General features: G+C 72.0%; 57 protein-coding genes (1 of these 57 only partly in view). 12 read left to right on the forward strand and 45 right to left on the reverse strand.

Translation table 11 applies throughout. From position 1 onward, the window contains the following. Positions 1–119 precede the first annotated feature (119 nt). The 5 genes from ppdK to Q7A36_RS15825 all read right to left on the reverse strand — a co-directional run bounded on the left by ppdK (position 120) and on the right by Q7A36_RS15825 (position 6,618). Complete coding sequence (gene ppdK, locus Q7A36_RS15805) at positions 120–2,789, reverse strand: pyruvate, phosphate dikinase (protein WP_305104684.1); 2,670 nt, start codon at positions 2,787–2,789, stop codon at positions 120–122. An 83-nt stretch (positions 2,790–2,872) separates the two neighbouring features. Further along, the gene (gene glyS, locus Q7A36_RS15810; RefSeq protein WP_305104685.1) at positions 2,873–5,026 is read right to left on the reverse strand and encodes a glycine--tRNA ligase subunit beta; all 2,154 of its coding nucleotides are present in this window, start codon (positions 5,024–5,026) and stop codon (positions 2,873–2,875) included. Positions 5,027–5,029: 3 nt separating this feature from the next. Continuing rightward, positions 5,030–5,419 (reverse strand): type II toxin-antitoxin system VapC family toxin, encoded by a 390-nt coding sequence (locus tag Q7A36_RS15815; RefSeq protein WP_305104686.1) that lies wholly within the window; start codon positions 5,417–5,419, stop codon positions 5,030–5,032. Then, positions 5,416–5,709: a type II toxin-antitoxin system VapB family antitoxin gene (locus tag Q7A36_RS15820; protein ID WP_305104687.1), complete on the reverse strand. Its 294-nt coding sequence runs from the start codon at positions 5,707–5,709 to the stop codon at positions 5,416–5,418. The genes Q7A36_RS15815 and Q7A36_RS15820 overlap by 4 nt, the downstream gene beginning before the upstream one ends. Before the next feature lie 6 nt (positions 5,710–5,715). After that, entirely contained in the window at positions 5,716–6,618 is a 903-nt protein-coding gene (locus Q7A36_RS15825; RefSeq protein WP_305104688.1) for a glycine--tRNA ligase subunit alpha, read from the reverse strand. Between the two features lie 85 nt (positions 6,619–6,703). On the opposite strand from Q7A36_RS15825, the gene Q7A36_RS15830 reads away from it, so the two are divergent. Then, on the forward strand, positions 6,704–7,108 hold the full coding sequence (locus Q7A36_RS15830; RefSeq protein ID WP_305104689.1) for a ketosteroid isomerase-related protein: 405 nt from the start codon (positions 6,704–6,706) through the stop codon (positions 7,106–7,108). 314 nt (positions 7,109–7,422) lie between these two features. After that, positions 7,423–8,184, forward strand: a complete 762-nt coding sequence (locus tag Q7A36_RS15835; protein WP_305104690.1) for a hypothetical protein — start codon at positions 7,423–7,425, stop codon at positions 8,182–8,184. Between the two features lie 256 nt (positions 8,185–8,440). On the opposite strand, the gene Q7A36_RS15840 is transcribed toward Q7A36_RS15835, so the two are convergent. Continuing rightward, positions 8,441–8,923 (reverse strand): MarR family winged helix-turn-helix transcriptional regulator, encoded by a 483-nt coding sequence (locus tag Q7A36_RS15840; RefSeq protein WP_305104691.1) that lies wholly within the window; start codon positions 8,921–8,923, stop codon positions 8,441–8,443. A gap of 154 nt (positions 8,924–9,077) precedes the next feature. On the opposite strand from Q7A36_RS15840, the gene Q7A36_RS15845 reads away from it, so the two are divergent. Then, on the forward strand, positions 9,078–9,410 hold the full coding sequence (locus Q7A36_RS15845) for a hypothetical protein (protein ID WP_305104692.1): 333 nt from the start codon (positions 9,078–9,080) through the stop codon (positions 9,408–9,410). A 246-nt stretch (positions 9,411–9,656) separates the two neighbouring features. Here the strand turns inward: Q7A36_RS15845 and Q7A36_RS15850 are convergent, their stop codons facing one another. Next, positions 9,657–10,466, reverse strand: coding sequence for a S49 family peptidase (locus Q7A36_RS15850; RefSeq protein ID WP_305104693.1), 810 nt, complete (start codon positions 10,464–10,466; stop codon positions 9,657–9,659). Between the two features lie 111 nt (positions 10,467–10,577). On the opposite strand from Q7A36_RS15850, the gene Q7A36_RS15855 reads away from it, so the two are divergent. Further along, complete coding sequence (locus tag Q7A36_RS15855) at positions 10,578–11,213, forward strand: isochorismatase family protein (protein ID WP_305104694.1); 636 nt, start codon at positions 10,578–10,580, stop codon at positions 11,211–11,213. A 93-nt stretch (positions 11,214–11,306) separates the two neighbouring features. Continuing rightward, positions 11,307–12,050: an SDR family NAD(P)-dependent oxidoreductase gene (locus Q7A36_RS15860; RefSeq protein ID WP_305104695.1), complete on the forward strand. Its 744-nt coding sequence runs from the start codon at positions 11,307–11,309 to the stop codon at positions 12,048–12,050. A 28-nt stretch (positions 12,051–12,078) separates the two neighbouring features. Here Q7A36_RS15860 and Q7A36_RS15865 read toward each other — a convergent pair whose 3' ends face one another. The 9 genes from Q7A36_RS15865 to Q7A36_RS15905 all read right to left on the reverse strand — a co-directional run bounded on the left by Q7A36_RS15865 (position 12,079) and on the right by Q7A36_RS15905 (position 21,036). Continuing rightward, complete coding sequence (locus tag Q7A36_RS15865; RefSeq protein ID WP_305104696.1) at positions 12,079–14,436, reverse strand: hypothetical protein; 2,358 nt, start codon at positions 14,434–14,436, stop codon at positions 12,079–12,081. 79 nt (positions 14,437–14,515) lie between these two features. Beyond that, positions 14,516–14,812: a DUF1330 domain-containing protein gene (locus Q7A36_RS15870; RefSeq protein WP_305104697.1), complete on the reverse strand. Its 297-nt coding sequence runs from the start codon at positions 14,810–14,812 to the stop codon at positions 14,516–14,518. A gap of 147 nt (positions 14,813–14,959) precedes the next feature. After that, on the reverse strand, positions 14,960–15,253 hold the full coding sequence (locus Q7A36_RS15875) for a DUF1330 domain-containing protein (RefSeq protein WP_305104698.1): 294 nt from the start codon (positions 15,251–15,253) through the stop codon (positions 14,960–14,962). Positions 15,254–15,339: 86 nt separating this feature from the next. Then, entirely contained in the window at positions 15,340–16,458 is a 1,119-nt protein-coding gene (locus Q7A36_RS15880) for an NADH:flavin oxidoreductase/NADH oxidase (RefSeq protein WP_305104699.1), read from the reverse strand. Then, positions 16,455–17,252, reverse strand: coding sequence for a DUF2272 domain-containing protein (locus tag Q7A36_RS15885; RefSeq protein WP_305104700.1), 798 nt, complete (start codon positions 17,250–17,252; stop codon positions 16,455–16,457). Before Q7A36_RS15885 ends, Q7A36_RS15880 begins: the two co-directional genes overlap by 4 nt. A gap of 709 nt (positions 17,253–17,961) precedes the next feature. Beyond that, positions 17,962–19,320, reverse strand: a complete 1,359-nt coding sequence (locus Q7A36_RS15890) for an MFS transporter (protein WP_305104701.1) — start codon at positions 19,318–19,320, stop codon at positions 17,962–17,964. A gap of 375 nt (positions 19,321–19,695) precedes the next feature. Then, positions 19,696–20,298 (reverse strand): nitrile hydratase subunit alpha, encoded by a 603-nt coding sequence (locus Q7A36_RS15895; RefSeq protein WP_305104702.1) that lies wholly within the window; start codon positions 20,296–20,298, stop codon positions 19,696–19,698. 55 nt (positions 20,299–20,353) lie between these two features. Then, positions 20,354–20,731 (reverse strand): SH3-like domain-containing protein, encoded by a 378-nt coding sequence (locus Q7A36_RS15900; protein ID WP_305104703.1) that lies wholly within the window; start codon positions 20,729–20,731, stop codon positions 20,354–20,356. An 11-nt stretch (positions 20,732–20,742) separates the two neighbouring features. Beyond that, a complete protein-coding gene (locus tag Q7A36_RS15905) occupies positions 20,743–21,036 on the reverse strand; it encodes an SH3-like domain-containing protein (RefSeq protein WP_305104704.1) in 294 nt (97 codons plus the stop codon). Between the two features lie 98 nt (positions 21,037–21,134). Between Q7A36_RS15905 and Q7A36_RS15910 the strand changes: the two genes are divergently transcribed. Continuing rightward, a complete protein-coding gene (locus tag Q7A36_RS15910) occupies positions 21,135–21,707 on the forward strand; it encodes a carboxymuconolactone decarboxylase family protein (protein WP_305104705.1) in 573 nt (190 codons plus the stop codon). Here the strand turns inward: Q7A36_RS15910 and Q7A36_RS15915 are convergent. The 4 genes from Q7A36_RS15915 to Q7A36_RS15930 form a co-directional block, all read right to left on the reverse strand. After that, a complete protein-coding gene (locus tag Q7A36_RS15915; protein ID WP_305104706.1) occupies positions 21,664–22,236 on the reverse strand; it encodes a hypothetical protein in 573 nt (190 codons plus the stop codon). The genes Q7A36_RS15910 and Q7A36_RS15915 overlap by 44 nt on opposite strands. A gap of 134 nt (positions 22,237–22,370) precedes the next feature. After that, complete coding sequence (locus Q7A36_RS15920) at positions 22,371–23,189, reverse strand: GNAT family N-acetyltransferase (protein ID WP_305104707.1); 819 nt, start codon at positions 23,187–23,189, stop codon at positions 22,371–22,373. Beyond that, positions 23,186–23,689, reverse strand: coding sequence for a Fur family transcriptional regulator (locus Q7A36_RS15925; RefSeq protein ID WP_305104708.1), 504 nt, complete (start codon positions 23,687–23,689; stop codon positions 23,186–23,188). The genes Q7A36_RS15920 and Q7A36_RS15925 overlap by 4 nt, the downstream gene beginning before the upstream one ends. A 164-nt stretch (positions 23,690–23,853) precedes the next feature. Further along, positions 23,854–24,333 carry a MucR family transcriptional regulator gene (locus Q7A36_RS15930; protein WP_305104709.1) on the reverse strand — a complete coding sequence of 160 codons (480 nt, stop codon included), beginning with the start codon at positions 24,331–24,333 and terminating at the stop codon, positions 23,854–23,856. 91 nt (positions 24,334–24,424) lie between these two features. On the opposite strand from Q7A36_RS15930, the gene Q7A36_RS15935 reads away from it, so the two are divergent. Further along, positions 24,425–24,679: a sulfurtransferase TusA family protein gene (locus Q7A36_RS15935; RefSeq protein ID WP_305104710.1), complete on the forward strand. Its 255-nt coding sequence runs from the start codon at positions 24,425–24,427 to the stop codon at positions 24,677–24,679. A 21-nt stretch (positions 24,680–24,700) separates the two neighbouring features. Here Q7A36_RS15935 and Q7A36_RS15940 read toward each other — a convergent pair whose 3' ends face one another. From Q7A36_RS15940 to Q7A36_RS15970, 7 genes are all read right to left on the reverse strand, one after another. Continuing rightward, complete coding sequence (locus Q7A36_RS15940; protein WP_305104711.1) at positions 24,701–25,192, reverse strand: GNAT family N-acetyltransferase; 492 nt, start codon at positions 25,190–25,192, stop codon at positions 24,701–24,703. Continuing rightward, the gene (gene tsaB, locus Q7A36_RS15945; RefSeq protein WP_305104712.1) at positions 25,192–25,851 is read right to left on the reverse strand and encodes a tRNA (adenosine(37)-N6)-threonylcarbamoyltransferase complex dimerization subunit type 1 TsaB; all 660 of its coding nucleotides are present in this window, start codon (positions 25,849–25,851) and stop codon (positions 25,192–25,194) included. Before tsaB ends, Q7A36_RS15940 begins: the two co-directional genes overlap by 1 nt. A gap of 154 nt (positions 25,852–26,005) precedes the next feature. Then, positions 26,006–26,815: an exodeoxyribonuclease III gene (locus Q7A36_RS15950; protein ID WP_305104713.1), complete on the reverse strand. Its 810-nt coding sequence runs from the start codon at positions 26,813–26,815 to the stop codon at positions 26,006–26,008. Positions 26,816–26,846: 31 nt separating this feature from the next. After that, positions 26,847–27,236 (reverse strand): hypothetical protein, encoded by a 390-nt coding sequence (locus tag Q7A36_RS15955; RefSeq protein WP_305104714.1) that lies wholly within the window; start codon positions 27,234–27,236, stop codon positions 26,847–26,849. Next, a complete protein-coding gene (locus Q7A36_RS15960; protein WP_305104715.1) occupies positions 27,236–27,922 on the reverse strand; it encodes a fumarylacetoacetate hydrolase family protein in 687 nt (228 codons plus the stop codon). The genes Q7A36_RS15955 and Q7A36_RS15960 overlap by 1 nt, the downstream gene beginning before the upstream one ends. Before the next feature lie 397 nt (positions 27,923–28,319). Beyond that, entirely contained in the window at positions 28,320–29,108 is a 789-nt protein-coding gene (locus tag Q7A36_RS15965; RefSeq protein WP_305104716.1) for a gamma-glutamyl-gamma-aminobutyrate hydrolase family protein, read from the reverse strand. 175 nt (positions 29,109–29,283) lie between these two features. Next, positions 29,284–29,910 carry a LolA family protein gene (locus Q7A36_RS15970; RefSeq protein ID WP_305104717.1) on the reverse strand — a complete coding sequence of 209 codons (627 nt, stop codon included), beginning with the start codon at positions 29,908–29,910 and terminating at the stop codon, positions 29,284–29,286. A 167-nt stretch (positions 29,911–30,077) separates the two neighbouring features. Between Q7A36_RS15970 and Q7A36_RS15975 the strand changes: the two genes are divergently transcribed. Beyond that, entirely contained in the window at positions 30,078–31,184 is a 1,107-nt protein-coding gene (locus tag Q7A36_RS15975; RefSeq protein WP_305104718.1) for a hypothetical protein, read from the forward strand. 107 nt (positions 31,185–31,291) lie between these two features. Next, positions 31,292–34,180: a PAS domain-containing protein gene (locus Q7A36_RS15980; RefSeq protein ID WP_305104719.1), complete on the forward strand. Its 2,889-nt coding sequence runs from the start codon at positions 31,292–31,294 to the stop codon at positions 34,178–34,180. A gap of 180 nt (positions 34,181–34,360) precedes the next feature. Here Q7A36_RS15980 and Q7A36_RS15985 read toward each other — a convergent pair whose 3' ends face one another. From Q7A36_RS15985 to Q7A36_RS16005, 5 genes are all read right to left on the reverse strand, one after another. Continuing rightward, positions 34,361–34,960, reverse strand: coding sequence for a DUF4412 domain-containing protein (locus tag Q7A36_RS15985; protein WP_305104720.1), 600 nt, complete (start codon positions 34,958–34,960; stop codon positions 34,361–34,363). Further along, positions 34,960–37,446 (reverse strand): FtsK/SpoIIIE family DNA translocase, encoded by a 2,487-nt coding sequence (locus Q7A36_RS15990; RefSeq protein WP_305104721.1) that lies wholly within the window; start codon positions 37,444–37,446, stop codon positions 34,960–34,962. The genes Q7A36_RS15985 and Q7A36_RS15990 overlap by 1 nt, the downstream gene beginning before the upstream one ends. 154 nt (positions 37,447–37,600) lie before the next feature. Further along, positions 37,601–38,410, reverse strand: coding sequence for a TorF family putative porin (locus Q7A36_RS15995; protein WP_305104722.1), 810 nt, complete (start codon positions 38,408–38,410; stop codon positions 37,601–37,603). Positions 38,411–38,519: 109 nt separating this feature from the next. Next, positions 38,520–39,851, reverse strand: coding sequence for an ammonium transporter (locus Q7A36_RS16000; protein ID WP_305104723.1), 1,332 nt, complete (start codon positions 39,849–39,851; stop codon positions 38,520–38,522). Between the two features lie 41 nt (positions 39,852–39,892). Further along, positions 39,893–40,231 carry a P-II family nitrogen regulator gene (locus Q7A36_RS16005; protein ID WP_305104724.1) on the reverse strand — a complete coding sequence of 113 codons (339 nt, stop codon included), beginning with the start codon at positions 40,229–40,231 and terminating at the stop codon, positions 39,893–39,895. A gap of 307 nt (positions 40,232–40,538) precedes the next feature. On the opposite strand from Q7A36_RS16005, the gene Q7A36_RS16010 reads away from it, so the two are divergent. Further along, positions 40,539–41,810 (forward strand): FAD-dependent monooxygenase, encoded by a 1,272-nt coding sequence (locus tag Q7A36_RS16010; RefSeq protein WP_305104725.1) that lies wholly within the window; start codon positions 40,539–40,541, stop codon positions 41,808–41,810. Positions 41,811–41,870: 60 nt separating this feature from the next. On the opposite strand, the gene Q7A36_RS16015 is transcribed toward Q7A36_RS16010, so the two are convergent. The 6 genes from Q7A36_RS16015 to Q7A36_RS16040 all read right to left on the reverse strand — a co-directional run bounded on the left by Q7A36_RS16015 (position 41,871) and on the right by Q7A36_RS16040 (position 44,542). Further along, complete coding sequence (locus Q7A36_RS16015; protein WP_305104726.1) at positions 41,871–42,239, reverse strand: DUF971 domain-containing protein; 369 nt, start codon at positions 42,237–42,239, stop codon at positions 41,871–41,873. Beyond that, positions 42,239–42,451, reverse strand: coding sequence for a Trm112 family protein (locus tag Q7A36_RS16020; RefSeq protein ID WP_305104727.1), 213 nt, complete (start codon positions 42,449–42,451; stop codon positions 42,239–42,241). The genes Q7A36_RS16015 and Q7A36_RS16020 overlap by 1 nt, the downstream gene beginning before the upstream one ends. Positions 42,452–42,508: 57 nt before the next feature. Then, entirely contained in the window at positions 42,509–42,637 is a 129-nt protein-coding gene (locus tag Q7A36_RS16025; protein ID WP_305104728.1) for a hypothetical protein, read from the reverse strand. Continuing rightward, complete coding sequence (locus Q7A36_RS16030; protein WP_305104729.1) at positions 42,634–42,831, reverse strand: hypothetical protein; 198 nt, start codon at positions 42,829–42,831, stop codon at positions 42,634–42,636. Before Q7A36_RS16030 ends, Q7A36_RS16025 begins: the two co-directional genes overlap by 4 nt. Before the next feature lie 72 nt (positions 42,832–42,903). Beyond that, positions 42,904–43,581 (reverse strand): LON peptidase substrate-binding domain-containing protein, encoded by a 678-nt coding sequence (locus Q7A36_RS16035; RefSeq protein ID WP_305104730.1) that lies wholly within the window; start codon positions 43,579–43,581, stop codon positions 42,904–42,906. Between the two features lie 10 nt (positions 43,582–43,591). Beyond that, positions 43,592–44,542: a thioredoxin family protein gene (locus tag Q7A36_RS16040; RefSeq protein WP_305104731.1), complete on the reverse strand. Its 951-nt coding sequence runs from the start codon at positions 44,540–44,542 to the stop codon at positions 43,592–43,594. Between the two features lie 488 nt (positions 44,543–45,030). On the opposite strand from Q7A36_RS16040, the gene Q7A36_RS16045 reads away from it, so the two are divergent. Then, positions 45,031–45,837 (forward strand): choice-of-anchor E domain-containing protein, encoded by an 807-nt coding sequence (locus tag Q7A36_RS16045; protein WP_305104732.1) that lies wholly within the window; start codon positions 45,031–45,033, stop codon positions 45,835–45,837. Positions 45,838–46,004: 167 nt separating this feature from the next. On the opposite strand, the gene Q7A36_RS16050 is transcribed toward Q7A36_RS16045, so the two are convergent. Beyond that, entirely contained in the window at positions 46,005–46,520 is a 516-nt protein-coding gene (locus Q7A36_RS16050) for a prolyl-tRNA synthetase associated domain-containing protein (RefSeq protein ID WP_305104733.1), read from the reverse strand. Positions 46,521–46,791: 271 nt separating this feature from the next. Here Q7A36_RS16050 and Q7A36_RS16055 point away from each other — a divergent pair, with 271 nt between their 5' ends. Continuing rightward, positions 46,792–47,853 carry a glycosyltransferase family 4 protein gene (locus Q7A36_RS16055; RefSeq protein WP_305104734.1) on the forward strand — a complete coding sequence of 354 codons (1,062 nt, stop codon included), beginning with the start codon at positions 46,792–46,794 and terminating at the stop codon, positions 47,851–47,853. A gap of 96 nt (positions 47,854–47,949) precedes the next feature. Here Q7A36_RS16055 and Q7A36_RS16060 read toward each other — a convergent pair whose 3' ends face one another. From Q7A36_RS16060 to Q7A36_RS16085, 6 genes are all read right to left on the reverse strand, one after another. Then, a complete protein-coding gene (locus tag Q7A36_RS16060; protein WP_305104735.1) occupies positions 47,950–50,154 on the reverse strand; it encodes an amylo-alpha-1,6-glucosidase in 2,205 nt (734 codons plus the stop codon). A gap of 238 nt (positions 50,155–50,392) precedes the next feature. Continuing rightward, positions 50,393–50,614: a hypothetical protein gene (locus Q7A36_RS16065; RefSeq protein ID WP_305104736.1), complete on the reverse strand. Its 222-nt coding sequence runs from the start codon at positions 50,612–50,614 to the stop codon at positions 50,393–50,395. A gap of 5 nt (positions 50,615–50,619) precedes the next feature. Continuing rightward, on the reverse strand, positions 50,620–50,907 hold the full coding sequence (locus Q7A36_RS16070) for a ferredoxin family protein (RefSeq protein WP_305104737.1): 288 nt from the start codon (positions 50,905–50,907) through the stop codon (positions 50,620–50,622). Positions 50,908–50,919: 12 nt separating this feature from the next. After that, positions 50,920–52,224 carry an FAD-dependent monooxygenase gene (locus Q7A36_RS16075; protein ID WP_305104738.1) on the reverse strand — a complete coding sequence of 435 codons (1,305 nt, stop codon included), beginning with the start codon at positions 52,222–52,224 and terminating at the stop codon, positions 50,920–50,922. A gap of 13 nt (positions 52,225–52,237) precedes the next feature. After that, a complete protein-coding gene (locus tag Q7A36_RS16080; protein WP_305104739.1) occupies positions 52,238–53,326 on the reverse strand; it encodes an electron transfer flavoprotein subunit alpha/FixB family protein in 1,089 nt (362 codons plus the stop codon). A gap of 13 nt (positions 53,327–53,339) precedes the next feature. Further along, positions 53,340–53,691 carry the 3' end of an electron transfer flavoprotein subunit beta/FixA family protein gene (locus Q7A36_RS16085; protein WP_305104740.1) on the reverse strand. The gene runs 503 nt beyond the window's last position, so the window shows 352 of its 855 coding nt (coding positions 504–855); its start codon lies beyond the right edge, outside the window; it ends in the stop codon at positions 53,340–53,342.

The raw sequence follows: 53,691 nt of genomic DNA on the forward strand, positions 1-53,691 counted from the left end.
CCCCACGAAGCGTCGCTTCGTGGGGACCCCTCCGGCCCTTCGGTCATCGGCAGGCCTTGTATGTTGGGCGAGCCGATTCAGACCTCCGGGCCATCCGGCCCTTCGGTCATCGGCAGGCCTCAGGCCGTGCGGTCGCCGCCGCCGTGCAGCGCCGCCTGCGCCGCCGCCAGCCGCGCCACCGGCACGCGGTAGGGCGAGCAGGAGACGTAGTCGAGGCCGGCTTCCTCGCAGAAGGCGATGGAGAAGGGATCGCCGCCATGCTCGCCGCAGATGCCGAGCTTGAGGTCGGGCTTCACCGACCGGCCCTTCTCCTTGGCGATCTTCACGAGCGCCCCGACGCCATCCGGGTCGATGGAGACGAAGGGGTCCTTCGGCAGGATGCCCTTCTCGACATAGAGCGGCAGGAACTTGCCGGCGTCGTCGCGCGACAGGCCGAAGGTGGTCTGCGTCAGGTCGTTGGTGCCGAAGCTGAAGAAGTCGCCGACCTCGGCGATCCGGTCGGCGACCAGCGCCGCCCGCGGCAGCTCGATCATCGTGCCGACGAGGTATTCGACGCGGTGGCCGGTCTCGCCGAAGACCTCCTGCGCCACCTTGTCCACCTGCGCCTTGGTGATCTCGAGCTCGCGGCGGGTCGCGACCAGCGGGATCATGATCTCCGGCACCGGCGCCTTGCCCGTCTCCTTGGCGATGGCGACCGCCGCCTCGAAGATCGCGCGCGCCTGCATCTCGTAGATCTCGGGGAAGGAGATGCCGAGGCGGCAGCCGCGATGGCCGAGCATCGGGTTGGCCTCGGACAGCTCCTGCGCGCGGCGCTGCATGGCGACGACATCGGCGCCGAGCGATTCCGCCACCTCGGCGATCTCGGCGTCCGAATGCGGCAGGAATTCATGCAGCGGCGGGTCGAGCAGGCGGATGGTGACGGGCAGCCCCGCCATGATACGGAACAGCTCGACGAAGTCCTGCCGCTGGAAGGGCAGCAGGCGGGACAGCGCCTCGCGCCGGCCGCCCTCCGTCTCGCTCATGATCATCTGCCGCACCGCGCCGATGCGCTCGGGGTCGAAGAACATGTGCTCGGTGCGGCAGAGGCCGATGCCCTCCGCGCCGAACTTGCGGGCGGTATCGGCATCGAGCGGCGTCTCGGCATTGGTGCGCACCTTGAGGCGGCGGACCTTGTCGGCCCATTCCATCAGGGTGGCGAAGTCGCCGGAGAGCTGCGGCTCCACCATGGCGACGGAGCCGATGAAGATCTCGCCGGTCGCGCCGTCGAGGGTGATGGTCTCGCCGGCGCGGACGATCTGCCCGCCGGCCGAGAGCGCCTGCGCGCCGTAGTCCACCGTGACGCCGCCGGCGCCGGCGACGCAGGGCCGGCCCATGCCGCGGGCGACAACGGCGGCATGGCTGGTCATGCCGCCGCGCGTCGTCAGGATCCCCTTCGCGGCATGCATGCCGTGGATGTCCTCGGGGCTGGTCTCGATGCGGACCAGGATGACGCTCTCGCCCTTGGCGGCGCGCGCCTCGGCCTCATCGGCCGAGAAGACCACGATGCCGCTGGCCGCGCCCGGCGACGCCGGCAGGCCCTTCGAGAGGAGCTTCCGCGGCGCCTTCGGGTCGAGCGTCGGGTGCAGGAGCTGGTCGAGCGCCGCGGGGTTGACGCGCTTGATCGCCTCCGACTCGTCGATCAGCCCCTCCCGCGCCATGTCGACGGCGATCTTGAGGCTGGCGGCCGCGGTGCGCTTGCCGTTGCGGGTCTGCAGCATGTACAGCTTGTTCTGCTGCACCGTGAACTCGATGTCCTGCATGTCCGTGTAGTGCTTCTCGAGCGTCGCACGGACCTCGACGAGTTCCTTGTAGGCGCCCGGCATGGCCGCTTCCATGCTGCGCTCGCCCGGCTTGGCGCGGGCCTCCGACATCGGCTGCGGCGTGCGGATGCCGGCGACCACGTCCTCGCCCTGCGCGTTGATCAGGTACTCGCCGTAGAAGATGTTCTCGCCGGTCGAGGGATCGCGGGTGAAGCAGACGCCGGTCGCGCAGTCCTCGCCCATGTTGCCGAAGACCATGGCCTGGACGTTCACCGCCGTGCCCCAGTCGGCCGGGATGTCGTGCAGGCGGCGATAGGTATTGGCGCGCGGGTTCATCCAGGAGCCGAAGACCGCGCCGATCGCCGCCCAGAGCTGGTCCTGCGGGTCCTGCGGGAAGGGCTTGCCGGTGACCTCGGCCACCATCTCCTTGTAGCCGTCCACCACGCGCTGCCAGTCCTGCGCGGTGAGCTGCGTGTCCTCGACCGCCCCGCGCTCGAGCTTCACGTGCTCGATGATCTCCTCGAAGCGGTGGTGGTCGATGCCGAGCACGACGCTGCCGAACATCTGGATGAAGCGGCGATAGCTGTCCCAGGCGAAGCGCGGGTCGCCGGAAGCGGTGGCGAGGCCGTCCACCGTCTGGTCGTTCAGGCCGAGGTTGAGGACGGTGTCCATCATGCCGGGCATGGAGACCCGGGCACCGGAGCGGACCGAGACCAGCAACGGCTTGTGGGTATCGCCGAACCTGGTGCCGACCGCCTCCTCGATCCGGCGGAGCGCGGTGCCGACCTGGTCCTTGAGCTCGGGCGGGTAGGACTTGCCGTGATCGTAGTAGTAGGTGCAGACCTCGGTGGTGATGGTGAAGCCGGGCGGGACGGGGAGGCCGATGCTGGCCATCTCGGCCAGGTTGGCGCCCTTGCCGCCCAGCAGGTTGCGCATCTCCGCCTTGCCGTCGTTGTGGCCGGCGCCGAAGCTGTAGACCCACTTGCTCATCGGCGATGTTCCCCTTGCGGTCCGGATGGTACGCAGTTCGGCGCAGAGAGCGATGAACGGCGCGTTACCATGCCGGGCGATTTTCAACCTTCGATTTTCGAGACATCCGCCACCGCATCCATGGCGGCGCAGAGAGACGCCAGCAAACGCAACCGGTTCCGGCGGAGTTGCGGGTCCGCATCGTTTACCACGACCTTGTCGAAGAAGGCATCCACCGGGGCGCGAAGTGTCGCGAGGCGTTCCATGGCGCCGAGGAAGTCCTCGGCGGCCAGCGCCGCCTGTACGGCCGCCGCGACGCGGGTGACGGCCTCGTGGAGGTCCCGCTCCGGCCCGGCGGCGAGGAGGGCGGGATCGACCGGGCCCGCATGCGGGCCATCCTTGCGGTTCTCGATCCGCAGGATATTGGCGGCGCGCTTGTAGGCGGCGAGCAGGTTGGCGCCGTCGGGCGTGGCCAGCATGCGCGCCAGCGCGTCGGAGCGGGCGAGCAGGCGGACCAGGTCGTCGTCCGGCGCCGCGCCGAAGACGGCGGCGACGATATCGTGGCGCTGGCCCTCGGCGCGGAGCTGGACGCGCAGGCGCTCGGCGAGGAAGTCGAGCAGCCCGGCGGCGAAGGCGGCAACCATCGGCGGGTGGCGGCCCTCCCGCGGCGGCTGCCAGCCCGCCTTCATCGTCTCCGTCGCCACCGCCATGCCGAATTCCGGCTGGGCCGTGGTGCCGGTCGCCTGCGGATAGCCGAAGAAGGCCTCGGCGATCACGTCCGCGAGGCCGAGGCGCAGCCCGTTCTCGCGGATGATGCGGATGACGCCGAGCGCGGCACGGCGCAGCGCATAGGGGTCGCCCGAGCCGGTCGGCCGCTCGTCCACCGCGAAGAAACCGGCGAGCTGGTCGAGCTTGTCGGCCAGCGCCACCGCGACCGCCACGGGCTCCGACGGCACCGCATCGCCCGGGCCGAGCGGCCGGTAGTGCGCGCCGATCGCCTCGGCGACGCGCGGGTCCTCGCCGCCATGCAGGGCGTAGTAGCGGCCCATCACGCCCTGCAATTCGGGGAACTCGCCCACCATGCCGCTGGCGAGGTCGGCCTTGGCCAGCCGCGCCGCGCGCGTCGCCAGCGCCCGGTCGGCGCCGACCAGCGGGGCGATGACGGCGGCCAGCGTCTCGAGCCGCGACACGCGCTGCCCCTGGGTCCCGAGCCTGGCGTGGAAGACCACGCTGTCGAGTTTCGGCAGGAACTCCTCCAGCCGCTGCCTGCGGTCGAGGTCCCAGAAGAACCGCGCATCCGACAGCCGCGCGCGCAGCACGCGCTCATTGCCCGCGACGATGGCGGCGCCGCCATCCTGCGGGACGATGTTCGAGACGATGGCGAAGCGCGGCGCCGCCCGCCCGTCCGCGTGGCGCAGCGCGAAGTAGCGCTGGTTCACGCGCATGGTCGTGCGCATGACCTCGGGCGGCAGGTCCATGAAGGCGTCGTCGATGCGGCCGAGCAGCGGCACCGGCCACTCCACCAGCCCCGCGACCTCGGCCAGCAGGCCGCGGTCGGGGACGACCTCCAGCCCCTCCCCGGCCGCGAGGCGGTCGATGCCCGCCTCGATGATCCGCTCGCGCTCCGCGGCATCGGCGACGACGAAGCGCTCGCGCAACCCGCGCTCGTAGTCGGCGAGGGAGCGGACGGCGAAGGGCTCGGTGCCGGCCAGCACGCGGTGCCCCTCGGTCAGGTCGGCGGCGGCGAGGCCGTGGACCGCGTCCTCGCCCTGCGCGAGCGCGAAGGGCACCGGCCGGCCGTCGAGGACGCAGAGGATGCGCTGCAGCGGCCGCACCCAGGCGAAGTCGCTGGTGCCCCAGCGCATGCTCTTCGGCCAGGGGAAGCCGCGCAGCAGAGCCGGCAGCCGCTCGGCGATCAGGGCCGCGGCCTCGATCACCTGGCCCGGCTTCTGCAGCACCCAGAACTGGCCTTCCTGGGTCAGTTGCTCGCGCGTCGCGCCGTGCTTGCGGAGGAACCCCTCGATGGCGGCGTCCGGCGCGCCGATGCGCGGCCCGCGCTCCTCCTTGCCCGCGGTCTCGGCGCGGGCGGCCATCTCGCCAACGGCGGCGATGCGGCGCGGGCCGTAGAGCGGCCGCGGCGCCGCGGCCATCAACGGGGCGAGGGCCTTCTGCAGCAACCCACAAAAGTCCTCCGCGGCCCGCGCCTGCATCCGCGCCGGGATCTCCTCGGAGAAGAGTTCGATGAGCAATTCCGGCATGGGCTAGATCGCGGCCTTTACGTCGGTCTTCGAGAAATCGTCGCCCTTGAACAGCAGGGGCTCGCCGCGCTGCTTCGCCAGGGCGTAGGCGAAGCAGTCGCCCAGGTTCAGGGCAGCAGGATGGCGGCCCTTGCCGAAGCGGCGCCAGCCGTCCTGCGCAATCCGCGCCTGGTCGGGCGTGAAGGCGACCACCTCGATGCCAGCTTGCGCGAGCAGCGCCTCGACCTCCGCCCAGGCGAATTCGTCGCCCCGACCCTCGGCCACCATCGTCAGTTCCACCAGGGTCGCCGCCGAGATGACCGCACCCTGCCGTTCGGACAGCAACGCATTGAAGTCCTTGGCTTCGGGCTCCTTCCGGACGATCGCCATCACGGCCGAGGTGTCGACGATCATACCGGCAGGCCATTCTCGTCATAGAGATCGGAATGATCGCTGGTCGTGCCAGGCGGGAAATGCTTCGACGCCCGCTCGGCGATAGCCATGAGCGCCTCGTATTTCGCGCGCTTCTCGGGATCGCGCTGCACGCGCTCATGCGCCAGCCTCACCCGGAGGGCCCGCCTGATCACGTCGGTCATCGTGCTGCCCAGCAGGTCCGCCAGCGCCTGCGCGTCGGCGATCACCTCCGGATCCTCGATGATGAGCTGGCCCATGGCATCCCCGCGGGCGGTGGGTCCGTCGTCCATCCTGCCCTACCCCGCCCCCTTCAGCCACGCCTCGCAGCACCCCTTCGCCAGTGCCCGGACCCGGCCGATATAGGCCGCGCGCTCGGTCACGCTGATCGCCCCGCGGGCGTCGAGCAGGTTGAAGCGGTGGCTCGCCTTGATGCACTGGTCGTAGGCCGGCAGGGCGAGGCCGTGCTTCAGCAGCGCCTCGCACTCCTCCTCCGCGTCGCGGAAGTGGCGGAACAGCTTCTCCGTGTCGGCGAACTCGAAATTGTGGTGGCTGTACTCCACCTCGGCGCGGTGGAAGACCTCGCCATAGGAGACGCCCTGGCCGTTGAAGTCGAGGTCGTAGACGTTCTCGACGCCCTGGATGTACATCGCCAGGCGCTCGAGACCGTAGGTGAGTTCGCAGCTCGGCACCTCGCAGGGGATGCCGCCGACCTGCTGGAAATAGGTGAACTGCGTCACCTCCATCCCGTCGCACCACACCTCCCAGCCCAGGCCCCAGGCGCCGAGCGTCGGGCTCTCCCAGTCGTCCTCGACGAAGCGGATGTCGTGCACCGTGGGGTCGAGGCCGATGGCCTTGTAGCTGCCGATCAGCATGCTTTGCGGGTCGGCCGGGCTCGGCTTCAGGATCACCTGGTACTGGTAGTAGTGCTGCAGGCGATTCGGGTTCTCGCCGTAGCGGCCATCGGCCGGGCGGCGGCTCGGCTGGACATAGGCGGCCTTCCAGGGCTTCGGCCCCAGGGCGCGCAGGGTCGTCGCCGGGTGGAAGGTGCCGGCGCCGACCTCCATGTCGTAGGGCTGCAGGATCAGGCAGCCCTGCGCCGACCAATAGGCGTGCAGCCGGAGGATCAATTCCTGGAAGCTCGGCGGCTTGGTCCGGCTGGCCGCATTGGCTGCGGCCGGGGCGGTGCTGGCGGTCTGCATGGGCGGGCTTTTGCCATGCCCGCGGCAGCGAACATAGTGGGGGCGGCCTGTCCGAAGGTCGCAAGGGAGGGATGGGATGCCAGGGATGACCGGGACCGAGCGCCTGATCCGGGCCTATTACGAGGCCTTCAATGCCGGCGACCGGGAAGCGATGCTGGCCCTGCTGGCCGAGGACGTGGCCCATGACGTCAACCAGGGCCCGCGGGAGGTCGGCAAGGAGGCCTTCCGGGCCTTCCTCGGCAAGATGGACCACGCCTACCGGGAGAGGCTGCGCGACGTCGTGGTGATGGTGGACGCGACCGGCACCCGGGCGGCGGCGGAATTCGTGGTGGAGGGGGAGTACCTGGCGACCGATCCCGGCCTGCCGGAGGCCAGGGGCCAGCGCTACAGCCTCCCCGCCGGCGCCTTCCTCGAGGTCGCGGAGGGCAGGATCCGGCGCGTGACCACCTACTACAACCTGCAGGACTGGATCCGGCAGGTCGGCGGCTGACCGCCGGGGCGGATCGTCGCTGGCCGCGGCGGCGGCCTGCCCCAGCCGGGCTCTCCCTGCGGCGCCGAGCCCGGAGGGCTCGCCTAGTGCTCAGAACCAATCAGAAGGTACATACCTTTTGGGTGCATACCGCTGCAATCAGGGGCTGCTCATGTCCTGGCCTTGCTCTGCTGGCGGTTGCGCCGTTTGTATAGGTCTGACCACTAGGGCGCCATCGTCTGGCTACTGCCATAAGTGCTCAGCGTCTAGACACTCAGTCTTGTCACTGCTACCATGAAGTAAGATTTCATAGTCAGCAGTAGGAAGCAAAAAATATGATGTGGGGAGCGCACGTACTCGACAATTATATCTCCCCTAAACTCTCAGAACTAACAGCATGCAGCCCACCCGAAGTTGCGGCACTTCCAGCGTACCGTGGAGCCATAGTTCTAAATGAACTTTTTGCTGGAATTGTCTACACTGAAGCACTCAGAGTTGCCGCTTCGATCTTTATACTTCGCTTGAGAGAGGCAACAGACGATTACAGGAATGCCTGCATAGAATTGAAAGCGTATATCTCGGCACTTCCTAAGCACGATCGGCTTGAAGCACATACAAATGCTTTATCGAATTTTGAGTCCTGCCTCATAAAGCTGAACATCTCAGCCGCAGCTTTGGCTAGGGTAGCAAGTATTGTGGGCGCAAATCCGTTATACAAAAAGCATGATCGCTCACCCCTCGACCGACTATGCATACTTGCAAACAGAATAAAGCATTTCGACCAAGACATTCTTGCCGCCACAAATCAAAAAATTCCTGTTCCACTGGCCCCAGTCTGGCTTGTGAACGATGGACTAGAGTGTGTCGTCTGCAAACTTAGCTTTGAAGAGTTGGCTTTCATACTCACTGATTTTGCTGAAGATGCACAAAATCTTGCGGTTAAGTTTCCGGCAGAGGCCAATCAACGCAGGGAAGCGAAGCGGGCCAGTATGCAATCCGCTTCTGAGCAACTGGCTCCGGGCGATGCACGAAGCGCGACGCAGTCATCCTCAGGCACGAGCGTTACGGTGAATATGCCACCTATGCGACTACCATGAAGCAGTGCATGTCCTGCACGGTGGCAAACGTTTACTTAAATGACCACCGCTTCGCTGGCCTGCCCCCGATATCGCCCGACGTCTCCTGCTGCGGTTTGTCCACCAACTCAGCCATTAGCGAAACCGCCCGGAGCGGTTAGTGCTCAGAACCAATCAGAAGGTACATACCTTTTGGGTGCATACCGCCGCGATCAAGGGCTGCCCAGGGCCGGGCCTTGCTCTGCTGGGGGCTGCACCATCTGTCTGGGTCTGACTACTACCGCTCCTCCGGCACCGTCAGCCGGTCCCGCAGGGCGGTGATCCTCTCCCGCAGGTCCTTCGCCGCCGCTGGGTCCTCGAAGGCCCGGGCCAGCCATCCCGGCTTGTGGCGGGCCGCCTCCGCCCGCAAGGCGCGGCCCCTCTCGGTCAGGCAGATGCGCACCTGCCGCTCATCCTCCGGGCAGCGCTGGCGGGTAACGTAGCCCGCCGCCTCCAGCCGCTTCAGCAGCGGGGTCAGGGTATTGGATTCGAGGAAGAGGCGGTCGCCGATGCGGCCGACCGTCTGGTCGTCCTCCGCCCAGAGCACCAGCATGACCAGGAATTGCGGATAGGTCAGGCCCAGGGCGTCCAGCATCGGCTTGTTGGCGCGCCCGACCGCCTGCGCCGCCGAGTGGATGGCGAAGCAGAGGAACTGGTCGAGGTCGAGGGCGGCTGCCTCCGGGGCCTGGTCGGTCATGCTGGACTCCGCGGGGCGGATCATCAGGAGGTTCCTTATATCGCGCGCGATTGAAGCGTACAGGATCTTTCCGCAGGACAGCCATGCAATCCGATCTATCGTGCGCGATCGAATCGCCCGTTAGATATCTCCCCAACGAGGCCGCCGGGCTTGGCGGCCCCCGCTCAGGAGAGTTCCCATGATCCGCAACGCCCTCATCGCCTCCGCGATCGCCCTCGGCACCATCGGCGCCGCGCAGGCGCAGGATGCCGCGCCCCGGCTGGTCGGCGGCGGTGCCGATGCCTCGGTGGTCTACGATGCGCCCAGCCGGAACCTCGCCGGCGGCGGCCTGGCCACCATCCTCGGCGGCGGCGAGAACCAGCGCCTGTCCTATGCCGGCATCACCACCCAGGCGCCGAGCGGCCTGGTCGGCACCGTCATCGGCGGCGGCGAGAACAGGCAGCTCGTCTATCGCCCGGCGCTGGCGGGCAGCCGGCTGCTGGCCGGCCAGGGCGCCCGCCAGGGCAGCTGAGCCCTTCGCAACCCTGCGCGTTCCTGGAAGCCCGGCCCGCAAGGTCGGGCTTTCCTCGTTGCAGGGGGGCGTGCCCCGGGCACCGGCCATGCTGCCGCGGGCGCGTCAAGGATGCGCCGGGGGCGCACCGCGCTCCGCGCGGCTTCGTCCTTGTCCCGCCCGCGGCAGCATGGCTTTCGGCAATGGTCGCCTTCGACGGTGCCGAAGGCGCTCCAGGCGCCTTCGCTCCGCGCTACGGGCTTTCTGCTACAGGCCGAGGCGGGCCCAGGCGGCGCGGTCCTCCGCCGCGGCGACCAGCGCCTCGGCCGAAAGGCCCGGCAGCAGCCGGCGCAGCAGGGAGGGCCGCGGGCCGCCCACCGGGATCAGCCGCACCTTCTCGCCGAAGCGCCGCTTCGCCTCGCCCACCGCATCGCCCAGGCGATCCGCCAGCCCCAGTTCCACCGCCTTCCGCCCCGGCCAGAACCGCCCGGTGAAGAGCTGCTCGGCCGGCGCCCGCAGCCGGTCGCCGCGGCGGGCCAGGACCCAGGCGCGGAACTCGGCATGCATGTCCTCGAGCAGGGTCTCGAGCCGCGCGGCATCCTCCGGGCTCTCGGGCCGGAAGGGGTCCCAGAAGCTCTTCTCCGTCCCCGCCGTGCGCAGCCGCCGCTCCACGCCCAGCCGCTCCAGCGCCCCCTGGAAGCCGAAGCCCTGGGCGATGACGCCGATGGAGCCGAGGATGGAGGCCGGGTCGGCCACGATCTCGTCCGCCGCGCAGGCGATCCAGTAGCCGCCCGAGGCCGCGGCATCCTCGACGCAGGCGATGACCGGGACCTTCTTCTCCTCCGACAGGCGGCGGATGCGGGCGGCGACCAGGTTGGACTGCACGGCGGAGCCGCCGGGCGAGTTGATGAGGAGGAAGACGGCCGAGAGCCGCCGGAGGGCGAAGGCGCGGTCCAGCACCGGGCCGGTGCTGGCCAGCGAGATGCCGGGGCCGAAGCCGGGGCGCGGGGTGATGGTGCCCTGCAGGCGGACCAGGGCGACCCGCGGGCGGCGATCGAGGAGGGAGGGAAGGTTCATGCCCCGCAGAGCTTGTCCCGCTTCGCCGCCGCATCAAGGCGCGACCCCGCCCTTCACAAGCCGCCGCGGTGCGGCGAGACTCGCCCCGGGGCAGCCGGGGAGCCATGCCGCATGCGCCAGAGCGAGACCGGCCTCTACCAGGCGCAGGGCTTCGGCCGGGCGAGCGGCCTCGGCGTCGCGCCGGCCCTCGTCATCGTGGATTTCGTGGTGGGCTTCACCGACCCGGCGCATTTCGGCGGCGGCAACATCCGCGATGCCATCGCCCGGACGGTGCCGCTGCTGGCCTTCGCCCGCGCCGAGGGCTGGCCGGTCGTCCATACCCGCGTGGTCTATGCCGATGACGGCGCGGATGCCGGCGGCTTCACCCGCAAGGTGCCGAGCCTGCTGACGCTGACCGAGACGAGCCCCCTCTCGCAGATCGTGCCGGAGCTGGCGCCGCGGCCGGGCGAGCTGGTGCTGAGGAAGCGCAATGCCTCGGCCTTCTTCGGCACGGAGCTGGCGGGGTGGCTGGCGATGCGCCGGGTGGACACGGTCGCGGTCGCGGGCTGCACCACTTCGGGCTGCGTGCGGGCGACGGTGGTGGATTCGCTGCAGCACAATTTCCGCACGGTCTGCCTGACGAATTGCGTCGGCGACCGCGCCCTCGGCCCGCATGAGGCGAACCTCTTCGACATGGGCCAGAAATACGCCGACCTGATGACGGGCGCGGCGCTGATGACGGCGTGGCGGGAGCGGCGCGACGCCTGACCGAACGGGGGGTCTCGAAGGGGGGCTTCGCCCCCTTCGCGGGGCCCGGGGCAGCGCCCCGGATGATGGATGTCAGTTGGAGGGGATCGTCGGATGCAGGACTTCAAGGGCAAGCGGGTCGTGGTCTGCGGCGGCAGCCGAGGCATCGGGCGCTCCACGGCGCTCGGCTTCGCCAAGGCCGGCGCCGCGGTCTCGATCTGCGCCCGCAGCCCGGGGCCGCTGGAGGCGACGCGGGCGGAGATCGCGGCCCTCGGCGTGACCGCGCATGCCGCCGGCTGCGACCTCGGCGACCGGGAGGCCGTCACCGCCTATGTCGCCGCGGCCGGCAAGGCGCTGGGCGGCATCGACGTGCTGGTCAACAACGCCTCCGGCTTCGGCAGCCAGGACACGGAGGAGCACTGGGCGCAGGGGCTCTCGGTGGACGTGATGGCGACGGTGCGGGCGACGCATGCCGCCCTGCCCTTCCTCGAGGCGGCGAAGGGCTGCATCGTCAACGTCTCCTCCATCTCCGGCTACCGGCCGAGCACGCGCACGCCGGCCTATGCCGCGGTCAAGGCGCTGCTGATCAACTACACCCAGAGCCAGGCGGCGATGTATGCGCCGAAAGGCATCCGGGCGAATGCCGTGGCGCCGGGCAGCATCGAATTCCCCGGCGGGTCCTGGGAGGCGCGCAAGAGCAGCGACCCCAAGCTCTACAACGCCATCCTCGCCGGCATCCCCTTCGGCCGGCTCGGCACGCCGGAGGAGGTGGCCGAGGTGGTGATGTTCCTCGCCTCCCCGGCCGCGCGCTGGGTGACGGGGCAGACCATCATCGTCGATGGCGGGCAGATGCTGTAGCGCCGCCCGGCACAGCGCCACGCCGGGGTCAGCCGCCGGCGGCGGCCCATTCCTGGCCGAGCCGCCGGAGTTCCGCCGGGTTGCGGGCCGTCGGGAAGCCGTCGAAATCGGGCTGGGTGATCCGCGCGCGCACCCCGGGCGTCAGCACCCAGGAGAGCGGCGCCTCGATGCCCTCCGCGTCGGGGCCCATGGCGAAGGCGTGGAAGTGGCGGAACACCCGCCCGCCGCCGGCGGTGGCCTCGCCCTCGGGCGTGCCGCAGTAGCGGCGCTGCAGCGCGGTCGCGCCGGCGATGGTGCTCTGCCCCTGCACCGAGACCAGGGTACCGATGGGCGAGAGCAGGAAGTCGAGCGGGCTTGCCGCATGGAAGCCGGTGCCGTCCGGCGCGGGCGTGGCGCCGCAGCGCGGGATGCTCGCGGGGTCGAGGCGCGGGTTGCTGACGACCTGCACGACGAAGACATGCAGCGGCCGCTCCTTCGGCAGTCGTCCCGCCGCGACCAGTTCGCCATAGGCGGCGACCAGCGCCTCCGCCGCGCCGCGGGCGGCGACCGCGCTGGCATTGTCGGCATAGCCGCCGTCCACGATCTGCCCGCAATCCGGGCGGCGCGGCGTCGCGGTGGCGTCCTTCGGCCGGGCCGGCGGGCAGGCCGGCCTCGGCACTGCCTGCCGCGGCCGCAGCAGCCCGGGCGAGGTGACATAGGGAAAGCGGGCGCTGTTGCCGGCGGCGGTCGAGAAGGCGACATCGGCGCGCAGCACCCCGAGCAGGTCGATCGCCTCCGCCGCCAGGCTGCCGAGTTCGACGGGCGCGGTCAGGGCGGGCTGGCCGGTCTCGACATGCGTGCCGGTGGTCAGCAGCAGCGGCAGGCGCGGCGTCCCGTCCTTGTCGAAGGTGCCCGCCGCCAGGTGTCCCGCCATGGGCGAGACTCCGCCGAAGGCGAAGGCTGCCTCCCAGGCATGCTCCAGCCGCACCGTCCGGTCCTCGGGCCAGAGGCCGAGCCAGCCCGCCAGCGCCGAGACGGGACCGAAGACCCGCCAGACCCCGTCGCCCAGCAGCAGGCCGGCGAGCGCGGGGGCGAGGAAGTCGGACGACAGCCCCTCCCGCAGCCGCTTGAGGCGTTCGGCCGCGGGGCGCGCGCCGCTCGCCGGGGCGCAGTGCTCCCCGGCCTTCTCGAGCGAAGCCACGTAGGCCGCGGCGCCAAGCGCGCCGCCCGAGGTGCCGGCGAGGGCGAAGAGGTGCCGCCGCGGCTCGATGTCCGGCCCCTGCAGTTCGATACCCGGCTCCCGCGGCTCCCGCGGCTCGAGCGCGGTGAGCGTCGCCGCGGTCCAGAGCGCGGCGCGGCTGGCGCCGCCGGCATTGGCGACCACCATGGCGCGGATCGGCCCCTCGCCGCCCGCGCAGGACAGCAACCAGCGCGCGGCCGCCTTCTCGAGTGTCGGGCGCGGCGGCAGCTCCGCCTCGGTGCGGACCAGCGTGTTCACCGTGGCGCCGGCGGCGCCGATGACTAGGAGCGCGAGGAAGAACAGCGCCGGCCAGTGCAGCCCGACGCCGAGCAGGCCGATGCTGGGCGCGAGCAGCGTCAGCAGGGCGGCGAGGCCGAAGAGGGCGGTGGGGGCTGCGCCGACCGCCTGCGCCCAGGCGCTCGGCCAGGCCCAGCCGGCCTGCACCGAGACGATGCCGAGGAGGAAGGCGAGCAGCAGCGGGACCAGCAGGCGCCAGCGGAAGGGCAGGCAGGCGAGCGCGGTGGCGAGCCAGGGATGCAGCCCGGCGGGCCGCGGCGGCGGCGGGTCCGGCAGGTCCTCGTCGGCCAGCAGCAGGCGCAGCCGCCCGGTGCCCTCGGCCAGGGTACCGCGCCGCCGCCGGATCAGCCGGCGCCGGCCCCAGGCCAGGGCGACCAGCGCGAACCCGACCGCGCCGATGCCGAGGAGGAGGACCCAGCGCAGGCCACGCTGCCCCTCGCCGAAGAGGGGCCAGGCGGCGACGAGGCAGACGGCGGCGGCGGCGACCGGCAGCAGCGCCGCGGCGCGCGGCACGGCGGCGAACCAGAAGCCGTGGCGCAGCCGGAGCATCTCCGGCTCCCGCGCCTGCCAGGCGAGGTTGAGCGACCAGCGGGTCCAGAACCAGCTGCCCGTGCCGGTGAGCAGCAGGGCGAGGAGGAACCAGGCGGCCCCCCAGAGATTGCCGGTGCCGGCCAGCAGGAAGCGCGTCTGCTCCGGCAGGGCGAGGGCCAGCGCGGCGGCGAGGCCGAGGGCGAGCGGCGTGCGCGCCAGCCAGAGGATGCGGCGCAGGTCGGGCGCCGCGGCCAGCCAGGCGACCAGGCCCAGCGAGGCGAGGAGGGCGATCAGCGCCGACCAGTCCCGGAAGACTCCGGCGACGTTCCACCCGGCCATGCCCACCCCCCTTCGGCTGCGCCCGTCGGGGCAGCATGGCCGAGACCGGCGCGGGCGGACAATACGCCCCCTGCGGCGCTCAGGTTGGCGCGATGCCCTCGATCAGGGCGACGTCGCCATCGCTCGCAGCCTGGCGGAGGGCGATCAGCGGGGCGTAGTCCTCGCCGTGGTAGAAGGCCTTCAGCGCCGCCATGTCCGGGAATTCCAGGATGACGACGCGCTCGAGCCCGGGCGTGCCCTCGACCGGCGTGACGGCGCCGCCGCGGACGAGGTAGCGGCCGCCGAAGCGGGCGATCATCGGCGCGACCCGGTCGCGGTACTCCGCGAACTTCCCGGGATCCTTCACCCGGATATTGGCGACGAGATAGGCGGGCATGGTCCTGTCCTCCCCTGCCATACCGGCCAGCAAACATACTGACCGGCATGCCTCGTTGTTTGGCGCGCAGCCGCCACACTGTCGGCGCACTGCGCCGACCTGCGCGCGACACCGGCCTGCAGACGTCACGACGTCTGCAGGCCGGTGTCAGGCGGCCGGCGCGCCCTCGGCCAGGATGATCCGCGACACCGCGCTGGCCTGGCGCAGGTCGCGCAGCGGCGCGTAGTCCGGGCTGTCCCAGAAGGCGCGCAGCGCCGGCATGTCGGCGAATTCGACGACGGCCACGACCTCGACCGGGTCGCCCTCCACCGCCTGGGCGGGGCCGCCGCGGACGAGGTAGCGGCCGCCGAAGCGGGCGATCATCGGCCCGACCCGGCGGATGTATTCGCCGAATCCCGCGGGATCGGTGACCCTCACGGTGGCAAGGAGATAGGCGGTCATGACATGCCTCCCTCAAATCCAGGCCGGGGTCCGGGGGTCGCTCGACCCCCCGGCGGGGGAGTTTGAGGGGCAGAGCCCCTCAATGGCTACAGCGCAGGCATGGCCTCGGCGATGGCATCATCCTTCGTCATCTGGCCGAGCGTCATCCAGCCCCGCTCGTATTGCGGCGGCACGGGCAGCGCCTCGGTCCGGCCGAGCTTCGCCGCGGCGTGCAGCGGCCAGTAGGGGTCGCGCAGCAGGGCGCGGGCCAGCAGGATCAGGTCGGCCTTGCCCTCGGCCAGGATCGCCTGGGCCTGCTCGGGCTCGGTGATCATGCCCACCGCCGCCACCGGCAGGCCGGCGCCGGTCCGCACCGCCTCCGCCCCTGGCACCTGGTAGCCCGGCCCCACGGGGATCTTCTGCTGCGGATGCAGGCCGCCGGAGGAGACGTCCACCATGTCCACCCCGAGCGCCTTCAGCCGGCGGGAGAGCTCGACCGTCTCCTCCGTCGTCCAGCCGCCCTCCACCCAGTCGGTGTGGGAGACGCGGACGCAGAGCGGGACGTCATCGGGGATGACGGCGCGGACGGCGCGCGTCATCTCCAGCACGAAGCGGGCGCGGCCGTCGAAATCGCCGCCCCAGGCATCGTTGCGGCGGTTGGAGAGCGGCGAGAGGAACTGGTGGCCGAGATAGCCATGCGCCGCGTGCAGCTCGATGAAGCGGTAGCCCGCCTGGATGCTGCGCTTCGCCGCGGTGGCGAAGGCGGCGATGGTGGCCAGGATCTCCGGCTCGGTCATCGCCCGCGGCGTCGCATAGGTGTCGAAGGCCTCGGCGGAGGGGGCCAGCGGCTCCCAGCCCGTCTCCGCCGGCGCGGGGCCGTGGACCCAGGGCGCGTTGCGGCTGGCCTTGCGCCCGGCATGGGCGAGCTGGATGCCCGGCACGGCGCCGAGCGCGGCGATGCCCGCGGCGAGGCGCGTATGGCCCGGCAGATGCTGCTCGCCCCAGATCCCGAGGTCGTCGGGCGAGATGCGGCCTTCCGGCGTCACCGCGGCCGCCTCGGTCATCACCAGGCCGGCGCCGCCGACGGCGCGGGAGAGCAGGTGCTGCAGGTGCCATTCGGTCGGCCGGCCGTCGCCGCCGCAGCAATACATGCACATGGGCGAGACGCCGATGCGGTTCTTCAGCGTCACGCCGCGCAGGGTCAGCGGCTCGAACAGGTCGGTCATTCGGTCTCTCTCCAGGGGGGCAGGCGGCCCAGGCGGTTCTCGAAGACGGCGAAGAGGACAGGCGCGCCCGGCGGTTCGGGCAGAAGATAGCCCGCGGCATCGGCAGGGAAACGGGTGCGGGTGACCGCGTCCAGCACATTGCCGCCGATGGCCTCGACGAAGCCGGGGCCGGTCTCCACCACGATGTCGCAATGCATGGGGCGGAAGCGGCCGGCATCGGCCGCGCGCTCCCGCCAGTCCCGGATCGGGACGCGGCCGCGATCGGCGCAGAGCAGGTCGCCGGGCCGCGGCGGGACCTCGCGCGGGGAGCGCGGCAGGAAGGGCGCCGTCGCCGGGAAGAGCGCGGCGTCGCGGATCAGCGCGTCCACATAGGTGGAATGCGCGGCGGAGGGCGGGAATTCCCGCCGGTCGATGCCGGCGGCCTGCATGACCCAGGAGATGAAGGCGGCGGACCAGTAGGGGTCCTGCCAGAGCGCCTCGCCCTCCGGCCGGCCGGCGAGCGCCGCGGCATAGCGGCGGCGGTTCACGGCGATGGCGCCCTCGTCCTCCGGCACGGCGCGCCAATAGGCGAGGACGCGGGGGAAGTTGGCCGGGTCGCTCTCGGCCCGGCTCGGCGGCGGGCGCTCCCCGGCGGTGGTGGTCAGCCCGCCCCACTCCGCCCATTCCGCCTGCAGCAGGCGCAGCATGCGGGCGCGCGCGGCGGGCGGATAGGGGAGCGGCGGCTCAGGGGCCGGAGCGGGCGCGGCGCAGGCCGCGAGCAGGAGGAGCAGGAGGGCGGGGCCGGTGCGGCGCATCGCTTGCGGAATAGGGCAGCCGGCCGGGGAGGTGAATTGCCCTGCCGTCAAGGCGTTGGCGTCGCTGGCGGCAAAGCGGGAGCGTTACGGCACGATGACATGGAGTTCAGGATTCCTCCACACTCACGACACCGTGAGAATCGTATACAGATCACGTTCAGGCGATGCCTTGGACGTCTCCTCCCAGTGATTGTGCGCCGCGGCCTGGGGTCGGGTGCAGCATCACCACTCGGGCCGGTGGGCAACCACCGGCCCTTTTTTTATGCGCCGCCGACGTTCCGCCAGCGGCACGGCCGGTTCCGGTGTCCGATCCATTGCCGGCCTGCGTCATATGAATGCTTCTTCATGAAATTCTTCTTCTCACTCACGTGTGAGTGAGGCACATTGTATGCGTTCAGGCGATGCCTTGGACGTCTCCTCCCAGTGATTGTACGCCGCGGCCTGGGGCCGGGCGATGCATCACCACTCAGGGCCGATGGGAAACCATCGGCCCTCTTTTTTTGCGCTGCGATCCGCGCCTTGTTGCAGATGCCGCGGCACTAAATGCCTCTTCATGAAAATGTGCTTTAAAGTCACGGATCCGTGAGCCATATTATGCGCGTTCAGGCGATGCCTTGGACGTCTCCTCCCAGTGATTGTGCGCCGCGGCCTGGGGCCGGGCGATGCATCACCACTCAGGGCCGATGGGAAACCATCGGCCCTCTTTTTTTCAGCGCCGTCCCCGCACCAGGCTGAGCAGCCCCGCCAGCGTCGCGCAGCCGATGCCGGCCAGCAGCGCCAGCCGCGCGCCATCGGCCGCCCCCGCTGCCTGGAAGCAGAGGCCGACCATCGTCGTCCCGAGCGTGGTGCCGAGCAGCCGCGCCGTCGCCTGCATGCCCCCCGCGCCGCCGGCCCGCACCTTGGGCGCCGAGCCGATCATCGTCCGGTTGTTGGGGGTGGAGAAGCAGCCGAAGCCGGCGCCGCAGAGCATCATCATGGCACCCAGCAGCAGCCCGTTGCCGAGCAGCGGCAGGCTCGCCACCACCGAGAGGCCGGCGACCATCGACCCCATGCCGATGACGCAGAGCCAGGCGGTCGGGACGCGGTCGGAGAGGCGGCCGGCGAGCGGCGCACCGAAGGCCATCCCCAGCGGCCAGGGCGTCATGATCAGCCCCGTCCCGCCCTGGCTGATCCCCGCCCCCTGCAGCAGGAAGGGCAGGGAGACATGGCTGGTGTACCAGCCGGCGAAGGCGCAGACCGAGGCGGCGACGGAGAAGGCGATGGCGCGGATCCGCAGCAGGTCCAGCGGCAGCAGCGGCGCCGGCTGGCGGAGCTGCCGGCGCACCAGCAGCACCCCGGCGCCGATCCCGCCCGCGATCAGCGCCGCCGCCGGCAGCGGCACGGCGAAGACCAGGTCGACGCCGAGGAAGAAGAGGCCGAAGGTCAGCACGTTCAGCACCGCGCTCGGCCAGTCGAAGGGCCGGCGGGTGCCGGGCTGCTCCGGCAGCGCCCAGCGCCCGACCAGGATCCCCGCCAGGCAGACCGGGACATGGATGGCGAAGAGCGCCTGCCAGGGTGCGACCGTCAGGATGGCGGCGGCGAGGCTGGGGGCGGAGGCGCCGGCGATCGCCACCACCGTCGCGTTGATCCCGATGGCGCGGCCGAGCATCCGCAGGGGGTAGATGTGCCGGATCATGCCGGCGGTCAGGCTCATGACGGCCGAGGCGCCGAGGCCCTGCGCGACGCGGCAGGCGAGCAGCGCCTCGAAGCCGGGGGCGAGGGCGGAGCCGAGCGAGGCGAGGCCGAAGACCGCGAAGCCCGTCAGGAAGACCGGCCGGAAGCCGAGCTTCTCGCCGAGCGAGGCGAGCGGCAGCAGGGTGGTGACGACGGTCAACTGGTAGGCGTTCAGCAGCCAGGTCGCGGCCGCCGGCGAGATGCCGAGGGAGCGGGCGATGCCGGGCAGCGCCACGTTCACCATGGCGCTGTCGAGGACCGTGATGGCGATGGAGACCGAGACCGCGACCACCGCCCAGAGGCGGCGCGGCATCGGCAGGCCGTCCTGCTCGGCCGCGAGGGCGGGCGCGTTCACGGACGGGGCCGCGGCGGCGCGGGGCGCGCCGGGCCGCGCCGGCCGCCTTCGCAGGCGGCCAGAGAGGGGTATGGCCCTCGGCAGCGGACGCGCCGGCCAGCCGCGACGGCGCCGGGCGCCCGCAGGTCCGCGATGATGTGGATGCCGTCCTCCCCCGATCTCCGCCCGGCCAACCAATGCGGGGCGCCGCCTCTCCGGCGCGCCGGCACCGGCCGGGATATGCTGACTGACGATCCGACGGAACCTGCCGCATGGCCACCCGGTCCAGACCGCCCCTTCGGCGCGCCGATCGCCGGATGCGCCGGGCCGGCCCCCGGATGGCGGCGCCGCGCGGCCTGCCGCCGCGGCGCGCGTCCCATCCCGCCGGGCGGCCGGCTACTCCGCGGCGGCCGCGAGCGGCGCCATGGGCAGCGCGACCCCGACCAGCGCGTCGCGGGTCACGATCGCGGCCAACTGGTCCTCCGACCAGCCCTCCGTCCCGGCCGGGCGCATCGGCAGCACCATCCAGCGGTAGTCGGCGGTGCTGTCCACCACCCGGATCTTCGTCCCCTCCGGCAGCACCGTGCCCCATTCCGCCAGCACCGCCCGCGGCTCGCGCACCGCCCGCGAGCGGTACTCGAAGCTCTTGTACCAGCCGGGGGGGTAGCCGAGCACCGCGCGCGGGTAGCAGGAACAGAGGGTGCAGACGACGAGGTGGTGCAGGCCGGGCCGGTCCTCCAGCACGCCGAGCGGCGGCGCGCCGGCCATGGAGACGCCCATGCGCTCGGCGGCCGCGGCGCCGTCGGTCAGCAGCAGGCGGCGCCAGTCCGGGTCCAGCCAGGCGCGGGCGACCATGCGGGCGCCGATCTCGGGGGAGGCGCGGTCGGTGCGCGCCTGCATCTCGGCGAGTTCCGCCTCGGTCACGATGCCCTTGGCCGCCAGCGCGGCGACCAGCCTCTCGAGCCGGGCGATGGAGTCGGGGCGGGCGGGGGCGCTCATCCCGCCCTCCGCCCGCCGCGGCGCGGGATGGCGGGAAAGCGTGGCGCGGCGGGCATCAGGCAGCCTCCTTGGCGGGCATTCCCGCGGGTTCCAGCCAGTGTTCGAAGATCTCGACCAGGACCGTGTCGCCCGCCTCGCCCTCCCGCCAGATCGGCGGCTGGTCGAAGAGGACGTGGTAGAGGACGCGCACCGGCGCCGGGCGGGCGAAGGCGAGGTCCTCCGGGTTCGGGAAGGCGCCGAGCACGGCTTCCACCCTCCCCTCCCGCCCGCGCAGGTAGTGCGGCGTGCGGATGTGGCACGGCCCGCGGCGCTCCGGCCAGTCGTCCTTCACCCGCACCCGGTCGCCGGCGGCGAAGCGGGCCCCGGCCGGCGCATGCCGCGCCTCGTGCTGGCCGGACTCGCCGGCGACCTGGCCGCCCGGGGATGCGCTCATGGGGGCCCCGCTCATGCCAGGTCCTCCGGCGCGACGATGCCCTTCTCCAGCATGATGCCGCAGAGCGAGGTCAGCCAGCGCTCGTAATAGGTGAGGGCGAAGTATTCGTCCTCGGGGATCGCCTCGATGCCCCGGCGCAACTCATCGACCGTCAGCAGCTTCTTCGCCGCCAGCACCTGGCGCAGCGCGTCGACGCGCCTGCCGAAGGCATCCGGCGGCGCCTCGTCGCGCTCGACCGGGCTGCAGCGGAAGCGGCTCAGGCCGCCCATGTCGTGGATGGCGGGGGTTGGCTCGGCGTCGCTCATGGGGGCGAAGGCTAAGTCGGGCGGCGGTGCCACGTCCAGGGCATGGACCCGGCGGGAGCGGCGGGCGTTGCACTGCAGCAACCCAGCGGAGCACCCCCATGCGCCTGCCCCTGATCCCGCCCGCCCAGCTCGACGCCGCGCAGAAGCCGCTGCATGCCGACATGCGCGCCGGCATCGAGAGCCACTTCAAGGGCTTCGCCACCATCGGCCCGGACGGCGCCCTGCTCGGCCCCTGGAACCCCTGGCTGCACTGGCCGGCGATCGGCGGGCCGATCTGGGAGCTGACCAAGGCGCTCTCCTTCCAGACCGGGCTGCCCAAGCCGGTGCGGGAGGTGGCGATCCTGGTGACCGGCGCGCATTTCCACGCGGCCTACGAGATCTACGCCCATGTGATCGCCGCCGAGCAGCGCGGCCTGCCGGATGCGAAGATCGCCACCATCGTCGCCGGCCAGCGCCCGGCCGACCTGACGCGGGAGGAGGCAGTGGCCTACGACATCGCCGCCGCGCTGGTCGGCGGCGGGGTGCTGCCGGAGCTGACCTGGAAGCAGGGAATCGAGGTCTTCGGCCGGGATGCCGCGGCCGAACTGGTCTACCTCGTCGGGCTCTACTGCCTGGTCTCCATCACCCTCAACGGCTTCGACGTTCCGGTGCCGGAGCCGGAGCGGGGCTGAGCGCGGCCTTCAGCGCGGCGCAGAGGGCGCCGAGGGTGAGCAGGGCATTGGCGGCGTGCGACCATTCCCACTGCGCCCGCAGCGCCTCCCACCCCTCGGGCAGCACGGTCCAGTGCCGCGTCGCCAGGTTGGTCGGGTAGGTCCAGACGAAGAAGACCATGAGGCCGGCGGCGAGCAGCAGGGCCGCGACCAGCGCCGGCCAGGGCGAGGCGGGCGGCCGCTGCTGCCGGTGCGCAAGCGCGAGGCAGGCGAGGATGGCCGCGATCGGGAAGCTGCCGGCCTTGGCCCAGCCGGCATAGGCGGCCTGGGCGGCGAGATAGGCGTCGCGCCCCATCGCCAGCTTGTTCGGCAGGGCGAGCAGATGCGCCCCCGCCGGGACGAGGGCGAGGGCGGTCAGCAGGACGGCGAGGAAGGCAAGGCGCGGCATGCCGCCCCGACGCGGCGGCGGGCGGCCGGGTTCCCGGCCGGACCGGTCGCGGCTCGCCATGGCGCGCGTCGACCGGTCCAGGTCCGGGTCGAGGCGAGCCAATCATGCCAACCCGGGAAAGGGCTGACCCGGCGGCGGGAGCCTACCGGACCGTGTCCGGCGCGGTTTGGATGGGCCGGTCTCAAGCCAGGCTGGTATGACGCCGCCCGGGTGCAGCCGCTCGCACGGCGGTTGCTCTACTCCCGAAATCCGGACTTCCGCTCGTAATGCTTTGCGTACTTGTCGGTGACGAGGTCGGTTTTGACCACCACGCAGACATCGGTGGTGTTGAACTGTTGGTCCAGCACCGCGCCGTCGCCGACGAAGCCGCCGAGGCGGAGATAGCCCTTCACCAGCGGCGGCAGGTCGTTGACCACCGCCTTCACGTCGAGGCCGGCGGGATCCAGCCGGTCCATCGGCACGTAGCGCTCCGGCAGGGCGCGCGGGCGGATCGGCGGCGGCGCCAGGTGATGCGCGTGGAGATAGGTCAGCATCGGCGCCAGCGCCTCGAGGTCGGTGCCGTGCAGGCTGGCGCAGCCGAACATCAGGTCGATGCGGTGGTGGAAGACATAGGCCGCGATGCCGCGCCAGAGGAGCTGCAGCGAGCCGCGGCTGCGATAGCCGGCATCGACGCAGGAGCGGCCGAGCTCCAGCACCTCCCCCGGCTGCCCGACCAGCCGGGAGATGTCGTATTCGGCCGCGGAGTAGAAGCGGCCGATGGCCTCCGCCGCCGCGCGGCGGATCAGCCGGTAGGTGCCGACGACCGATCCCGGCCCTTCCCCCAGGTCGTGGTCGACGACCAGCAGGTGGTCGGCGACGGCGTCGAACTCGTCGCGGTCGCGGCCGCTCAGCCGCGTCGCGGCATCGGGCCGGGCGCCCATCTCGCCGTAGAAGACGCGGTAGCGCAGCGCGAGGGAGGCATCGAGCTCGGCCTCGGTCTCGGCCAGGCGGACGCCGAGGTTGCCGGCGCGGATCTCGCCGAAGCCGGCCTCGCCGGCGATGGCGGCGCCGCTCATGCCGGCTCGCGCCCGGTGCGCGGGCGCGGCGCGCGGCGGGGCGCGGCGGGCTCGGGCTTCGGGTCGGGGAAGCGGCGGCCGAAGAGTTCCAAGCGGTGGTCCACCAGGTCGAAGCCGAGGCGGGCGGCGATCTCCTTCGCCAGGGCCTCGTGCCGCGCGTCGGAGAATTCGATCACCTTGCCGGTGTCCACGTCGATCAGGTGGTGGTGCGGGCCGTGCTCGGTCGGCTCGTAGCGGGCGCGGCCGCCGCCGAAGTCGTGCCGCTCGAGGATGCCCTTCTCCTCGAGCAGGCGGACGGTGCGGTAGACGGTGGCGATGGAGATGTGGCTGTCGCGCTCATGCGCGCGGCGGTAGAGTTCCTCGACATCGGGATGGTCGGCGCTCTCGGAGATGACGCGGGCGATCAGGCGCCGTTGCCCGGTCATCTTCAGGCCGCGGTCGATGCACAGCCTCTCGATGCGGGAGATGCCGTCGCGGCCGGCGGATGCGGGCGTGTCCATGCGGCTTCGAATGCGGCCCCTGGTGGTCGGGAGGCCATCATCCGCCCCCCTGCGGTGTCGTCAGGCCGAGGACCATAGCGCCCCGCGGTGCGCGCCACCATGGCGGAGCGCGGGCGGCATCGTGCCGGGGCCCGCCACCCCATCCTCCAGCGGGCCCGCGGGGTTCAGCCGAGCTTGGTCTGCTGCGAGGCAGAGGCGGCCGCGGCGGCCTCGCGCCGGGCGCCCCGGGCCGGGCGGCCGCGCGGCTTGGTGCCGAGGCCGATCTTCTTGGCGAGCGAGGAGCGATGCTTGGCGTAGTTCGGCGCCACCATGGGATAATCGGGCGGCAGGCTCCAACGCTCCCGGTACTGCTCGGGAGTCATGTTGTAGGAGGTCTGCAGATGCCGCTTCAGCATCTTCAGCTTCTTCCCGTCCTCCAGGCAGATCAGGTATTCGGGCGTGATCGACTTCTTGACGGGCACCGCGGGTTGTGGCCGCTCAGGCTGCGGCTTTGCCGCCGGCTGTCCCACCGAGGACAAGGTCCGGTAAACCTCCTGGATCAGGTTCGGCAGATCACCCAGCGACACCGGATTGTTGGATACATGCGCGGCGACGATTTCGGCGGTCAATCCCAGCAGGTCGGCAGAGGGAGCATCTTCAGCCATGTGACGCATCTTCCCGTTGATGGAGGCGGAGCTATACTGCCAGATGTGGCCGTTTCGCAACGCATATCGGCGATTCGCAGGACATCATCCGTTGAACTCTGTTTGCAAGCAAGAACTCAGCAGCGATCGGACGCTCGACATCACGTCGGAGACTTGTCCGATGACCTTCGTGAGAACGCGACTCGCACTTGACCGCATGCCGTCGGGGGCGACGCTGCTGGTCCGGCTGCGGGGCGAGGAGCCGCGGCGCAACATCCCGCGCACCGCGGTGGAGCAGGGCCATGCCGTGCTCGCCCAGCAGGATCTGCCGGACGGCGTCACCGAGCTGCTGCTGCGGAAGGGCTGACGCGACCGGAAGGGCAGGCCTTCAGTCCGCCGGCCCCGTCAGGTCGCGGCGCAGGACCAGGGCGTCGCTGCCATCCGCGTAGTAGCGCCGGCGCAGGCCGACGCGGGCAAAGCCCAGGCCCTCATAGAGTGCGAGGGCGGCTGCATTGCCGGCCGCGACCTCGAGGAACATCGCCTCCGCGCCCCGCGCCGCCGCGGCGGCCAGGGCGCCGGCCAGCAGCCCGGCGCCGAGTCCCCGCCGGCGCGCCGCGGGATGGACGGCCAGGGTCAGGATCTCCGCCTCCCCGGCCGCGGCGCGGGCGAGGATGAAACCCTCTCCCGGCCGCCAGAGGCCATAGGCGCCCGGCATCTCCAGCATCAGCCGGATGGCATCCGCCCCCCAGGCCTCCTCGCGCGGGAAGGCCGCGGCGTGCAGGACCGCGAGTGCCGCCGAGTCTGAGGCATGGGGGGTCTCGAAGGGGGGCTTCGCCCCCTTCGCGGGGCCCGGGGCGGAGCCCCGGTTTCCCGCCTGCATCACACGGTGGCCGGCAGCCGCACCGCCGGCGGCTCGACATAGAGCGGCCGGGCGGCGAGCCCCGGGATGCGCCCGGCCAGCCGCAGCGCCGCCACCCGCGCCGCCGCCGCGGCATCCGGCTGCCGGCTTTCCGTCGCCACCGCCTCGGCGCCGCGCGCGGCCAGCGCCTCGGCGACCTGCGACGCGGCATCGCCCACCAGGGCGACCGGGCCGGCCGGCGCCGGCAGGTCGGCCAGGGCGAAGACCGCGGGCGGCCCCTCCGGCGCCGCGGCGCCGGCGGCGAAGCGTTCCAGCACCACCCGGCCGCGGCGGTTGTCCACCGCCGACCAGACGGGCCGGCCGGCCGGCGGCAGGGCGGCGGCCAAAGCCTCCCCGGTCGTCACCCCGATCGCCGGCAGGCCGGCGGCCAGCGCCAGGCCCTGCGCGAGGGCGAGGGCGGCGCGGATGCCGGTGAAGCCGCCGGGGCCGACCACTGCGGCGACGGCATCGAGGTCGGCGGGACGCACCCCGGCCTCCCGCAGCACGGCCTGGACCATGGGCGGGAGGAGCGCGGCATGGCCGCGGTCGCCCTCCAGCAACCGGTGGGCACGCAACGCGCCGTCACAGAGCAGCGCGGCGGAGCAGCGGGCGAGCGAGGCGTCGAGGGCGAGGATCCACACCGGGCGGGTTCCCTGTCCCGGCAAGGCGGCCGGGGGCGCCAGCTCATACATCACAAGCTTGTGAAAAATCTGTGCACATGGTCAAGGCTGCAACGCCGGCGGTGAGGCGCCGGGCGGAAGCGCGCGCAGGCGTGACCGGGCGCGCCAACCCGCATCAGAGGGCGAGTTCGACCATGGCGGGGACATGGTCACTGGCCTGCGGCCAGCCGCGGGCGGGTTTCAGGACGACGTGGCGCGCCAGCTTGCCGGCGAGGTCGGGGCTGACCCAGACATGGTCGAGGCGCCGGCCGCGATCCGCGGCCTCCCAGTCCCGCGCCCGGTAGGACCACCACGTGTAGAGCTTCTCCTCCGCGGGCACGAAGTGACGCAGCGCATCGTGCCACTCGCCGGCCCGCATCCAGCCGGTCAATGCCTCGACCTCGACCGGGGTGTGGGAGACGACGCCGAGCATCTGCCGGTGCGACCAGACGTCGTGTTCGAGCGGCGCGATGTTGAGGTCGCCGACCAGCACGCTGCGCGGCTTCGCGCCGCGCGCCTTCGACCAGGCGGCGGCCTCGGCGACGAAGTCCAGCTTGTGGGCGAATTTCGGGTTGGCCTCGCGGTCCGGCAGGTCGCCGCCGGCGGGGACGTAGAAATCGTGCAGCTCGACCGGGCCGCCCGGCGCGTCGAGCGCCACCGAGATGTGCCGGCAATCGCCCCGGCCGCACCAGTCGGGCTCGCCCTCGCGCAGTTCGAAGGGCAGGCGGGAGAGGATGGCGACGCCGTTGTAGCCCTTCATGCCGCGGTGGGCGATGTGGGCGAAGCCGAAGGCCCGGATGTCCTCGAGCGGGAAGAGCTCGTCCGGGCACTTCGTCTCCTGCAGGCAGAGCACGTCGGGCTCCAGCGCCTTGACCAGCTCGCCGAGCAGCGGCCGGCGCAGCCGGACGGAGTTGATGTTCCAGGTGGCGATGCGGAGGGTCGGCATGCGCCGGCGCTAGCGGCTCCCGCTGGCTTGATCAAGGCGGCGGAAGGATGATCTCGTACTCGAAGCTCTCGCGCGGCGCATCGAGGCGGCACGCCGCCTCGTCGAAGTAGATGACGGTCCAGTCGGGCAGCGCCGCCTTCACCGCGCGGGCGATGGCAAGGCCCTCCGCAGCGAAGGCAGCGAGATCGAACTGCCCCGTCCGTTCCTCCGGCGGGAGATAGTCCTTGCTCTCCGTGTCATACCATTCCTGCCACCGTCGGATGCGGGCGATCAGCCCGGCATCGACGGGAAGCTCTTCGGCATGGCCCGCGCAACCGTCCGGATGCCACACGCCATCGGCGCAGTAGTCCACCATGATGCGGACCCAGCGCGCCTCGGCGAGGGAGAGTGCCTCCTGCGGCGGCTCCGCGCGGGAGGCCATTACACGATCCGGGTACGGACCGTGCCCACGCCCTCGACCATGCCCTCCAGCAGGTCGCCCTTCTGCACCGCGGCGACGCCTTCCGGCGTGCCGGTCATGATCAGGTCGCCGGGCGCGAGGCGGACGAGATGCGAGAGGTTCGAGATCACCTCCGGCACCGACCAGATCAGCTTTGAGAGGTCGGAGGACTGGGTGACCTTGCCGTTCACCCGCAACTCGATCCGGCCCTTCGAGACATCGACGCCGCGGGCCGGCACCAGCGCGCCCATCGGCGCCGAGTTGTCGAAGCCCTTGCCCATGTCCCAGGGGCGGCCGGTCTTCTTCGCCTCGTTCTGCAGGTCGCGGCGCGTCATGTCGAGGCCGGCGCAATAGCCCCAGACATGGCCGAGCGCCTGCTCCACCGGGATGTCGGCGCCGGCCGAGCCGATGGCGACGACCAGCTCCATCTCGTGGTGGAGCTGCTTCGTCATCGGCGGGTAGGGCATGTCGGCCTCGTTCACCACCAGGGCATCGGCCGGCTTGGTGAAGTAGAAGGGCGGCTCGCGGGTCGGGTCGCTGCCCATCTCGATCGCATGCTCGGCGTAATTGCGGCCCACGCAGAAGATCCGGCGCACCGGGAACATCTGGCTGCTGCCCTCGATGGGCACCGCGGCGACGACCGGCGGGACGATGACGTAGTCGGACATGCCGCGAGGAACTCCCTGGGATGTGGCGCGGATGCCATAGCAGCGCCTCCCGCCCCCCGGAAGTGCGGCCGGCTGAGCCCGAACACCTTGTATTTCGCTTCAAGTAATGCCGCTAACCCACGGAGAAAACGTGCAGCAGACAAAAAAAGCGCCCGGACAGGGGGGTGTCCGGGCGCCGTTGTTGCTTTTTTCCGATCGGAAAGGTCGGGCGAGCCGGCAGGGGAAACCGGCCTCGGCCACCGGGTCATTATAGGCGGCCCGGCCTGTGGATATTAGCGGAGGGCGCGTGCCGAAGCAAAAGGCTTTGCACGTGGCTGCCATGCGACTCTGCCGCATCGCGCCAGGGTCGCGCAGGTGTGACCCGACACAACCGCAACCAACGCAGCCCGGTCGGGCCTCACTCAGCCGCGACGGGCAAGGGCCGACCGGCCGATTGCCGGCCCGAGGCCCAGTCGGCGCAGGCCGCCCCGAAGCGCTCGAAGATGGCGCGGGAGACTGCATCCCGCTCCCAGTCGTATTCCGGGTGCCACTGCACGCCATAGGCGAAGCCCGGGGCATCCTTGACCCGCACCGCCTCGATCGTGCCATCGGGCGCCCAGCCTTCCGCCGCCAGGCGCGGGGCGAGGCGGGCGATGCCCTGGTTGTGCAGCGAGTTCACCGCGATCCCGGTATCGCCGGCGAGTTCCGCGACGAAGCTGCCGGGCTGCAGCCGCAGGCCATGCGCCTTGGCGGTGCGGATGCGCGGCAGCTTCTGGTCGGCCGGCGTCGAGTGGTCGATGCGCCCGGGCAGGTCCTGGATGCGCTGGTCGAGGCTGCCGCCGAGCGCCACGTTCAGCTCCTGGAAGCCGCGGCAGATCGCCAGCAGCGGCAAGCCGGCGGCGATGGCGGCCCGGATCAGCGGCAGGGTGGTCGCGTCGCGGTCATGGTCCTCGGGCGTGCCCTCGGCATGGGGCGGGCCCTGGTAGTGCTCCGGGCAGACATTGGACCGGCTGCCCGTGAGGATCAGCCCGTCGAGCCGCGGCAGGACCGCGGGCGCCAGCGCCTCCCCCGCCGCGGGCAGCAGCACCGGGATGCCCCCGACCGGGCCGAGCACCACGCGCACATAGCTGTCGGAGGCGGCGTGGTTCGGCGTGGCGAAGATGCCGAAGGGCTTCACGCAGCAGGAGATACCGATGAGCGGTTTCATCACGGTTCCAGCTTCATCCGCGAATGCGGCATGATCAAGGTGGTGCGGGGCGATGTGATGCAGTTTTCGCGCCATGCCTTGCCATGTCCTTGATCCGGCGCGGCGGATCACGCGGGAAAGATGGGCCGCCGGCGCCGCGGCGGGTGCCGCCTCTCCGCATGCCGGCCATGCGGCGCTACTGGATGCCCAGCGCCTCGCGGAAGCGCGGGTCGTTGAAGTCGAAGAGCAGCGCGGGATAGCGGGCGCCGTATTCGGGCTGGGAGAGGGTGACGCGCGTCTCCTGCCCCTGGGCGTCCACGACAGCCCATTGCCGCAGCTCGAAGGGATCCTCGGCAAAGACCAGCGTCAGCCGCCCCTCGGCCGGGGCGGCGGTGCGGAACAGCGTGACGCGCAGCAGCCCGCCGCCGCGCTCGACGCGGCTGACCGTGATCTCGCCGGAGAGCCTGAGGTCCTCCCGCAGCAGGATGCCGAGCGGCGTCGAGCCGATGGGCAGCGTCGTCGCCTGCACGAGCTGGCGGTCGAAGTAGAAGAACTGGCCATGGCTGGCGACCAGCAGCAGCGGCTCCGGCGGGTCGTACTCGAAGCGCATCCGGCCCGGGCGGACGATCCAGCCGGTGCCCTCGGAGGCGGCGCCGTTCTGCGCGATCTGCAGGAAGCGCGCCTTCAGGCTGGTCAGCCGGTTCAGCCAGGCCTCGGCGCGGGCGATGTCGGCCCGGTCCCGGTCCGAGAAGGGGCGCTGCTGCGCCACGGCGGGCAGGGCAGGCAGCAGGGCGGGCAGGGCGAGCAAGGAGCGGCGGAGCATCCCGCCACATCTGGACCGGGCGCTTCCCGGCGGAAAGCCCCGGCGCGTCGCGGCCCCGTCGCAATCGCTGACAAATCGTGAAGACCTGTGACAGGGCCGTGACCCCCGGTCGCGCTCGGGTTGTGTGACGGGTGCAGCCATCGCGCGTTGCAACGAGGTTCCGTCGCATGGCTACCCCGATGCCGCCCACCCTGCCGAGACTCGCCGCGCTTCGGACCGTCGCCATCCGGCCGCGGGCCGTGGTCGTGGTGCTGGCCGGGCCGGACCCGGTGCTGCTGGTCCGCTGCCTCGGCGCCCTAGCGCTGCAGCGCAGCGGCGCCGGGCTGTGGCTGGCGCCGGAGGCCTTCGGCGTGGTGGTCGCGCCGGACGGCGCGGCCGGGCCACTCTCCCGCGCGCTCGAGCGGCTGGCGCCCGCGCTGCCCTTCCGGCTGCGCCTGATGCCGGAGGCGGCGGCGCCGGGCTGGGCCCTGCGGGCGGCGATGGAGGAGGCAAGCGCCTGGCTCGGCGGCGAGGGCCCGATCCTGGTGACCGAGGCCAGGGCGGTGCCGGAGCCGCGCTGGGTCGCCCGCGCCTTCACGGCGCTCGCCGGCGAGGCCGACCTGGTGCTCGGGGAGGTGGTGCCGCCCGGCGCCCGGCCCGATGCGGCGAGCCGCCATGCCGCGCTGCTGGCCCGGCTGGGTGCGCGGCTGGACCCCGACCCGATCGAGCCGGCGCCGCGCCCGGCGCTGAATTTCGGCATCCGCGCCGGGCTGCTGGCGGCGGTCGGCGGGCTGCCGGCCGGGACCGAGGGCGGCCTGCCCGGGCTGCTCGCGGCGCTCCGCCGCCGCGATGCCCGCATCCGCCGGGCGCCCGGCCTGAAGGTGGAGGCCGCGCTGCCGCCGGCGCTGGTCGAGCCGGCCTTCGCGGTCTGGCGGCGGCTGCGGGCGCGGCGGGCGCTGCGGCAATTCTGGACCGCCGGGACGGGCGCGCATGCGCCGGAGACGCCGGCCTTCCGCCGCTGGGCGGCGCGGCTCGGCCTGCCGGCGGGCGCGCTCGGCCGGGCGCTGGCGGCACCGAGCTTCGGGCTGGCCTGGGCGGCGGTGGCGGCCGCGAGCCCGGTGCTGGCGGCGCGCCGCAGCCTGCCGCCGGCGGCCCTGCGGCGAGACATCCTCCTCGCCCGGCTGCTGCTGGCGCTGCCACGCCCGGCACCGATCGCCACCGAGGCGGCCGGCACCGGCGAGGGCAAGGCCGGAACGGTTTCCCGGTCGAAACCGCGTGATTGCCTGGTCCGATAAGTGCAGACTCCCGGCGGGCCGTTCGATTGTTTCCGCCCGCGCCAATACTTGCCATGGAATAGGTTTGCTGCTCACCTCCAGCGTGCCACTGCGGGGGAGCGTGCGGAATGATCGCTGTCAGGCCGATCCGACCCGGACAGGACAGCGATCCCGGCTCCCAGATGCAATGGCCGCCCTTGCCGCCCAGCCTGCGAAACCACCTGCTCGGCCTGCTGGTGCTGGTGCTCGTCCCCACCCTGGCGCTGGGCGCCGTCGCCGCGGCCCATGTCATGCGCAACTATCAGCAGGCGGTGAAGGACGGCCTGCAGGACACCGCGCGCGCCCTGGCCGTCGCGGTGGACCGGGACATCGAGGGCCGGCTCTCCACCCTCGCCGCGCTCGCCGCCTCGCCCCGGCTGGACGGCGGCACGGCGCACCTCGACGATTTCGCGCAGCATGCACGGCGGGCCGCGGCGGCGATCGGCGCCGCCATCACCGTGATCGACCCCGATTTCAGGCTGGTCTTCCACACCGATCTCGCGCCCGGCGAGGTCCTGCCCCCGACGGGTGCGACGGAGGCGGTCAGGACCGCCCTCGCCACCAGGCGCCCGGCCGTCAGCAGCCTCCTCACCGGGGTCGTCAGCGGGGTGCCGGTGGTCCTGGTCATCATGCCGGTGGTCCGCGACGGCACGGTCCGGATGCTGCTGGCGGCCCGGCTCGCGCCGGAGCGCCTGGCCCGCCTCCTGGCGGGCCAGGCGCCGTCGGATGGGGGCACCACGGCCGTGTTCGACGGCAATCGCCGGGTCGTCGCGCGCTCCACGGGCCAGGCCGACTGGGTGGGGCGGGAGGCACCGGACTGGCTGGCGGCGGCGCTCGCGGGCGGAGAGCAGGGCGTCGTCACCGGCAGCACCGACGAACGGGGCAGGCTGCTCGTCGCCTATCACCGCCTCGCCCTGGCGCCGGGCTGGGCCGTGACGGTGGCGGAACCCACCGCGGTCCATAGCCCCGTGCGGACCGACCCGGCGCTCGGCCTCGCCCTCGGCGGCCTCTCCATCTTCGGCCTGGGACTGGTGGCCGTCGGCGGGCTGCACCGGCGCGTGGTCCGGCCGATCGAGGCGCTGACCCGCCGGGCCGAGGCCCTGGTCACGCCCGGGGCGCCAGCCGTCAATCCCGACCCGGCCGGGGTGGCCGAGTTCGAGCGACTGCGCCGGAGCCTGCTCGAGGCCGAGGCGGCGCTGCAGGCGCGGGCAGCCGCCGAGGCCCGCTCCCGCAACGCACTGGCCGAGAGCGAGCGGCGCTACCGCCGGCTGGCCGAGACCGGCAACATGGTGCTCTGGCGGGCCGATCCCGAGGGGCGGCTGGTCCACTCGCATGGCTGGTGGCTGCTCACCGGCCAGCCGGCCGAAGCGGCGCGCGGGGATGGCTGGCTGGCGATGCTGCACGCCGAGGACGCCCCCGCCATGCGGGCCATCTGGCGCGCCGCGGTGGCCGCGCGGCAGCCCGCATCCGTCGAGTGCCGCGTCCGGACGCGGCTCGGCACGCTGCTCTGGGTGCGGGTGCGCGCCGTGCCGATCTTCGACGCGGACCACGACCTGGTGGAATGGGCCGGCGTGGTGGAGGATGTCGATGCGAGGCGCCGCGCCGAGCAGGTGACGCGCGACCTGCTCGCCACGCTCGACCTCGCCGCCGTGCTCGAGCGCGGGCCCGACGGGCGGATCCGGTTCTGGTCCGCCGGCTGCGAGAGGCTCTATGGCTGGACCGCCGCCGAGGCGATCGGCGCGCCGGTGCGCGACCTGCTGCGGCCGGTCTTTCCCGGACCGGCCGCCGCGATCGACGAGGCGCTGGCGCGCACCGGCGAGTGGAGCGGCGAGCTGCTGCACCACACCCGCACGGGGGAGGAGCGGATCATCCTCTGCCGCATGGTCCGGCGGCCCGGCGCGGAGGACCGGCCCGAGACCGTGCTCGAGGCGCTGATGGACATGACGGCGCTGCGCCGGACCGAGCGGGCGCTGCACGAGAGCGAGAGCCGCGTGCTGCGGGCCCTCGACGCCGCCCGCATCGGCGCCTGGGAATGGGACCTCGCCACGGACCGGCTCACCGGCTCCCCGGGGCGGGAGGAGGTGCTGCTCGGCCGGCCGACCGGCTTCCTCCGCTACCGCGCGGACGCGCTGGCCCTGATGCATCCGGCGGACCGGCAGCAGGTCGTCGAGGCCATGGAGCGGATACAGACCGGCGCGAGCGCCACCCTCGATGTCGAGTTCCGCATCATGCACTCGGATGGCGGCATCCGCTGGCTGCGCTCCGTCGGCCGCGCCACGCTCGGGCCGGAGGGCGCGCCGCAGCGCGTCAGCGGCGTCTCCATCGACGTGACCGACCAGCGCGCGGCGCGGCAGCGGGAAGTGCTGCTGGCCCGCGAGGTGGACCACCGGGCGAAGAACGCGCTGGCCGTGGTGCAGTCCGTGCTGCGCCTGACCTCGATGGAGGAGCCGCGGGCCTATGCCGCGGCGGTCGGGGCGCGCGTCTCGGCCCTGTCGCGGGCGCATTCCCTGCTGGCGCGGGAGGGCTGGGCCGGCGCCGACCTGCGGGCGCTGATCGAGCGCGAGGTCACGTCGCAGGCCAGCACGAGCGAGGCGGTGACGCTCGACGGGCCGGAGCTGCGGCTGGCGGCGATCGCCGTGCAGCCGGTCGCCATGGTGCTGCACGAGCTGGCGCGGAATGCCGCGCAGCATGGCCCCCTGTCCCGCGACGGAGGCCGGCTGCGCATCGCCTGGCGGGTCGGCCGGCGGGAATGGGAGGACGGGATGCTGCGCCTGTGCTGGCAGGAGACCGGCGGCCCTGCCCCGGCCGCGCCGCCGGCGCACCGCGGCTTCGGCCTGCGGGTGATCGAGGCGACGATCCGCAGCCAGCTCGGCGGCAGCCTCGAGATGCGCTGGACCGGGACCGGCCTCGACTGCGAGATCGCGCTGGCCCTCGCCCGCTGGTCGGCCGAGGATGCGGACGGGGCACAGGCGGCCTGAGGCGTGCCGATGCCCGGAGGACCGCATGGTCCGCAGGGCTGAATCGGCCCGCCCAACATACAAGGCGTGCCGATGACCGAAGGGCCGGAGGGGTCCCCACGAAGCAGCGCCTCGTGGGGTGCCCCGGATGGCCCGGAGGTCTGAATCGGCTCGCCCAACATACAAGCGCCGGCCGGGCGCTCAGCGCCCCGGGGAGGCGGCGGCCGGCGGCAGCCCGGCCGGCATCTGCAGGGTCCGGTACCCCGCCGGCGCCTGGAACCGCGCCGGGTCCTGCGGCCCATAGGCGACCGCGACCGCCTCCACCGCGCCCGCGCGTTCGCCCTGGCCGCCGCTGCTGCGGAGCATGACGCCGTCCGCGGTGAGGCAGGTCTCGCCCCGGTTGGCGCCGTCCTCGTAGCGCCAGGCGGTGCAGGCCTGGCCGGCGATGGTCGCCGTGCCGGCACGGGTGAAGCGGGCGCTCGCCGGCGGCTCGGTCGGGATCGAGAGCCCGCCCGGACCGCCCTGCAGGGGCAGTTCCATGACCACGCGCTGCGCGTCCATCACCATCAGCATGCGCCGGTTGGCGCGGTCCACCACCGACCAGCCCGGCACCGGCGCCATCTCCACCCGCAGCTTCTGCGCGGCGGCGAGCCAGGCCATGCTCATCTCCCGCCCCGCCGCCTGGCCCTGCGTGACGCGGTAGGTGACGGCGACGTCGCGCGTCGGGACGAAGAGCGGCCGCTCCTCGGCCGCGGCGGGCAGCGCCGCAAGGCCGAGCAGCGCGAGCGCGGCGCGGCGCATCAGTCCTCCTCGCTTCGCCGCGCCAGCACCTCGCGCTTGCCGACATGGTTGGCCGGGCCGACCACGCCCTCCTTCTCCATCTGCTCGATCAGCTTGGCCGCGCGGTTGTAGCCGATGTTGAGGTGCCGCTGGATGAAGGAGGTGCTGGCCTTGCCCTCCCGCGTCACCAGCGCGACCGCCTGGTCGAAGAGCCCCTTCTCGCCATCCGAGGCGCCGGCGATGCCCGAGAGCGACAATCCCTCGCCGCCGCCCTCGTCGTCATCGGTCTCGGTGACCTCCTCGACATAGGCCGGCTCGCCCTGCTCGCGCAGGTACTCCACCAGCCGCTCGACCTCGGCATCCGAGACGAAGGGGCCGTGCACGCGCGCGACGCGCCCGCCGCCGGCCATGTGCAGCATGTCGCCCTGGCCGAGCAATTGCTCCGCGCCCATCTCGCCGAGGATGGTGCGGCTGTCGATCTTGCTGGTCACCTGGAAGGAGATGCGGGTCGGGAAGTTCGCCTTGATGGTGCCGGTGATGACGTCGACCGAGGGCCGCTGCGTCGCCATGATGACGTGGATGCCGGCGGCGCGCGCCATCTGGGCGAGGCGCTGCACCGCCGCCTCGATCTCCTTGCCCGCCACGATCATCAGGTCCGCCATCTCGTCGATGACGACGACGATCATCGGCAGCGGGGCGAGGGCGAGCGGCTGCTCCTCGAAGACCGGCCTGCCGGTCTCCGGGTCGAAGCCGGTCTGCACCTTGCGGGTCAGCACCTCGCCGCGCTTCCTCGCCTCGCCCACCTTCTCGTTGTAGCCCGCGATGTTGCGGACGCCGAGCTGGCTCATGGCGCGGTAGCGCCGCTCCATCTCCCGCACCGTCCATTTCAGCGCGCCGATCGCCTTGGGCGGCTCCGTCACCACGGGGGCCAGCAGATGCGGGATGCGGTCATAGACCGACAGCTCCAGCATCTTCGGGTCGATCATGATGAAGCGGCACTCCTCCGGCCCGAAGCGGTAGAGCAGGCTGAGGATCATGGTGTTGATGGCGACCGACTTGCCCGAGCCGGTGGTGCCGGCGATCAGCAGGTGCGGCATGCGGGCGAGGTCGGCGATGACGGCATTGCCGCCGATATCCTTGCCGAGGGCGAGCGGCAGCCGGCCGGGATGCCGCACCCAGTCCTCCGAGCCCATCATCTCGGAGAAATAGACCGTCTCGCGCTTGGCGTTCGGCAGTTCGATGCCGATGACGTTGCGGCCCGGGACGGTGGCGATGCGCACGGCCGTCACGTGCATGTTGCGGGCGATGTCGTCGGCGAGGCCGATGACGCGGGCCGACTTGGTGCCCGGCGCGGGCTCGAGCTCGTAGAGGGTGACCACCGGCCCCGGGTTGATGGCGGCGATGCGGCCTCTGACGCCGTAATCCTCCAGCACCTGCTCGAGCAGCCGGGCATTGGCCTGCAGCGCCTCCTCGCTCGGCCGGCCCACGCGCTTGGCGGGCGGCGCCTGCAGCAGGTCGAGCCCGGGCAGCCGCCAGGGCTCCTCGCCCGCGAGCGGCAGGATCTCCTGCCGCGACGGCGCCCTGGCGGGCCTGGCCGGCGGCGGGGGCGCGGCGATGCGCACGGGCTTCGCCGCCGGGCGTTCCTCAGGCGGCTCCGACTCGGGCGGGTCGACGCGCGGCTCGCCACGGGGCTCACCACGCGGCTCGCCCCTGGGGCGCCGGCGCCCCTCGGCCGCCGCATCGGCGGCGCGCAGCACGGCGGCGAGGTCGGCGCCCGGCTCGGCGGGCCGCCGGCGGCGGCGGAAGAGCCGGCCGAGCGGCGCGGCGAGGCGCGCCAGCAGCCCGGCGCCGGCCCCGCCGGCCCGCGCCATGCCGCCGGCCGAGGCGCGGGCGGCGCGGCCGAGGCGCAGCCATTCCGCCGGCGAGAGGCCGAGCGCGCCGATCGAGAGCAGCACGGCGAGCGTCCCGAGCGCGCCGGAGGCGACCAGCCCGCCGAAGGGGCCGAGCATAGCCTCGGCCGTGTCGTGCACCAGATGCGCGACGACCGTGCCGCCCGCGCCGCCGGGGCCGGCGAGGCCCGGCAGGCCGGGCGGCAGGGGCAGCAGCGTCATCGCCGCGCCCGCCGCCGGCAGGGCGGCGAGCAGCGCGGCGAGGCGCGCGGGGACGAGGCCGAGGCCGCGATGCGTCGCCAGCCGCCAAGCCCAGGCGAGCAGCGCCAGGCCGGGCAGCGCCCCGGCCCAGCCGAAGCCCTGCAGCAGCAGGTCGGCGAGGATGGCGCCGGCCGGCCCGACCAGGTTGGTCGTCGGCCGTGCGGTGGCGGTGGAGAGGGAGGGATCGGCCGGGTCGTAGCTGGCCAGCGCCACCAGGAGCGCGAGGCCGGCCAGGCCGCAGCCGAGGCCGAGCAGCTCGAAGAGCCGGCGGCGGATGGCGGCCTTGACGGCGGGCGAGGCGAAGCGTCGCACCGCGGAGGCCGAGGTGCTGGTCACGGAGGCACGGGTCGCGGGCATGCGCGGCGAATGTCCGGCTATGAATCGACCGCAAGGATAGCGGGCAAAGTCTTGTCGGAGAATGGAATCCTGAGCCGTTCCGCCGACGCCCTCCGGACATGCGAAGGGGCGCCGGCCTCGCGGCCGGCGCCCCGCCCCTGCGTCGTCCCGGTGCTCAGAAGATCTTGCTGAGCGTGAAGAGCACCCGGCCCTCGCAGATGCGCTGGCCGTTCGTCGCGCGGTCGGCGACGGGGGCGCATTCGCTCTTGCGGATGTTGGTGTCGTACCAGGCGACGGTCGCGGTGACGCCGGCATAGATCTCGCGCGAGACGCCGATCGAGTACCAGAGGTAGTCGGGCGTGCCGAAGCGCGGGTTGTTCTGGATCCACTGGTAGCCGAGCCGGCCGGAGGCGGTCAGCTCGAAGGGCAGAGTGACGTCCGCGCCGCCCTCGACGTAGTTGCCGGCGCCCGAATGGCCGAAGAAGTTCGGCGAGTAGTTGTAGGCGGCCAGGATCTTCACCGGGTCGATGGTGTAGTTCGCCTTGATGGCGATCTCCTGGTACTCGTTCAACTGGGTGCCGATCGCCTTGTCCTGGCCGGGATAGGTATAGGCGATGTAGCCGATGTCGAAGTTGATGCCGCCGAACTCGAAGCGGTAGCCGGCCAGCAGGTCGAGCTCCTGCCGGGTGTCGTTCCAGGGGCTCGCCAGGAATTTCGCGTTGGAGAGGAAGGCGCCGACATAGACGCCGCTCTCGTGCTGGATGTCGAGCGTACCCTGATAGGCCCAGTTGTTGCGGGTCTGGCTGATGCCGCGGAACAGGTAGTCGTTCGAGATCGCCGGGGTGGTGGTGACGGTGAGCCCGAGCGATTCGATCTGCTGCTGCGCGGCGGCCGGCAGGGCCGGCAGGACGAAGGCGGCGGCGGCGAGCACGGCGCCCCGCAGCAGGGCAGCGGGCCGCTGCAGGAGCCCGGAAAGCTGTGGCATCTCTTGTCTGTCCCCTGATTGTGGCGGTCCCATGGGACCGTTCGTATAAAGAAACTTTTTGGCAGGCGAAAAAAGGGGAGGAGGCGCCTCGCCTCCTCCCCCGGATGCCTCAGGCCAGGCGCTCGCCGTGCTGGGTGACGTCGAGGCCCTCGCGCTCCTCCTCCTCGGCGACGCGCAGGCCGACGATGACGTCCACCACCTTCAGCAGGATGAAGGTGACGACCGCGGTGTAGAGGAAGACCGCGCCCACCGCCTCGGCCTGGATGATGAACTGGTCCATGCTGCCGGAGTAGCCGTCCGGCGTGGCCGGCGTGGCCGACAGCGCGCCATAGGCGAAGACACCGGTCAGCAGGGAGCCGACGATGCCGCAGACACCGTGCACGCCGAAGGCGTCGAGGCTGTCGTCATAGCCGCAGAGGTGCTTGAGCGCGGTCGCGCCCCAGAAGCCGGCAAGGCCGGCGACCACGCCGATGATCAGCGCCGGCACCGGCAGGACGAAGCCGGAGGCCGGGGTGATGGCGACGAGGCCGGCGACGGCGCCCGAGATCGCGCCGAGGACGGAGGGCTTGCCCTTGGTCGCCCATTCCGCGAAGAGCCAGGCGAGCGCCGCGCCGCCGGTCGCCACCTGCGTGACCAGCATCGCCATGCCCGCGCGGGCGCTGGCGCCGACCGCCGAGCCCGCATTGAAGCCGAACCAGCCCACCCAGAGCAGCGAGGCGCCGATCACGGCGAGCGCCAGGTTGTAGGGGGACATGTTGTCGGTGCCGTAGCCGACGCGCTTGCCGAGCACGATGGCCGCGACCAGGCCGGCGACGCCCGCATTGATGTGCACCACCGTGCCGCCGGCGAAGTCGAGCGCGCCGAGGGCGAAGATCCAGCCGTTCGGGTGCCAGACCCAGTGCGCGATCGGGCTGTAGATCAGCAGCGTCCAGAGGATGTTGAACAGCACCAGGGCGCTGAACTTCATCCGGTCGGCGAAGGCGCCGGTGATCAGCGCCGGGGTGATGATGGCGAAGGTCATCTGGAACATGCAGAAGACCGTCTCGGGGACGGTGGTGGCCACCGCCGCGTCGCCGCTGCCCAGCGTGAAGGGCTTGTCCCAGCCCTCGGCCAGGCTGGAGAGGAAGAGCTTGGAGAGGTCGCCGACATAGGCATTGCCCTCGCCAAAGGCGAGGCTGTAGCCGACCACCATCCAGCACACCGTGACGATGGCGGTGATGGCGAAGCTCTGCATCATGGTGGCGAGCACGTTCTTCTTGCGGACCATGCCGGCATAGAAGAGCGCGAGGCCGGGGATGGTCATCATCAGCACCAGGGCGGTGCTGGTGAGCATCCAGGCGGTATCGCCGGTGTCGATCTTCGGGCCGTCTTGGGCCAGGGCAGGCGCTGCGAACAGCAGCGCGGCGGCCGCTCCGGCCAGCGCGCGTGCGGGCATCCTCATTGGTTTTGTCCCCTAGTATGCGTGAAGAAGCGGCAGGCGGGTCAGAGCGCGGACTCGCCGGTCTCGCCGGTGCGGATGCGCAGCGCGCTCTCGACGTCCAGCACGAATACCTTGCCGTCGCCGATCTTGTCGGTGCGGGCGGCCTTGGCGATCGCCTCGACCACCCCCTCGACGAGCGCGTCGGGCACCACCACCTCGATCTTGATCTTCGGCAGGAAGCTCACCTGGTACTCAGCGCCCCGGTAGATCTCCGTCTGCCCCTTCTGCCGACCGAAGCCCTTCACCTCGGTCACCGTCAGCCCCTGCACGCCGAGCGGAGTGAGCGCCTCGCGCACCTCGTCCAGCTTGAAGGGCTTGATGAATGCCATGACCAGCTTCATCTGCCCGCAGTCCTCCTAACCAATCCGGCTTCCGGACCTTCCAAAACCCGTGCCACAGGCCGGCCCGCCGGGACGGGGATGCGCAGGGGGCGATGCCGGTTCGTGAATCCCGGCCAGGCCGCCGCGCCGCGGCGGACCTACCGTGCCGGCCCGGCGATGGCGGGCCGCCGGGCGGCGCCGGGGTTCATTCCGCGACTGGCGCATTGTGGTCGAGGGATAACCATCTGCACGCGAATTGGGCAGGGGGCGGGCAGGACGCGGGCGCCCGCGGCTTGACCGGCCCCTGACCCAGTGTGAGGAACCCGACATGACCAGAGCATCCACCGTCGCGGTCTGCATCCTGGGCGCCGGCCCGGTGGGCGCGACCCTTGCCGCCACCCTCGCCGCCGCCGGCCTGCCGACCGCGGTGGTGGACACCCAGCCCCTGCCGCCCATGGAATTGCAGGCCTTCGACGGCCGGGCCTATGCCATCGCGCTGACCTCGCAGCGGCTACTGGCGGCGGCCGGCATCTGGGAGCACCTGCCCGAGACCCCCTGCCCGATCCGCGGCATCCGCGTCGCCGATGGCCGTCCGGGCGAGCCCGCCTCGCCGCTCTGTCTGCAATTCGACGCGGCCGAGGTCTCCGACGAGCCCTTCGGCTACATGGTGGAGGCGCGGAGCCTGCGGGTCGGGCTGAATGCGCGGCTGCCGCAGATGCCGGACCTGCGGGTCTTCGCCCCCGCCACCGCCGAGGTGGAGCGGCGGGCGGAGGGGGCGACCATCCGCCTCTCGACGGGGGAGATGCTGGAGGCGCGGCTGGTGGTCGCGGCCGAGGGGCGCGGCAGCCCGCTGCGCAAGCAGGCCGGCATCCGCGCCGCGGTGCTGGACTACCACCAGATCGGCATGGTCGGCGCCTTCGCGCATGAGAAGCCGCACCGCAACCTCGCGCTCGAGCAGTTCCTGCCGAACGGGCCCTTCGCGCAATTGCCACTCAGCGGGCCGGGCGGCTTCGGGACCGCGAACTATCCGCATGCCTCGGCCTTCGTCTGGGCGGACCGGACGGCAATCGCGCGGCGCATGCTGGCGCTGGACGAGGCCGGCTTCGGGCGCGAGTTGCGGCGGCGGCTCGGCGACCATCTCGGCGAGATCCGGCCGATCGGCCGGCGCTGGTCCTACCCGCTCTCGGCGCTGCAGGTGGAGCGCTGGACCGATACGCGCCTTGCCCTGGTGGGCGATGCGGCGCATGGCGTGCACCCGATCGCCGGGCAGGGCCTCAATCTCGGCTTTCGCGACGTCGCCGCGCTGGCCGAGGAGGTGATCGCCGCCTGGAATGCCGGCGGCGACCCGGGTGATGCGGCGGTGCTGGCGCGCTACCAGGCGCGGCGGCGGCCGGACACGATGCTGATGCTCTCGGGCATGCATGCGCTGGAGCGGCTGTTCGGGAACGACATCGCGCCGATGCGCTGGGCGCGGCGGCTCGGCATCGCGGCGGTCGACCGGATGCCGGCGCTGAAGCGGGCCTTCGCCCGGCAGGCCATGGGGCTCGGGCCGGGGGTGACGGGTCTGCTGGCGGGGCAGCCGCTGCTGCGGGCGGGGTAGGACGGATCGCCGGCGGGCGGACGCCGCCTCCCCGCAGGGAACCCCGGGGCCGGGCGGCGCTCAGCCCTTGCGCCGCGGCGGCTCCCGGCTCAGCCCCTTGGCCGCGAGGTCGCGCTCATAGGCCGTCCAGCGCTCCGCCTGCTCCCGGCCCAGCCGGTGCAGGTAGTCCCAGGCATAGATCCCGCTGTCATGCAGGTCGTCAAAGACGATGCGGACGGCGTAGTGCCCGACCGGCTCGACCCGCAGGATGCCGACCTCGCGGCGTCCCGCGATCGTCACCTTCTGCCCCGGCCCATGCCCCTGCACCTCGGCCGAGGGGCTCTCGACCCGCAGGTATTCGGCCGGGAGGGCGAAGCGGCTGCCGTCGTCGAAGGCGACCTCCAGCAGGCGCTCGGCGCGCTTCAGCCGGATCTCGGTGGCCGCTGGCATCAGGCCTCGAGCGGCCGCGCCTCGTCCGGCAGCATGATCGGGATGCCGTCGCGGATCGGATAGGCCAGGCGGGCGCTGTCGCTGATCAGCTCGCCGCGGGCGCGGTCGTAGCGCAGCGGGCCCTTGGTGACCGGGCAGACCAGGATCTCGAGCAGGGCGGGGTCGACCTCGCCGCCCGGGGCGGGCGGGGTGGGGCTCTGGGTGTCGCTCATGGCCCGTGTGTAGAGCCGATCGCCGCCGGTTTCACGCCCCCCGGGGGCGATGGCGGGCTACTTCTTGCCGGACCGCTCGCGCCGCATCGCGCGCTCGTAGTCCCACACGGCATAGAGGCCGTAGAGGGTGCCCACCGCCAGGATGCCGAGCGGCAGGACGACATTGGCGTAGAGGTCGTGGCTCACGGGGCCTGCAATCTTCCGAGCATGCGGTAGGCTACCATATGCAGGCCGGCCGCTGCCAGCAGCCAGAGGAACGTGGTCGGCGAGGTCTGCTGGCCCACCGTCGGCCCCAGCACGCCGGCCGCGAGGCAGGCCGTGGACGCCCGGTCCAACGCATTCACCTGAAGCTTCAGCCGCTCGTTATGGATCAGGCTCATCCGCCGGACCGAATCGTTTCGCTACCGCGATCCCGCCGGGCCGCGGCACGCCGGCGCAAGGACCGATTGCGGTCAGCTCGGCCGGCGGTCCGGCGGCAGGTCGCCCATCCCCGGCTCGGGATGCGCGCCGATCTCGAGCAGCGCGACCAGCATCGCCGCCCGCTCCTCGGGCGTCGGCGCCTCCAGAAGGGCCTGCTTCTCCCGCACCTCGAAGGGGCAGACCATGGCCAGCGTCAGCACCAGCAACTGGTCGGAGGTCTGCTCGATCGCCTCCCAATTCGCCTCGATGCCGCGCGCCCGGAAGAAGGGCCGGAGCGCGCCGAGCAGCGCGACGCGGTCGATGCCGGCCGGCCGCTCGGAGAGGTCGAGATCGGCCTCGAACCCCGCATAATCCGCCCGCACGCGCCGGTAGCCCCGGCGCATCTCCAGCTCCTCGGCGACCCGGAAGCGGATCACCCCGGTCAGGGTGATCAGCAGCCGCCCGTCCTCCGTCTCGGCGAAGGAGGAGAGCCGCCCGAGGCAGCCTATGCGGTAGAGGCCCGGGCCGGCCGGGCCGCGCGGCGCGCCCGGCTCCGGCTGGATCATGCCGAACATCCGCCCCCCCGCCAGGCTGTCCTGGGTCATCGCGAGGTAGCGCGGCTCGAAGATGTTCAGCGGCAGCCGCCCGCCCGGCAGCAGCAGCGCGCCGGAGAGGGGGAAGACCGCGATCTCCGCCGGCAGGTCCGCGAGGCTCGGGTGGAAGGCGGCCACCGGGCGGGGCTTACCGGAACAGCAGCGAGGACAGCTTGCGCCGCCCCGCCTTGGAGGCCGGGTCGTCGAAGCCCCAGGCCTCGAAGAACTTCAGGAGCTGTTTGCGCGCCGCCTCGTCGTTCCAGGCGCGGTCGCGCCGGATGGCCTCGAGCAACGCGTCCACCGCGCCGTCGCGGTCACCCGCCGCGTTAAGCGCGACGGCGAGGTCGATGCGCGCGGCATGGTCATCCGGGTCGGCGCGGAGGCGCTGCTCGAACTCCGCGAGCTTGGAGCGCGCCTTGCGCCCCTCGGCGGCGAGCTCGAGCGCGCTGCGCACCGAGGCGATCTCAGGATGGTCGCGCAGCTTGGCCGGCACGCTCTCCAGCACCTGCAGCGCCTGCTCCTCCTCCTCGAGCGCCATGAGGGCGCGGGCGACGCCGGCGAAGGCCTCGGCATTCTCGGGGTCCTGCTGCACCAGCGCGCCGAAGAGCTGCAGCGCGCCCTGGTGGTCGCCCTCCTCCGCGGCCGCCTTGGCCTCGGCCAGCAGGTCGGCGGTCGGCATCTGGCCGCCGGCCGCCTTCAGCAGGCCCTCGACGAATTTCTTCACCTCGCTCTCGGGCAGGGCGCCCTGGAAGAGGTCGAGGATCTGGCCCTGCCAGAAGGCGGCGACGGTCGGCACGCTCTGCAGCGGCAGGCCGAGCTGGGTGAGCTGCTGGACGAGCGCGCGGTTCTTGTCGATGTCGATCTTGACCAGGCGCAGGCGGCCGCCGGCGGCGCGCACCACCTTCTCGAGCGTCGGCGTCAGCGTCTTGCAGGGGCCGCACCAGGTCGCCCAGAAATCCACCAGGACGGGCACCTCGCGCGAGGCGTTCACCACGTCCTGCATGAAGGTCTTCTGGTCGCCGTCCTTGATCGGGTCGACGCCGCCAGCCGCCGCCCCCGGTCCGGGCCCCTGGCGGTTCGGGTCGAAGATCACGTCCATGTCGGCAATCCTCACTCTCGCGGTCTTACATGCCCCCGCAGGGCGCGGGGACAATGGGCAATCAGCCATTCGGCCAGCGGCACGTCCCGCCCTGGCGCGGGCGGGACCCCACTGGCCGGCCGAAGGCGGAGTGTTGCCACTGCGGAGGCGTCGAGGCTAGCGGGCGCCGGCCAGCCGACGGGGGATGCGGGCCGCGCGGTGCGCCGCGGCGCCCGGCGGGCCGCCGCAAGCAGGGCAGCGGGGCAACCCTGCTGCCTGCACGGAGCGGGACGGGCCGGTAACGGCGGCGCCAGGGTGAAGCGCCAGGGGGCCGGGGCCGGCCGGCATCTCTCCTTCGCAGTTTTGTCTCAAGAATAGATTTCTTTCGTATAAAATAAACCTTTTGGTTAAATCGCACTGATGGTAACAGTCGTTCCACACCCCGTACGGGCACTGCCCCGGCGTCCCGCGCGGTACAGGAGAGGTCTTCTTACCTTATGAGTAATCTCGTGACCCGTCTCGTGCTGGCCACGGCCGCGACGGCAGCCATCGCAGCCTCCTCGGCAGAGGCTTCGCCACTCTCCCCGGTCCCTCACACGATCTCGGTGACGGTTTCGCTGCCCGATGGGTTCGACGGGCAGACCAGGGCGACGGCCGACTACACGAACATCATGGGCACCCTCGACATCCCGAAGATCACCGGCCAGGGCGCTGTCATCACGTCGATCGTGGTGGCCCTCACCGGCAGCGTCTTCGGCGATTTCTCCGCCACGAACACGATCGACGCACGGCCGGAGCCGACGAAGAACGGGAACGAGAGCACCGCCAACTTCACGAGGCGACATGACGCATGGGTCAGCTGGACCACCAGCAAGACCTTCACGAACCAGGTCGCCAAGCTCGGGGCGACGATCTCCATCGCCTCGCCCGATCCGGCCGCCCAGCCGCTCGCCATCGTCCTGCCGCTGGTGCAGCAGACTTTCACCCTCGCACCGTCGCAGGTGGTACGGGGCGACAATCTCAGCGCCACCGCCAGCACGACGCAGACCTACGACGCGAACAACCCGGTCTTCGCCAGCCTCGCCCCGCTCTTCCTCGGCCAGGGCACGCTGTCCCTGGACGTCGAAGCCCTGGGCGCGTCGCAGTTCGTCGGCAGCGGTAATGCATCCGCCCGGTTCACGACCCTCGCCGGCGCCACCGCCACCGTCACCGTGAACTACACCACCACGCCCGTGCCCGAGCCGGCGAGCCTCGCACTGTTGGGCGCCGGGCTGCTGGGCATCGGCCTCGTGCAGCGGAAGCGCAAGACGGTCTGAGACCGCAGACGCCGGCCGGAAAAACTCCGGCCACCCAGTCCACCATGCTCCCCTCGCCCGGGCCCGGCCGCAGCGCGGTCCAGACCGGCCGGAACCGACCCATCACCCCGGAACCCCAGGCCACCGCCGCAAGACGGCCCGCCACGATGCCCGAGCAGCCGGACGGCTCAGCCCCCAGGCGGCGGGATCTCCAGCACCTCCGGCCGGTGCCCCAGCCCCTCGAGGAAGCGCAGCAGGTCGGCCGGGCGGATCGCCGTGGTCATGCTGTTGACCAGCGGGTGGACATGCACCCAAGGGTGGTCGCGCAGCAGCCCGGCATCCAGCACGATCCGCACCGCCCCGGCCGGCGCGTTCACCATGCCGAAGGGCGTGACGGAGCCGGGCTCCACACCCAGCAGGGCACGCAGGTCCTCGGCCGGCGCCATCTCCACCCGCCCGGCGCCGGCGGCGCGGGCGAGCGCATTCACCGAGACCTGCCGGTCCTCCTGCAGCACGGCCAGCAGGTGCGGCCCGGGCGCCCGCTTCGCCGGCCGGAGGAACAGGTTCTTGCTGTGCCCGCCGGGGAGGCTGCCGCGCAGCGCCTGGCTCTCCGCCACGGTGAAGACGGGCGGGTGCGTCACCGTCCGCGTCTCGATCCCGAGCGCGGCGAGGCGTGCGAGAAGGCCATCCGGGGTTTCGGGCATGCGATGCGGTCCATGGCGGGGCGCGGCTGTTTCGGCCAGCCGGCAGGCCCGCGCAAGCGCCAGCGGCATCACGCCACCCGCGATCGGCGCTTCGCGCGGCGCGTGATGGCAACGAGCACCAACAACCGCGTGAGCGTTTGATTGCGGCGCAGCACGACCACCCCGGCGCCACGATCTGGTCGGAATCCTGACGTTCAAAGGAGGCAAGCAACCGACCCGGATGAGGTTCCGGCCGGCACGGCGGAATTCACCGGGCAGGAGAGGATCATCAATGCGAATCGCGCAGATCGCGCCGCTGGCCGAAGCGGTACCGCCGAAGCTCTATGGCGGGACCGAGAGGGTCGTCTCTTACCTCACGGAGGAACTCGTCGCACTCGGCCACGACGTGACGCTCTTCGCCAGCGGCGATTCCGTCACCGCGGCGAAGCTGGCGGCGATGAGCCCGCAGGCGCTGCGGCTCGACAAGAGCATTGGCGACGCGAATGCGCCGGTCTTCCTGATGCTCGAGCGGGTGCTGCGGCGTGCCCATGAGTTCGACGTGCTGCACTTCCACCTCGACTACATGCCCTTCTCGCTCTTCACCCGGCAGCCCACGCCGCATGTGACGACGCTGCACGGCCGGCTCGACCTGCCGGAGATCTGGGGGCATTACGAGTTGCACACCGATGTGCCGCTGATCTCCATCTCCGATAGCCAGCGCAAGCCGATGGCCTGGGCGAATTGGGCGCGCACCATCCATCACGGCCTGCCGGAGACCCTGTTCCGGCCGACCCCCGGCGTGGAGCCCTCCTATCTCGCCTTCCTCGGCCGCATCTCGCCGGAGAAGCGGGTGGACCGCGCGATTGAGATCGCCGGCCGCGCCGGGATGAAAGTCAAGATTGCCGCCAAGGTGGACCGCGCCGACCGCGACTACTTCGAGGCGAAAATCGAGCCCCTGCTGAAACTCCCGCATGTCGAGTACATCGGCGAGATCGGCGACCACCAGAAGGCGGAGTTCCTCTCGGGCGCCCGGGCGCTGCTCTTCCCGATCGACTGGCCCGAGCCCTTCGGCCTGGTGATGATCGAGGCGATGGCCTGCGGCACGCCGGTCATCGCCTTCAACCACGGCTCGGTGCCGGAGGTGCTGGAGGACGGGAAGACCGGCTTCCTGGTGCGGGACATGGACGCCGCGGTGGACGCGGTCGCCCGGCTGCCCCTGCTGTCGCGCGCCACCATCCGCGCGGAGTTCGAGCGGCGCTTCACCGCCCGCCGCATGGCGGAGGACCATGTCGCGCTCTACGAGCGCCTGGTCCGTGCCCGCATGGCCTCGGTGGAGGCCATCGCCGCCGAGTGAGGGGACTGCGTGCCCCGGCCGGCAGGCCGGGGCACCGCCCGCCATCCTCGTCGCCGGCGCGGCGGTTCTGCCGTCCGTCGCCCGGACGCGCGTGCCTCAGGCCAGCAGCACCGCGCCGATCTCGCCGCTGCGGCTCGGCACGCTCATCGCCACCGAATCGCCCGCCGCGCGCCGCAACTCGATGTCGATGCGGGCGCCGCCGAGGCTGAGGCCGCGCAGCAGCACCCGGTCCAGCCCCTGCGGCAGCACCGGCCGCTCCAGCCGCACCAGCCGCTCCGCCGGATCGAAGGAGAGGCCGAGGCAGGCGCCGAGCAGCCCGATCGGCGCCGCCGCCGCCCAGGCCTGCGGCGCGCAGGCGACCGGATAGGCCGTGGGCCCCTGCCCGCCGCGCCGCGGGAAGCCGCAGAAGAGTTCCGGCAGCCGCCGCAGGTCGAGCCGCGCCGCGGCCGCCGTCAGCCCCTCCAGCAGCCGCGCCGCCGGCGCGCGATGGCCGTAGCGCGCGAGGCCGAGGCCGATCAGCGCCGTGTCGTGCGGCCAGACCGAGCCGTTGTGGTAGCTCATCGGGTTGTAGCGGGCCTCGGTCGTCGCCAGGGTGCGGATGCCCCAGCCGGAATGGAAGCTGCCATCCATCAGGTGCCGCGCGACCGAGGCGGCGCGATCCTCCGCGGCGAGGCCGCCGAGCAGCACATGCCCGGCATTGGAGGCGCGGACGCGGCAGGGCCGCTTCTCGCCGTCGAGCGCGAGGGCGTAGAGCCCCATGGCATCGTCCCAGAAGACCTGCTCGAAGCGCGTGCGCAGCGCCGCGGCCTTCGCCTCCATCGCCCGCGCCTCGTCCTCGGGACGGCCGAGCGCGCGGGCGATGCGCGCGGCGGCGAGCCAGGCGGCATGCACATAGGCCTGCACCTCGCAGAGCGCGATCGGCCCCTTCGCAAGCTGGCCATCGGCGTGCGAGACGCTGTCCCAGGAATCCTTCCAGCCCTGGTTGGCGAGGCCGGCCTCCGTCATGCGCCCGTATTCGACGAAGCCGTCGCCGTCGCGGTCGCCATGCTTCTCGATCCAGCCGAGCGCCGCCGCGATATTCGGCCAGAGGGCGCGGAGCGCCTCCGCATCCCCGGTGCGGTCGAGGAAGGCGCCGGCCAGCGCGACGAAGAGCGGCGTCGAATCGATGCTGCCGTAGTAGCGGCGGAAGGGCACCTCGCCGAGCATGGCCATCTCGCCGCAGCGCGTCTCGTGCAGGATTTTCCCCGGCTCGGCATCCGCCGCGGCATCGAAGCCGGTCGCCTGCATGGCGGCGAGGTGGCGCAGCACGCCGAGGGTGAGCGTCGGGTCGAGCCAGAGCGTCAGCCAGGCGGTGACGAGCGAGTCGCGCCCGAAGGCGGTGCTGAACCAGGGCACGCCGGCATAGGGGAAGGGCCCTTCCGGCGTCTGCGTCGTCAGCATCGTCAGGTCGGCCAGCGACCGGCCGATCATTTCGTCGAAGCCGGTATCGGCTGTCGTGACGGAGGCGGAGCGCGACTGCACCGCGCGGCGCTCCCGGCTGTCCTCCCAGAGCGCGCGGAGGAAGGCGGAGCGCGCCGGCTCGCCCGCGCCGTGGTTCGGGTCGCAGCGCGCCTCGACCAGCAGGGTCACGCGCTCGTTCGGCTGCAGCGGCAATTCGAAGACCGCGCGGTCCGGGGCGATCCGCGCCGGCGCCGGCTCGAAGCGCAGCCGGGTCTCCCGCCGCTCGCCGTCGAGGCCGGTATAGGACAGCGTGACGCCATCGCCGGCCATGACGGGCGGGTGCAGCGTGCCGCGCCGCGCCCGCACCTCGCCGCGCACCTCGAAGAGGTCGACGAAGTCGGCCCCGACATGCAGCGAGAGCTCGAGCTGCAGCGGCTTCTCGGCATGGTTGCGGATGGTCAGGCGCTCGAAGCAGATGCCGCTGCGGATGAATTTCGACCGGCGGATATGCACCTGGTCCTTCTCGATTGCCGCCCGCTGCGGCGTCGAGGGCAGGTCGGGGTTCGTCAGGTCGCAGGTGAGGACGGCGCCGTCGTCGGAAACGGCGGAGCTCAGCAGCAGCGGCTTCATGCCCGCCACCATCAGTTCCAGCCGCGAGAGGTGGCGCGTGTCGCGGTGGTAGAGCCCCTCCGGCCCGCCCGGCACCGGCACCGCATCGCCGTTGCGGTTCAGCACCGCGAAGGTGTCGTCGCCCTTCAGCACGCGTGGTCGCATTTCCTGCAGTGAAATGCTCGCGGTGATCGAATGCGGGTCCGCCCCCTCTCCGGCCTGCAGTATGGCGGTCGCCTGGGGTGCGGTCATGGAGGTCTCCTCGGCCCGGATCACGGGAGGGAAGCGCCCGGGCAGGAAACCGCAAGGTGTCGGTGCATGCGATGACGCATGCTTGACCAAGGGGAAGGAACGGCCCCGCCCCCTGGAGAGGGGAGGCGGGAGCGGGGCCGTGGCACCGGCCTGAGGCGCGCCGATGACCGAAGGGCCGGATGGCCCGGAGGTCTGAATCGGCTCGCCCAACATACAAGGCCAGGCCGGTGCGGTTCCGTCAGGGTGCGAAGCGGTCCTCGCCCGCCAACGCCGTGTTCACCCAGTGGGAAACCTGCGCCCAGGCCTCCCCCGGCGTGCTGTCGCGGTGATGGCAGCGGTAGAGCCGCACGCAGGAGGACAGCGCGCGGCGGTCGCTGCCGCGGCCGGAGGTCAGCGCGCGATAGGCGTTCAGCACGGCGTGCCGGCAGACGCAATCCGCGGAGCAGTCGGTCGCGTCCATCGCCGTCAGCCGAACTTGAAGAGGATGCCGAACCCGCCGCGCGGGTAGTTCCACTCGATCTCGCCGGTCTTCTGCGTGACGACGCGGCAGGTGCCGCATTCGATGCAGCCGTCGGCAACGATCTCGACCGTGCCCTTGTCGGTCTCGAGATAGCAGCCGGCGGGGCAGGTATCGACCATCGCCAGCAGCGCGGCCGAGGGCTTCTCGTGCGGCCGGATGCGGATGTGGGGCCGGCCCGCATCCACGAGGTAGCGGTTCTGGAAGAGCTTCTCTTCGATACGCGGTGCGGTCATGACCCTTGCTCCTCAGCGCCAGGCGCGTGCCACCTTCACGGCGTCCCCGACCAGGCCCCGCCAGCCGCGCGCCTGGCGCAGCGAGCCGAGGATCTGGCCCTCCTTCGTCTTCTTGTCGGTGCCGTCGACCCGGAACCAGGTCTGCGCGGCCTGGCTGACCAGGCGCGGATAGACATCCAGCAGGTGCCGGCTGTTGTGCAGCAGCCCGGGGATGCCCCGGTACTTCTTCATGTCCTTCATCACGAAGCTGGCTTCGAGCCGCTTCGTGTATTCCGCGAGGTTGGCCCTGCTGCAGGCCTCGCGCCGGCGCTTCAGCCAGACGATGGTCTCGCCCGCCAGGCGGCCGGTGGTCATGGCGAGGTTCGAGCCCTCGCGGTGCACGGCATTGACGAAATGCCCGGCATCGCCCGCGACCAGCCAGCCATCGCCGCAGAGCTCGGGGATCGCGTTGTAGCCGCCCTCCGGGATCAGGTGCGCGACGTATTCGCGGATCTCGCTGCCCTCGAGCAGCGGCCGGATGCTCGGGTGGTTCTTGAAGGCGTCGAGCAGCGCATAGGGCTTGATCCGCTTCTCCGCGAAGTCGCCCACCATGCAGCCGATGCCGACCGAGATGCTCTCGCGGTTGGTGTAGAGGAAGGCGGTGCCGGTCATGCCCCGGGTGATCGTGCCCATGGCCTCGATCACCACGCCCTCGTCGCCCTTCAGGTTGAAGCGCTGCTCCACCACCTCCTGCGGCAGGAAATGCATCTCCTTGACCGCCAGCGCGACATGGTCGGGCTGCAGCTCCCGGCGCAGGCCGGCGCGCTGGCCGACCAGGCCGTTCACGCCCTCCGCCAACACCACCACATCGGCCAGCAGCGGCTCCGGCCCGCGATCGGTCAGCACGCCGATGACGCGGCCCTGGGTGTCCTTCAGCAGCTCCGTCACCGTGGTCTCGCAGAGCACGGTGGCGCCGGCCTCGCGCACCCGCCGGCTGAACCAGCGGTCGAACTGGGCGCGGATGATCGTATAGCGGTTCGGCTTCTCCTCGTTGAAGGTATCCGACCGGTAGTGCATGCCGGTATGGGAGGCGTCGTCCATCATCCAGATGCGCTGCTCGATGATGTGCCGCTCCAGCGGCGCATCCTCGCGGAAATCGGGGATGACCTTCTCCAGCGCATCGGCATAGAGGATCGCGCCCTGGACATTCTTGGAGCCGGGATATTCCCCGCGCTCCAGCTGCAGGACGTTCAGCCCGGCCTTCGCCATGGTATAGGCGGCCGCATTGCCGGAGGGGCCGGCGCCCACCACGATGGCATCGAAGCGTTCCTGCTCCATGGCGCGTATCCCTTCAGCCGGCCAGGCGGTTGACCGAGAGGCGCCGGCGGAAGGTCTCCGTCAGCGCCGGCAGGATCTCCATCGCATCGGCGACGATGCCGAGATGCGCGAAGTCGAAGATGGGCGCATTGGCGTCCGTGTTGATGGCGAGGATGAGGTCCGCGCCCTCCACGCCCACGCGGTGCTGGATGGCGCCCGAGATGCCGGCGGCGATGTAGAGCCGCGGGCGGATGGTCTTGCCGGTCTGGCCGATCTGCCGGTCGGCGCTGATCCAGCCCTTCTGCACCAGCGGCCGGGACCCGCCCCATTCGCCGCCGAGCACCGCGGCGAGTTCCCGCACCGCCTGGAAATTCTCGACCGAGCGCAGGCCGAGCCCGCCGGCGACGACGATATCGGCATAGGCGAGCTGCGCCTTGTCGCTGTCGCGGTCCGGCAGGAAGGAGAGCACCTTGGTGACGATGTCCTCCTCCCGCAGGGTCAGCGGGTGCGGCACGACGCGGCCGGACCGCCCGGGCTCGGCCTTCGGCATCGGCATCACGCGCGGCCGGACGGTCGCCATCTGCGGCCGGAAGTTCAGCGTGTGGATGGTGCAGAGCAGCGAGCCGCCGAAGGTCGGCCGCGTCGCGGCGAGCGACCGCTCGTCGTCGATCGCCAGTTCCGTGCAGTCCGCCGTCAGGCCGGTCAGCAGCGTCGTCGCCACCGCGCCGGCGAGGTCGCGGCCGAGCACCGTCGCGCCCAGCAGCAGGATCTCCGGCTTGTAGGTATTGACCAGCTCGGTCATCGCCCGCGTATAGGGCTCGTTGCGGTAGTGCTCGAGGATCGGGTCGGCGGTCAGGTAGACCAGGTCGGCGCCGTGCTCCCAGCAGGTGACGGCCGCCTGCTGCAGCCCTGGCTCGTCGCCGCCGAGCAGCACGCCCGCGAGCTCGACGCCGAGCTTGTCGGCGAGCTTGCGGCCCTCGCCCAGCAGCTCCAGCGAGACCGGGTGGATGGCGCCGTGCTCGACCTCGACATAAACCCAGACATGCCGGTAGGCCTTGAAATGCTCCGGCAGTTCCTTCTTCATGCCGGCCCGGCCGCCGGCGGGCTTCGTGCTTCCGCTCATCGCTCGAGCCTCCTCAATAGCCCGCTGCCTGGCGCAGCAGGTCGTCCTCGATCCCCGGCAGCCGGGCGAAGATCCGCGCCATGGCGGCTTCCGCGATCTGCGCCGGCGTCCTCTCCTGCAGCTCGACCTGCTCGGCCTTGTCCGAGCGCGGCTTCGGCGCGAAGACCTGCTTCACCACGGTCGGCGAGCCGCGGAGGCCGCAGAGCGTCAGGTCGGTGATGCCGGCATCCTTGGCGCTCCAGATCACCACCTCGGCCCGCGCGGCGCGCAGCGCATCGGCCACCCTGCCGCGGCGGATCTCGTTGGTGCCCTCCAGCATCGTCACCAGCGCGGGCAGGCGCGTCGTCAGCTCCTGCACCCCGCCC

This window comes from Paracraurococcus lichenis (assembly GCF_030657435.1).
In the GTDB taxonomy this organism is placed as follows: Bacteria; Pseudomonadota; Alphaproteobacteria; order Acetobacterales; family Acetobacteraceae; genus Paracraurococcus; species Paracraurococcus lichenis.

Bases quoted from the DNA above. Each gene is read 5' to 3' on its own strand.
- Q7A36_RS16075 (WP_305104738.1), bottom strand. From the start codon at position 52,224: ATGGAGCAGGAACGCTTCGATGCCATCGTGGTGGGCGCCGGCCCCTCC.
- Q7A36_RS15880 (WP_305104699.1), bottom strand. From the start codon at position 16,458: ATGACCGACCTGTTCGAGCCGCTGACCCTGCGCGGCGTGACGCTGAAG.
- Q7A36_RS16060 (WP_305104735.1), bottom strand. From the start codon at position 50,154: ATGACCGCACCCCAGGCGACCGCCATACTGCAGGCCGGAGAGGGGGCG.
- Q7A36_RS15815 (WP_305104686.1), bottom strand. From the start codon at position 5,419: ATGATCGTCGACACCTCGGCCGTGATGGCGATCGTCCGGAAGGAGCCC.
- Q7A36_RS16065 (WP_305104736.1), bottom strand. From the start codon at position 50,614: ATGGACGCGACCGACTGCTCCGCGGATTGCGTCTGCCGGCACGCCGTG.
- glyS (WP_305104685.1), bottom strand. From the start codon at position 5,026: ATGCCGGAATTGCTCATCGAACTCTTCTCCGAGGAGATCCCGGCGCGG.
- Q7A36_RS15980 (WP_305104719.1), top strand. From the start codon at position 31,292: ATGATCGCTGTCAGGCCGATCCGACCCGGACAGGACAGCGATCCCGGC.
- ppdK (WP_305104684.1), bottom strand. From the start codon at position 2,789: ATGAGCAAGTGGGTCTACAGCTTCGGCGCCGGCCACAACGACGGCAAG.
- Q7A36_RS15955 (WP_305104714.1), bottom strand. From the start codon at position 27,236: ATGGCCTCCCGCGCGGAGCCGCCGCAGGAGGCACTCTCCCTCGCCGAG.
- Q7A36_RS15870 (WP_305104697.1), bottom strand. From the start codon at position 14,812: ATGCCCGCCTATCTCGTCGCCAATATCCGGGTGAAGGATCCCGGGAAG.
- Q7A36_RS16010 (WP_305104725.1), top strand. From the start codon at position 40,539: ATGACCAGAGCATCCACCGTCGCGGTCTGCATCCTGGGCGCCGGCCCG.
- Q7A36_RS16080 (WP_305104739.1), bottom strand. From the start codon at position 53,326: ATGAGCGGAAGCACGAAGCCCGCCGGCGGCCGGGCCGGCATGAAGAAG.
- Q7A36_RS15910 (WP_305104705.1), top strand. From the start codon at position 21,135: ATGCGCCTGCCCCTGATCCCGCCCGCCCAGCTCGACGCCGCGCAGAAG.
- Q7A36_RS15845 (WP_305104692.1), top strand. From the start codon at position 9,078: ATGATCCGCAACGCCCTCATCGCCTCCGCGATCGCCCTCGGCACCATC.
- Q7A36_RS16050 (WP_305104733.1), bottom strand. From the start codon at position 46,520: ATGCCCGAAACCCCGGATGGCCTTCTCGCACGCCTCGCCGCGCTCGGG.
- Q7A36_RS15965 (WP_305104716.1), bottom strand. From the start codon at position 29,108: ATGAAACCGCTCATCGGTATCTCCTGCTGCGTGAAGCCCTTCGGCATC.
- Q7A36_RS16070 (WP_305104737.1), bottom strand. From the start codon at position 50,907: ATGACCGCACCGCGTATCGAAGAGAAGCTCTTCCAGAACCGCTACCTC.
- Q7A36_RS16005 (WP_305104724.1), bottom strand. From the start codon at position 40,231: ATGAAGCTGGTCATGGCATTCATCAAGCCCTTCAAGCTGGACGAGGTG.
- Q7A36_RS15950 (WP_305104713.1), bottom strand. From the start codon at position 26,815: ATGCCGACCCTCCGCATCGCCACCTGGAACATCAACTCCGTCCGGCTG.
- Q7A36_RS15985 (WP_305104720.1), bottom strand. From the start codon at position 34,960: ATGCGCCGCGCCGCGCTCGCGCTGCTCGGCCTTGCGGCGCTGCCCGCC.
- Q7A36_RS15830 (WP_305104689.1), top strand. From the start codon at position 6,704: ATGACCGGGACCGAGCGCCTGATCCGGGCCTATTACGAGGCCTTCAAT.
- Q7A36_RS16015 (WP_305104726.1), bottom strand. From the start codon at position 42,239: ATGCCAGCGGCCACCGAGATCCGGCTGAAGCGCGCCGAGCGCCTGCTG.
- Q7A36_RS15905 (WP_305104704.1), bottom strand. From the start codon at position 21,036: ATGAGCGACGCCGAGCCAACCCCCGCCATCCACGACATGGGCGGCCTG.
- Q7A36_RS15885 (WP_305104700.1), bottom strand. From the start codon at position 17,252: ATGCGCCGCACCGGCCCCGCCCTCCTGCTCCTCCTGCTCGCGGCCTGC.
- Q7A36_RS15875 (WP_305104698.1), bottom strand. From the start codon at position 15,253: ATGACCGCCTATCTCCTTGCCACCGTGAGGGTCACCGATCCCGCGGGA.
- Q7A36_RS16000 (WP_305104723.1), bottom strand. From the start codon at position 39,851: ATGAGGATGCCCGCACGCGCGCTGGCCGGAGCGGCCGCCGCGCTGCTG.
- Q7A36_RS15975 (WP_305104718.1), top strand. From the start codon at position 30,078: ATGGCTACCCCGATGCCGCCCACCCTGCCGAGACTCGCCGCGCTTCGG.
- Q7A36_RS15900 (WP_305104703.1), bottom strand. From the start codon at position 20,731: ATGAGCGCATCCCCGGGCGGCCAGGTCGCCGGCGAGTCCGGCCAGCAC.
- Q7A36_RS15855 (WP_305104694.1), top strand. From the start codon at position 10,578: ATGCGCCAGAGCGAGACCGGCCTCTACCAGGCGCAGGGCTTCGGCCGG.
- Q7A36_RS15825 (WP_305104688.1), bottom strand. From the start codon at position 6,618: ATGCAGACCGCCAGCACCGCCCCGGCCGCAGCCAATGCGGCCAGCCGG.
- Q7A36_RS16040 (WP_305104731.1), bottom strand. From the start codon at position 44,542: ATGGACGTGATCTTCGACCCGAACCGCCAGGGGCCCGGACCGGGGGCG.
- Q7A36_RS15960 (WP_305104715.1), bottom strand. From the start codon at position 27,922: ATGTCCGACTACGTCATCGTCCCGCCGGTCGTCGCCGCGGTGCCCATC.
- Q7A36_RS15970 (WP_305104717.1), bottom strand. From the start codon at position 29,910: ATGCTCCGCCGCTCCTTGCTCGCCCTGCCCGCCCTGCTGCCTGCCCTG.
- Q7A36_RS15835 (WP_305104690.1), top strand. From the start codon at position 7,423: ATGATGTGGGGAGCGCACGTACTCGACAATTATATCTCCCCTAAACTC.
- Q7A36_RS15990 (WP_305104721.1), bottom strand. From the start codon at position 37,446: ATGCCCGCGACCCGTGCCTCCGTGACCAGCACCTCGGCCTCCGCGGTG.
- Q7A36_RS15860 (WP_305104695.1), top strand. From the start codon at position 11,307: ATGCAGGACTTCAAGGGCAAGCGGGTCGTGGTCTGCGGCGGCAGCCGA.
- Q7A36_RS16055 (WP_305104734.1), top strand. From the start codon at position 46,792: ATGCGAATCGCGCAGATCGCGCCGCTGGCCGAAGCGGTACCGCCGAAG.
- Q7A36_RS15865 (WP_305104696.1), bottom strand. From the start codon at position 14,436: ATGGCCGGGTGGAACGTCGCCGGAGTCTTCCGGGACTGGTCGGCGCTG.
- Q7A36_RS15995 (WP_305104722.1), bottom strand. From the start codon at position 38,410: ATGCCACAGCTTTCCGGGCTCCTGCAGCGGCCCGCTGCCCTGCTGCGG.
- Q7A36_RS15920 (WP_305104707.1), bottom strand. From the start codon at position 23,189: ATGAGCGGCGCCGCCATCGCCGGCGAGGCCGGCTTCGGCGAGATCCGC.
- Q7A36_RS15925 (WP_305104708.1), bottom strand. From the start codon at position 23,689: ATGGACACGCCCGCATCCGCCGGCCGCGACGGCATCTCCCGCATCGAG.
- Q7A36_RS15840 (WP_305104691.1), bottom strand. From the start codon at position 8,923: ATGATCCGCCCCGCGGAGTCCAGCATGACCGACCAGGCCCCGGAGGCA.
- Q7A36_RS15850 (WP_305104693.1), bottom strand. From the start codon at position 10,466: ATGAACCTTCCCTCCCTCCTCGATCGCCGCCCGCGGGTCGCCCTGGTC.
- Q7A36_RS15895 (WP_305104702.1), bottom strand. From the start codon at position 20,298: ATGAGCGCCCCCGCCCGCCCCGACTCCATCGCCCGGCTCGAGAGGCTG.
- Q7A36_RS16030 (WP_305104729.1), bottom strand. From the start codon at position 42,831: ATGAGCCTGATCCATAACGAGCGGCTGAAGCTTCAGGTGAATGCGTTG.
- Q7A36_RS15940 (WP_305104711.1), bottom strand. From the start codon at position 25,192: ATGCAGGCGGGAAACCGGGGCTCCGCCCCGGGCCCCGCGAAGGGGGCG.
- Q7A36_RS16020 (WP_305104727.1), bottom strand. From the start codon at position 42,451: ATGAGCGACACCCAGAGCCCCACCCCGCCCGCCCCGGGCGGCGAGGTC.
- Q7A36_RS15820 (WP_305104687.1), bottom strand. From the start codon at position 5,709: ATGGACGACGGACCCACCGCCCGCGGGGATGCCATGGGCCAGCTCATC.
- Q7A36_RS15930 (WP_305104709.1), bottom strand. From the start codon at position 24,333: ATGGCTGAAGATGCTCCCTCTGCCGACCTGCTGGGATTGACCGCCGAA.